Origin of the sequence: Floridaenema aerugineum BLCC-F46 (assembly GCF_041929345.1) — a bacterium.
Classification (GTDB): Bacteria; Cyanobacteriota; Cyanobacteriia; order Cyanobacteriales; family Aerosakkonemataceae; genus Floridanema; species Floridanema aerugineum.
In genome coordinates, this window is record NZ_JBHFNQ010000108.1 from 1 (window position 1) to 57,671 (window position 57,671).

General features: G+C 39.4%; 53 protein-coding genes, 1 other RNA gene and 2 pseudogenes (1 of these 56 running past the window's edge). 33 read left to right on the plus strand and 23 right to left on the minus strand.

Translation table 11 applies throughout. The features are described from left to right. Positions 1 to 264: 264 nt before the first annotated feature. From ACE1CC_RS13890 to ACE1CC_RS13920, 7 genes are all read left to right on the plus strand, one after another. Positions 265 to 1,269: a mechanosensitive ion channel family protein gene (locus ACE1CC_RS13890; protein WP_413271024.1), complete on the plus strand. Its 1,005-nt coding sequence runs from the start codon at positions 265 to 267 to the stop codon at positions 1,267 to 1,269. After that, a complete protein-coding gene (locus tag ACE1CC_RS13895) occupies positions 1,266 to 2,591 on the plus strand; it encodes a DUF2254 domain-containing protein (RefSeq protein WP_413271025.1) in 1,326 nt (441 codons plus the stop codon). The genes ACE1CC_RS13890 and ACE1CC_RS13895 overlap by 4 nt, the downstream gene beginning before the upstream one ends. A gap of 580 nt (positions 2,592 to 3,171) precedes the next feature. After that, entirely contained in the window at positions 3,172 to 4,584 is a 1,413-nt protein-coding gene (locus ACE1CC_RS13900; protein ID WP_413271026.1) for an Nramp family divalent metal transporter, read from the plus strand. Positions 4,585 to 4,673: 89 nt separating this feature from the next. Continuing rightward, complete coding sequence (locus tag ACE1CC_RS13905; protein ID WP_413271027.1) at positions 4,674 to 5,702, plus strand: AI-2E family transporter; 1,029 nt, start codon at positions 4,674 to 4,676, stop codon at positions 5,700 to 5,702. A 41-nt stretch (positions 5,703 to 5,743) separates the two neighbouring features. Further along, on the plus strand, positions 5,744 to 6,124 hold the full coding sequence (locus ACE1CC_RS13910) for a sensory rhodopsin transducer (protein ID WP_413271028.1): 381 nt from the start codon (positions 5,744 to 5,746) through the stop codon (positions 6,122 to 6,124). Between the two features lie 12 nt (positions 6,125 to 6,136). Further along, positions 6,137 to 7,768, plus strand: coding sequence for an alpha-amylase family protein (locus ACE1CC_RS13915; RefSeq protein ID WP_413271029.1), 1,632 nt, complete (start codon positions 6,137 to 6,139; stop codon positions 7,766 to 7,768). 108 nt (positions 7,769 to 7,876) lie between these two features. Continuing rightward, complete coding sequence (locus ACE1CC_RS13920; protein WP_413271030.1) at positions 7,877 to 8,845, plus strand: TIGR03885 family FMN-dependent LLM class oxidoreductase; 969 nt, start codon at positions 7,877 to 7,879, stop codon at positions 8,843 to 8,845. Here ACE1CC_RS13920 and ACE1CC_RS13925 read toward each other — a convergent pair. The 3 genes from ACE1CC_RS13925 to ACE1CC_RS13935 all read right to left on the minus strand — a co-directional run bounded on the left by ACE1CC_RS13925 (position 8,837) and on the right by ACE1CC_RS13935 (position 11,177). Further along, positions 8,837 to 8,971 (minus strand): hypothetical protein, encoded by a 135-nt coding sequence (locus ACE1CC_RS13925; RefSeq protein ID WP_413271031.1) that lies wholly within the window; start codon positions 8,969 to 8,971, stop codon positions 8,837 to 8,839. The genes ACE1CC_RS13920 and ACE1CC_RS13925 overlap by 9 nt on opposite strands. Positions 8,972 to 9,230: 259 nt before the next feature. Further along, a complete protein-coding gene (locus tag ACE1CC_RS13930; RefSeq protein WP_413271032.1) occupies positions 9,231 to 10,151 on the minus strand; it encodes an S-layer homology domain-containing protein in 921 nt (306 codons plus the stop codon). 78 nt (positions 10,152 to 10,229) lie between these two features. Continuing rightward, positions 10,230 to 11,177, minus strand: coding sequence for a DUF2382 domain-containing protein (locus ACE1CC_RS13935; protein ID WP_413271033.1), 948 nt, complete (start codon positions 11,175 to 11,177; stop codon positions 10,230 to 10,232). Positions 11,178 to 11,547: 370 nt separating this feature from the next. On the opposite strand from ACE1CC_RS13935, the gene ACE1CC_RS13940 reads away from it, so the two are divergent. Further along, positions 11,548 to 12,147 carry a hypothetical protein gene (locus ACE1CC_RS13940; RefSeq protein ID WP_413271034.1) on the plus strand — a complete coding sequence of 200 codons (600 nt, stop codon included), beginning with the start codon at positions 11,548 to 11,550 and terminating at the stop codon, positions 12,145 to 12,147. A 163-nt stretch (positions 12,148 to 12,310) separates the two neighbouring features. Here the strand turns inward: ACE1CC_RS13940 and ACE1CC_RS13945 are convergent, their stop codons facing one another. Then, positions 12,311 to 13,429: a trans-sulfuration enzyme family protein gene (locus tag ACE1CC_RS13945; protein WP_459563845.1), complete on the minus strand. Its 1,119-nt coding sequence runs from the start codon at positions 13,427 to 13,429 to the stop codon at positions 12,311 to 12,313. A gap of 61 nt (positions 13,430 to 13,490) precedes the next feature. Between ACE1CC_RS13945 and ACE1CC_RS13950 the strand changes: the two genes are divergently transcribed. The 4 genes from ACE1CC_RS13950 (at position 13,491) to ACE1CC_RS13965 (ending at position 17,268) form a co-directional block, all read left to right on the plus strand. Further along, the gene (locus ACE1CC_RS13950) at positions 13,491 to 13,904 is read left to right on the plus strand and encodes a Uma2 family endonuclease (RefSeq protein ID WP_413271036.1); all 414 of its coding nucleotides are present in this window, start codon (positions 13,491 to 13,493) and stop codon (positions 13,902 to 13,904) included. 225 nt (positions 13,905 to 14,129) lie between these two features. Next, complete coding sequence (miaB, locus tag ACE1CC_RS13955; protein WP_413271037.1) at positions 14,130 to 15,503, plus strand: tRNA (N6-isopentenyl adenosine(37)-C2)-methylthiotransferase MiaB; 1,374 nt, start codon at positions 14,130 to 14,132, stop codon at positions 15,501 to 15,503. Between the two features lie 202 nt (positions 15,504 to 15,705). Continuing rightward, a complete protein-coding gene (locus ACE1CC_RS13960) occupies positions 15,706 to 16,146 on the plus strand; it encodes a hypothetical protein (RefSeq protein ID WP_413271038.1) in 441 nt (146 codons plus the stop codon). 108 nt (positions 16,147 to 16,254) lie between these two features. Next, positions 16,255 to 17,268, plus strand: coding sequence for a D-alanine--D-alanine ligase family protein (locus ACE1CC_RS13965; RefSeq protein WP_413271039.1), 1,014 nt, complete (start codon positions 16,255 to 16,257; stop codon positions 17,266 to 17,268). 56 nt (positions 17,269 to 17,324) lie between these two features. Here ACE1CC_RS13965 and ACE1CC_RS13970 read toward each other — a convergent pair whose 3' ends face one another. From ACE1CC_RS13970 to ACE1CC_RS13985, 4 genes are all read right to left on the minus strand, one after another. Further along, positions 17,325 to 18,671 carry an ATP-grasp domain-containing protein gene (locus ACE1CC_RS13970; RefSeq protein WP_413271040.1) on the minus strand — a complete coding sequence of 449 codons (1,347 nt, stop codon included), beginning with the start codon at positions 18,669 to 18,671 and terminating at the stop codon, positions 17,325 to 17,327. 253 nt (positions 18,672 to 18,924) lie between these two features. Further along, positions 18,925 to 19,764 carry an O-methyltransferase gene (locus tag ACE1CC_RS13975; RefSeq protein ID WP_413271041.1) on the minus strand — a complete coding sequence of 280 codons (840 nt, stop codon included), beginning with the start codon at positions 19,762 to 19,764 and terminating at the stop codon, positions 18,925 to 18,927. Beyond that, on the minus strand, positions 19,761 to 20,996 hold the full coding sequence (locus ACE1CC_RS13980; protein ID WP_413271042.1) for a sedoheptulose 7-phosphate cyclase: 1,236 nt from the start codon (positions 20,994 to 20,996) through the stop codon (positions 19,761 to 19,763). Before ACE1CC_RS13980 ends, ACE1CC_RS13975 begins: the two co-directional genes overlap by 4 nt. Positions 20,997 to 21,447: 451 nt before the next feature. Further along, on the minus strand, positions 21,448 to 24,090 hold the full coding sequence (locus ACE1CC_RS13985; RefSeq protein ID WP_413271043.1) for a DUF3536 domain-containing protein: 2,643 nt from the start codon (positions 24,088 to 24,090) through the stop codon (positions 21,448 to 21,450). A gap of 438 nt (positions 24,091 to 24,528) precedes the next feature. Between ACE1CC_RS13985 and cax the strand changes: the two genes are divergently transcribed. The 6 genes from cax to ACE1CC_RS14015 all read left to right on the plus strand — a co-directional run bounded on the left by cax (position 24,529) and on the right by ACE1CC_RS14015 (position 28,517). After that, positions 24,529 to 25,656: a calcium/proton exchanger gene (gene cax, locus ACE1CC_RS13990; RefSeq protein ID WP_413271044.1), complete on the plus strand. Its 1,128-nt coding sequence runs from the start codon at positions 24,529 to 24,531 to the stop codon at positions 25,654 to 25,656. A gap of 225 nt (positions 25,657 to 25,881) precedes the next feature. Further along, positions 25,882 to 26,100 carry a peptidoglycan-binding domain-containing protein gene (locus ACE1CC_RS13995; protein WP_413271045.1) on the plus strand — a complete coding sequence of 73 codons (219 nt, stop codon included), beginning with the start codon at positions 25,882 to 25,884 and terminating at the stop codon, positions 26,098 to 26,100. 286 nt (positions 26,101 to 26,386) lie between these two features. Beyond that, complete coding sequence (locus ACE1CC_RS14000; protein ID WP_413271046.1) at positions 26,387 to 26,644, plus strand: peptidoglycan-binding domain-containing protein; 258 nt, start codon at positions 26,387 to 26,389, stop codon at positions 26,642 to 26,644. Positions 26,645 to 26,869: 225 nt separating this feature from the next. Beyond that, positions 26,870 to 27,133, plus strand: coding sequence for a peptidoglycan-binding domain-containing protein (locus ACE1CC_RS14005; RefSeq protein WP_413271047.1), 264 nt, complete (start codon positions 26,870 to 26,872; stop codon positions 27,131 to 27,133). 224 nt (positions 27,134 to 27,357) lie between these two features. Beyond that, the gene (locus ACE1CC_RS14010; RefSeq protein WP_413271048.1) at positions 27,358 to 27,825 is read left to right on the plus strand and encodes a peptidoglycan-binding domain-containing protein; all 468 of its coding nucleotides are present in this window, start codon (positions 27,358 to 27,360) and stop codon (positions 27,823 to 27,825) included. Between the two features lie 224 nt (positions 27,826 to 28,049). Beyond that, positions 28,050 to 28,517, plus strand: a complete 468-nt coding sequence (locus tag ACE1CC_RS14015) for a peptidoglycan-binding domain-containing protein (protein ID WP_413271049.1) — start codon at positions 28,050 to 28,052, stop codon at positions 28,515 to 28,517. A 40-nt stretch (positions 28,518 to 28,557) separates the two neighbouring features. Here the strand turns inward: ACE1CC_RS14015 and ACE1CC_RS14020 are convergent, their stop codons facing one another. Further along, positions 28,558 to 28,689: a hypothetical protein gene (locus ACE1CC_RS14020; protein WP_413271050.1), complete on the minus strand. Its 132-nt coding sequence runs from the start codon at positions 28,687 to 28,689 to the stop codon at positions 28,558 to 28,560. Between the two features lie 66 nt (positions 28,690 to 28,755). Here ACE1CC_RS14020 and ACE1CC_RS14025 point away from each other — a divergent pair, with 66 nt between their 5' ends. Then, the gene (locus ACE1CC_RS14025) at positions 28,756 to 28,965 is read left to right on the plus strand and encodes a peptidoglycan-binding domain-containing protein (RefSeq protein WP_413271051.1); all 210 of its coding nucleotides are present in this window, start codon (positions 28,756 to 28,758) and stop codon (positions 28,963 to 28,965) included. A 326-nt stretch (positions 28,966 to 29,291) separates the two neighbouring features. Here ACE1CC_RS14025 and ACE1CC_RS14030 read toward each other — a convergent pair whose 3' ends face one another. From ACE1CC_RS14030 to ACE1CC_RS14040, 3 genes are all read right to left on the minus strand, one after another. After that, the gene (locus ACE1CC_RS14030) at positions 29,292 to 31,712 is read right to left on the minus strand and encodes a sucrose synthase (RefSeq protein ID WP_413271052.1); all 2,421 of its coding nucleotides are present in this window, start codon (positions 31,710 to 31,712) and stop codon (positions 29,292 to 29,294) included. A gap of 336 nt (positions 31,713 to 32,048) precedes the next feature. Then, complete coding sequence (locus ACE1CC_RS14035; protein WP_413271053.1) at positions 32,049 to 33,572, minus strand: carboxypeptidase M32; 1,524 nt, start codon at positions 33,570 to 33,572, stop codon at positions 32,049 to 32,051. 60 nt (positions 33,573 to 33,632) lie between these two features. Beyond that, positions 33,633 to 33,917: a GlsB/YeaQ/YmgE family stress response membrane protein gene (locus tag ACE1CC_RS14040; protein WP_413271054.1), complete on the minus strand. Its 285-nt coding sequence runs from the start codon at positions 33,915 to 33,917 to the stop codon at positions 33,633 to 33,635. 514 nt (positions 33,918 to 34,431) lie between these two features. Between ACE1CC_RS14040 and ACE1CC_RS14045 the strand changes: the two genes are divergently transcribed. After that, complete coding sequence (locus ACE1CC_RS14045) at positions 34,432 to 35,694, plus strand: hypothetical protein (protein ID WP_413271055.1); 1,263 nt, start codon at positions 34,432 to 34,434, stop codon at positions 35,692 to 35,694. A gap of 265 nt (positions 35,695 to 35,959) precedes the next feature. Here ACE1CC_RS14045 and ACE1CC_RS14050 read toward each other — a convergent pair whose 3' ends face one another. Next, on the minus strand, positions 35,960 to 36,637 hold the full coding sequence (locus ACE1CC_RS14050) for a response regulator transcription factor (RefSeq protein WP_413271056.1): 678 nt from the start codon (positions 36,635 to 36,637) through the stop codon (positions 35,960 to 35,962). A 319-nt stretch (positions 36,638 to 36,956) separates the two neighbouring features. Here ACE1CC_RS14050 and ACE1CC_RS14055 point away from each other — a divergent pair, with 319 nt between their 5' ends. From ACE1CC_RS14055 to ACE1CC_RS14075, 6 genes and pseudogenes are all read left to right on the plus strand, one after another. After that, entirely contained in the window at positions 36,957 to 37,475 is a 519-nt protein-coding gene (locus ACE1CC_RS14055) for a phycocyanin subunit beta (protein ID WP_413271057.1), read from the plus strand. Between the two features lie 117 nt (positions 37,476 to 37,592). Then, on the plus strand, positions 37,593 to 38,081 hold the full coding sequence (locus ACE1CC_RS14060) for a globin family protein (RefSeq protein WP_413271058.1): 489 nt from the start codon (positions 37,593 to 37,595) through the stop codon (positions 38,079 to 38,081). A gap of 136 nt (positions 38,082 to 38,217) precedes the next feature. Then, positions 38,218 to 39,054 (plus strand): phycobilisome rod-core linker polypeptide, encoded by an 837-nt coding sequence (locus ACE1CC_RS14065; protein ID WP_413271059.1) that lies wholly within the window; start codon positions 38,218 to 38,220, stop codon positions 39,052 to 39,054. Positions 39,055 to 39,204: 150 nt separating this feature from the next. Further along, positions 39,205 to 39,975 (plus strand): annotated as a pseudogene (locus ACE1CC_RS36830) (HEAT repeat domain-containing protein); the annotation flags it as partial. 51 nt (positions 39,976 to 40,026) lie between these two features. Next, positions 40,027 to 40,539: pseudogene (locus tag ACE1CC_RS36835) on the plus strand (HEAT repeat domain-containing protein); the annotation flags it as partial. Between the two features lie 287 nt (positions 40,540 to 40,826). Continuing rightward, a complete protein-coding gene (locus tag ACE1CC_RS14075; RefSeq protein ID WP_413271061.1) occupies positions 40,827 to 43,364 on the plus strand; it encodes a PAS domain S-box protein in 2,538 nt (845 codons plus the stop codon). Between the two features lie 69 nt (positions 43,365 to 43,433). Here ACE1CC_RS14075 and ACE1CC_RS14080 read toward each other — a convergent pair whose 3' ends face one another. From ACE1CC_RS14080 to ACE1CC_RS14115, 8 genes are all read right to left on the minus strand, one after another. Beyond that, complete coding sequence (locus ACE1CC_RS14080; RefSeq protein ID WP_413271062.1) at positions 43,434 to 44,003, minus strand: Uma2 family endonuclease; 570 nt, start codon at positions 44,001 to 44,003, stop codon at positions 43,434 to 43,436. Between the two features lie 54 nt (positions 44,004 to 44,057). Continuing rightward, complete coding sequence (locus tag ACE1CC_RS14085) at positions 44,058 to 44,420, minus strand: TPR end-of-group domain-containing protein (protein ID WP_413271063.1); 363 nt, start codon at positions 44,418 to 44,420, stop codon at positions 44,058 to 44,060. Then, the gene (locus ACE1CC_RS14090) at positions 44,411 to 45,211 is read right to left on the minus strand and encodes a P-loop NTPase family protein (protein WP_413271064.1); all 801 of its coding nucleotides are present in this window, start codon (positions 45,209 to 45,211) and stop codon (positions 44,411 to 44,413) included. Before ACE1CC_RS14090 ends, ACE1CC_RS14085 begins: the two co-directional genes overlap by 10 nt. A gap of 205 nt (positions 45,212 to 45,416) precedes the next feature. Further along, positions 45,417 to 45,638 carry a DUF4926 domain-containing protein gene (locus ACE1CC_RS14095; RefSeq protein WP_459563846.1) on the minus strand — a complete coding sequence of 74 codons (222 nt, stop codon included), beginning with the start codon at positions 45,636 to 45,638 and terminating at the stop codon, positions 45,417 to 45,419. A gap of 26 nt (positions 45,639 to 45,664) precedes the next feature. Next, on the minus strand, positions 45,665 to 45,997 hold the full coding sequence (locus ACE1CC_RS14100) for a DUF6883 domain-containing protein (protein WP_413271066.1): 333 nt from the start codon (positions 45,995 to 45,997) through the stop codon (positions 45,665 to 45,667). Between the two features lie 50 nt (positions 45,998 to 46,047). Next, positions 46,048 to 47,040 (minus strand): protein-methionine-sulfoxide reductase catalytic subunit MsrP, encoded by a 993-nt coding sequence (msrP, locus tag ACE1CC_RS14105; RefSeq protein WP_413271067.1) that lies wholly within the window; start codon positions 47,038 to 47,040, stop codon positions 46,048 to 46,050. Positions 47,041 to 47,075: 35 nt separating this feature from the next. Continuing rightward, the gene (locus ACE1CC_RS14110; protein WP_413271068.1) at positions 47,076 to 47,939 is read right to left on the minus strand and encodes a tetratricopeptide repeat protein; all 864 of its coding nucleotides are present in this window, start codon (positions 47,937 to 47,939) and stop codon (positions 47,076 to 47,078) included. Between the two features lie 154 nt (positions 47,940 to 48,093). Continuing rightward, positions 48,094 to 48,627 (minus strand): peptidoglycan-binding domain-containing protein, encoded by a 534-nt coding sequence (locus tag ACE1CC_RS14115; RefSeq protein WP_413271069.1) that lies wholly within the window; start codon positions 48,625 to 48,627, stop codon positions 48,094 to 48,096. A 308-nt stretch (positions 48,628 to 48,935) separates the two neighbouring features. Here ACE1CC_RS14115 and ACE1CC_RS14120 point away from each other — a divergent pair, with 308 nt between their 5' ends. Beyond that, complete coding sequence (locus ACE1CC_RS14120) at positions 48,936 to 49,430, plus strand: pentapeptide repeat-containing protein (RefSeq protein WP_413271070.1); 495 nt, start codon at positions 48,936 to 48,938, stop codon at positions 49,428 to 49,430. Here the strand turns inward: ACE1CC_RS14120 and ACE1CC_RS14125 are convergent. Continuing rightward, positions 49,402 to 50,292: an FkbM family methyltransferase gene (locus ACE1CC_RS14125; RefSeq protein ID WP_413271071.1), complete on the minus strand. Its 891-nt coding sequence runs from the start codon at positions 50,290 to 50,292 to the stop codon at positions 49,402 to 49,404. The two genes, ACE1CC_RS14120 and ACE1CC_RS14125, sit on opposite strands and share 29 nt — an antisense overlap. 79 nt (positions 50,293 to 50,371) lie before the next feature. On the opposite strand from ACE1CC_RS14125, the gene ACE1CC_RS14130 reads away from it, so the two are divergent. The 6 genes from ACE1CC_RS14130 to ACE1CC_RS14155 all read left to right on the plus strand — a co-directional run bounded on the left by ACE1CC_RS14130 (position 50,372) and on the right by ACE1CC_RS14155 (position 56,807). Then, on the plus strand, positions 50,372 to 51,541 hold the full coding sequence (locus ACE1CC_RS14130) for a 5-(carboxyamino)imidazole ribonucleotide synthase (protein ID WP_459563847.1): 1,170 nt from the start codon (positions 50,372 to 50,374) through the stop codon (positions 51,539 to 51,541). Between the two features lie 238 nt (positions 51,542 to 51,779). Continuing rightward, positions 51,780 to 51,971, plus strand: a non-coding RNA gene (gene ssrS / locus ACE1CC_RS14135) — 6S RNA. Positions 51,972 to 52,321: 350 nt separating this feature from the next. Then, a complete protein-coding gene (locus tag ACE1CC_RS14140; protein WP_413271073.1) occupies positions 52,322 to 53,617 on the plus strand; it encodes a M16 family metallopeptidase in 1,296 nt (431 codons plus the stop codon). A 167-nt stretch (positions 53,618 to 53,784) separates the two neighbouring features. Then, positions 53,785 to 55,044, plus strand: coding sequence for a M16 family metallopeptidase (locus tag ACE1CC_RS14145; RefSeq protein WP_459563848.1), 1,260 nt, complete (start codon positions 53,785 to 53,787; stop codon positions 55,042 to 55,044). Between the two features lie 44 nt (positions 55,045 to 55,088). Further along, positions 55,089 to 55,796, plus strand: a complete 708-nt coding sequence (locus ACE1CC_RS14150; RefSeq protein WP_413271074.1) for a peptidoglycan-binding domain-containing protein — start codon at positions 55,089 to 55,091, stop codon at positions 55,794 to 55,796. A gap of 264 nt (positions 55,797 to 56,060) precedes the next feature. Then, positions 56,061 to 56,807, plus strand: a complete 747-nt coding sequence (locus ACE1CC_RS14155; protein ID WP_413271075.1) for a hypothetical protein — start codon at positions 56,061 to 56,063, stop codon at positions 56,805 to 56,807. 821 nt (positions 56,808 to 57,628) lie between these two features. On the opposite strand, the gene ACE1CC_RS14160 is transcribed toward ACE1CC_RS14155, so the two are convergent. Continuing rightward, positions 57,629 to 57,671, minus strand: partial view of a metallophosphoesterase gene (locus ACE1CC_RS14160; RefSeq protein WP_413271076.1) — the 3' end only. It continues 794 nt past the right edge of the window; 43 of the gene's 837 nt are visible here — the last part of the coding sequence; its start codon lies beyond the right edge, outside the window; it ends in the stop codon at positions 57,629 to 57,631.

The following is a 57,671-nucleotide window of genomic DNA, read 5'->3' on the forward strand; positions in this document are numbered from 1 at the left end:
ATTTTTTATTGGTCGTGATGCTGATAGTGATGAAGGTGAGATAGCAGGAGCAAAGTCAATTGTAGCATTGCAAAAGGAAATTATGGCTTTACGTCAGGAGATTCAAACTTTAGTAAATCGAGATTAAAAGGTACGTAGTTGCGCTTTAGCGCTCTTATCTAGCGCTAAAGCGCAACAACGTACTTGGAATAACACTTCTGGTAGATTTTTAAGTTGCTGATTTTGCTTATAACAGCAGTAGTAACTGATGAGTTAGGAAGTGTAATGAATATACAACTGTCAGCAGCTTGGAAACAGTTGCAGAGCATGATTAATGATTTCTTAGCTCTATTACCGAATATAGCGATCGCCCTAATCGTCTTTTTCATCTTTTTCTTTGTTGGTAGATCAGTTAAAAGAATAGTCAGACATTTAACACGCAATCGTCGCCAAGCGCGGAATTTAGGATTAGTGCTAGGAAGGTTAGCACAGGGAGCGATAGTTTTGGTGGGGTTGTTTGTGGCTCTATCTATTGTGATTCCTTCGATAAAAGCTAATGATTTGGTGCAATTATTGGGAATCAGTGGGGTAGCAATTGGTTTTGCTTTTCGAGATATTTTACAAAACTTTCTAGCCGGAATTTTGATTTTGTTAACTGAACCTTTTCAAATTAATGACCAAATTGTATTTAAGAATTTTGAGGGAACTGTGGAAAATATCGAAACTAGAGCGACAACAATTAGAACTTATGATGGGCGACGGATAGTAATTCCAAATTCCGAACTTTTTACTAATTCAGTAACGGTTAATACTGCTTTTGAAAACCGGAGGTTACAATACGATATTGGCATTGGTTATGGTGATGATATTGAACAAGCTAGACAATTAATTCTGGAAGCAATGTATGAAATCCAAGATGTTTTAAGAGAACCTGCACCGGATGCAATTGTGGTAGATTTAGCTGAAAGTACTGTGAATATTCGTGCTCGTTGGTGGATTCAACCTCCGCGAAGATCTGATGCTTTGGAGTTGCAAGATAAAGTTTTAACTGGGATTAAAAATAAGCTGACTGCTCATGGAATCGATCTGCCATTTCCGACGCAACAAATTCTGTTTCATGACCAAACAGAGGAGACAGATGGCGATCGCACCCGTCAACGTGAAGGTTGGCCTGCTGGCAAAAATGCAGCGCCAAAACCCCGCAGCATAGGCGGTTCTTTGCGAAAATTAGTTGAATTACAAACAAAAAAAAATGGCAATAATCAATCTTCACCTAATAATAAGTCATGAAAAATGTTAAGTTAAATAAGCTGTGGGATTCACTGCATTCTAGCTACTGGTTTTTACCATCTCTGATGGTTTTAGGGGGAATTATTTTAGCGTTTTCTACGCTCACCCTTGACCGGATGGATAAGGTGAAAATGGAGGAATGGAGTTGGATTTATACTGGTGGGCCAGAGGGGGCGCGATCGCTACTTTCGGCGATCGCAGGTTCAATGGTAAGTGTAGCAGCTACGGCTTTTTCTATTACTATTGTGGCGCTACAATTAGCATCTGCTAATTTTGGCCCCCGACTGCTGCGAAATTTTATGCAAGATACGGGAAATCAAATTGTTTTAGGAACATTTATTGGCACATTTATTTACTGTCTGCTGATTCTGCGAACAGTGCGAGGAGAAGATTATAAGCTATTTGTACCGCAGCTTTCAGTAACAGTGGGACTTTTATTGGCACTCGCCAGCATTGCTGTGCTAATTTTCTTTATTCATCATGCTTCGACGATTATTCAAGCATCTTATGTAATTGAGAATGTGAGTATAGATTTTCATAGAGCGATCGAGAATTTGTATCCTGAAAAAGTTGGAGAAGGTAAAGATAAACTAGAACGAATAGTTGCCGAAATTCCCGAAAATTTTGCTGACGCAGCTTACCCAATTCGCTCTACTAAAACAGGTTATTTACAATTCATCGATCATGAACAATTGATGAAAATTGCTGGTAAATATGATTTGTTGTTACATCTCAAAAGTCAACCTGGGGAATTTATAATCAAAGGTAAAATTTTAGTAATGAGTTACCCCGATAAAAGGGTAAATAAAAAAGTTATTGACGAAATAGATAAAGTATTTATTTTCGGCAAAGAACGCACCGAACAACAAGATATTGAATTTCCGATCGCTCAATTAGTAGAAATTGCCATGCGTGCCCTTTCTCCGGGGATTAATGACCCTTTTACGGCGATTCGTTGTCTCGATCGCATTACCTCTGGACTATGCCATCTTTGCCAAAGGAAATTCCCCTCACCCTACCGTTACGATCAAGAAAAGAATTTGCGAATAATTGCCGAAACAGTAAGTTTTTCTGAATTAGTTGATAGTGCTTTTAATCAAATTAGAATATATGGTAAATCGGATTTAGCTGTGAATTTAAAGTTGTTGGACTCAATAGCTATTATTGCCAGTTATACGGACAATCCTAAATATAAATCTCATCTATATAAGCACGCAGAAATGATTTTTCGAGGTAGTCGAGAAGGTTTATCTGAAGAACAAGATTGTTTAAATGTCCAAGAGGAATATCAAAGGGTTATCCACGCGATCGAAAATTGTTAAATACTATTTAAATTGAACGAGACTATGACATAACTTGGGACTTGAATGTGAAAAGAAAACTAGAAGCAGAATACAGTAATAAACCAGTAGTAATTGCTACGCAAGTGTATCCCTCTGCTGTTTATCAATAAACCACAAAATATAACTTAGGTAAGCATGAAAGGAGAATGGTAAAAGCTCCTTTCATACTTACCCTGTTGTTTTTTGTCCTTTGAACAAATAGTTTCACAAATAGAAATATAACTCTATCTTTAGATATAAATTAAACCCTTCTTTTAGTAGAGGCTGATAGTAATAATCACAGCTATTCTGACAAGGGAGAACGAATTTGACATCTATTAATTTTCCTTGGGTGTTTTTGTGGCAGTAAGGAAAAGATGCCATTTAGCTTTTTCAAGTTCTAAACTTAATACCAAATATTACCGAGAATATCTTAGGCTACAGTTCTCTAGTGAACTGCCTAATTTGCAATGTAGTTGAAAACAAAATAAGCCATGTTTGATCAAAGACTTTCTGCGTGAATTACCAGCGCAGAGGTTCTCAAAGGTCAATCTCAGCAAGATTAGGAGATGGCACAAAAATGACAAACAAAAATCATCTTTCTGCCTCGGCGCAGACAGATAAAGAGCAAGAGGAAAACAAACAACAAATACCAAAAGCACCAACAGGATGGACACGCTTTTTATGGTTAGGGCCTAGTTTTTTATGGATGCTTTCAGCAGCTGGTTCTGGTGAGTTACTTTTTACTCCGAGAATTGCCGCATTTTACGGTTATTCTTTGTTATGGGCGTTACTAGCAGCAGTGGTTTTAAAGTGGTTTATTAACCGAGAAGTTGGGCGGTTTTCTGTTTGTACGGGGGCGACAATTTTAGAAGGTTTTAAACGACTTCCGGGGCCAAAAAATTGGGCAATTTGGTTGATTTTAGTGCCACAGTTCTTTGTAGCGATCGCCACTGTTGCCGGACTAGCAGGTGCCGCCGCTACAGCATTAATTTTGGTCACAGGAGGAACCGTCAAACTTTGGACAGTAATTATTATCTTAGTCACCGCAGCAATTGTTTTTCTGGGGCAATATAACGTAGTAGAAAAAATCTCCTCTTATATAGGTATTGCTCGGACAATTGCTGTTGTTGTTGCGGCTTCTCTTGTATTTCCCAATGTGCGAGAATTAGCTGCTGGTTTGCTTCCACAAATACCAGCCGATGTGAAATATCAAGAAATTCTCCCTTGGCTAGGTTTTATGTTAGCAGGAGCCGCCGGATTAATGTGGTATTCCTATTGGGTAGATGCCAGAGGATATGGTGCTGCTGGATTAAATCAAGAACAACCTCTCCAAGCTAATGAAATTAGTAATGAAGAGAAAAAACGCTTACGTGGTTGGATAACATTAATGACTTTATCTAACACTTTAGCGGTTGTTGGGGCGCTGTTAGCAGCTTTAGCTTTCTTGATTCTCGGCGGAGAATTACTGCGTCCTCAAGGGTTAGTTCCAAAAGAAAATCAAGTGGCGGAAACTTTAGGTAATTTATTAGGCGATCTTTGGGGGCCATTTGGTTTTTGGTTCATGATCGCGATCGTTTTTATTACCTTTTGTAGCACCACTCTTTCCGTTCAAGATGGCTTTGGCAGAATGTTTGCTGATGGCACTCAAATAATTTTACAAGGCTTTGGTGTGCGCGGTCGTTGGACAAATGAAAAGCTTTTACAAAAAACCTACATTGTGGTCTTAGTAGCAGCTTTACCGATCGCAATTTACCTAATTTTTGGTCAACCAGTTGGTTTACTTCAATTAGCAGGAGGAATTGAAGCGGCGCATATTCCAGTTGTTACCGGATTAACGCTTTATCTGAATCACCGAATGTTACCTAAAGAACTTAAACCCTCAGTATGGTCTTTGGGTGGAACGGTAATTGCTGGGCTATTTTTTGGCGTGTTTGCTGTCATTTACCTATTGCAATTAACTGGAATTATTGGTTCAGGTAGTGCAAGCTAAATCCCACAAAAAACTGTTGTTCAATTGAGAATTACTATGAAACAAATCTCTTTAGCACAATTAAGCGTTGTCGAGTAAAAGGCGGCTTTATGAGTTTAGGAAAATGGCTCGGTTTTTTCGCTTTAGTTGTATCTCTCTATATCCTCTGGGAAATTAGAGAAGTTATCCTGATCTTTTTTACATCTGTCGTTTTTGCCACTGCACTTAATCGAGTAGTAAAACGACTGCAACAGTCAGGAGCAAAAAGAGGTATTGCTCTTACATTAACTATTGGGATGGTAATCACAATTGTATTTTTATCTTTTTTCTTAATTTTCCCGCCTTTAACCAAACAATTTCAAGAACTAGTAAAACTGATACCTTTTGGCATAGATAAAATTCAAACTTGGACTAATTGGTTACAAGCAAGAGTTCCCAGCCAATTTGTTAATAATATTCCTAGCTTTAATGATTTAACTACAGAACTACAACGATTTTTTACTTGGATAATTACTAATTTATATCTGGTCTTATCAAACTCTTTAACTTTAGTTTTAAACTTTTTATTAATCGTTGTTTTAACAATAATGCTTTTAGTCAATCCACAACCTTATCGGAAAGTATTCATCTCGCTGTTTCCGGCGTTTTACCGTCAGCGAGTAGATGAGATTTTAAATGACTGTGAAAAAGGTTTAATTGGATGGTTAAAAGGAGTAGCGTTGAGTATGACTTTTATTGGGATAACTTCCACTATTGGGTTATGGTTTTTAGATGTGCCTTTGCCTTTTGTCAATGGACTTTTAGCAACTATTTTGGCTTTAATTCCTTATATTGGAGCAATTTTAAGTGTAGTTCCGCCACTGTTGCTGGCTTTATTATATTCTCCAATAAAAGCTATTTTTGTAATCATACTTTACACTTTAATTCAACAGATTGAAGGTAATTTTGTAACTCCTATAGTGATGGAAAAGGAGGTATATTTGTTACCTGCTTATACTTTGGCTATTTTGACAGCTTTTGGATTTTTATTTGGGTTTTTAGGCTTGTTTTTAGCATTACCAATTTTGATTGTGCTGCAAACTTGGATTAGAGAAGTTGTAATTAAAGATGTGTTGGATCGTTGGCAAACAGCACGCTAATTGATATTAAATTTCAGATTTTACTAGCAAGGAGTTAAACTATGAACAAACCAATTGGAAATACTTGTTGGACGATCGCAGAAGGCTACATTCCTGCTTACGGTAATGGCCCAGAACCGCAATTTACTAGTCATGAAACTGCTTGTTTGTTGAATACTGGTGAACAGGATGCTCATGTAGAAATCACCATTTATTTCAAAGAGAAAGAACCTGTAGGCCCTTATCGGGTAACAGTTTCCGCCAGACGGACATTGCATTTGCGCTTTAATGATTTAACCGATCCTAAACCAATTCCTCGTGATACCGATTACGCCAGCGTGTTTATTTCTGACGTGCCAATTGTGGTGCAACATACAAGACTAGATTCCCGGCAATCGGAGAACGCTTTACTTAGTACGATCGCATACGCCAGCAGTAATTAAAAACAGTAAATCATGCAAAATCATTGGTACAAAAACGCAATTGTTTACTCTCTCGATGTCGAAACTTTCTTAGATTCAGATGGCAATGGTGTCGGTGATTTTCCAGGACTTACTAATTGCTTAGATCATCTATCTGGATTAGGAATTACTTGTTTGTGGTTACTACCTTTTTATCCTTCTCCTAATCGAGATAATGGTTATGATGTCATGGATTATTACGGTGTCGATCCACGTTTAGGAACGCTGGGAGATTTCGTTGAATTCATGCACCAAGCCAAGGAAAGAGGGATTCGGGTAATTATCGATTTAGTAGTTAATCACACCTCAATTCAACATCCTTGGTTTCAAGCATCACGTAGCGATAAAAACTCTCGATATCGTGACTACTATGTGTGGGAAGAAAACCCACCAAAAGATACTGATCCTGCATTACTCGCCTTTCCCAATGCTGAGGATAGTATCTGGGAATATGACGAAAAAGCCGAAGCTTTCTATCTGCATCACTTCTACAAAGAACAGCCAGATTTGAATATTGGCAATCCCAAAGTCCAAGAGGAAATTCGCAAGATTATGGGATTTTGGCTTGAACTTGGTGTGTCTGGATTTCGCATTGATGCGGCTCCTTTTTTAATTAAAGGAATTGGCATTGAAGGTGCTAATCCAGAAGAACTAGAAGGTTTTTTGGCAGAAATGCACAGTTTTTTAGTATCGCGTCGAGGTGATGCTGTACTATTAGCTGAAGCAAATGTTGCATCAGAAAATATTCCTGTATATTTCGGTGAAGGTGACAGAATGCACTTACTATTCAACTTTTTGTTGAATCAGTATATGTTTTTGGCACTGGCACGAAAAGATGCAAATACTCTGCGAGATGGGTTGAAAATTCTGCCGAAAATTCCAGAGAATTGTCAATGGTTGAATTTTGTTCGTCATCATGATGAATTGACGCTCGATCGCATAAGTAAATCTGAACAACAGGAAATTTTCGCTGCCTTTGCACCGGAAGAAAATATGCAGCTTTACGGACATGGAATTCGCCGCAGATTAGCACCAATGTTGGGCGGAGATCGCTGTCAAATTGAGTTAGTTTACAGTTTACTTTTCACCCTTCCCGGTACACCTTTAGTCCGTTACGGTGAAGAAATTGGTATGGGCGATGATTTGTCTTTACCCGATCGAAATAGTGTTCGCACAGTGATGCAATGGTCAGATGAAAAGAACGGTGGTTTTTCTAAAGCTGAACCAGATAAACTGACTAGACCAACAATTAAAGGTGGAGAATATGGCTATGAAAAAGTGAGTGTTTCCTCTCAACAACGCGATCCTAATTCGTTAATAAACTGGATGGAACGAGCAATTCGAGTTCGCAAACAATGCCCGGAATTGGGTTGGGGTGAATGGGCAATTTTAGAAACTGATGAACCTGCGGTTTTTGCTCATAGTTGTGAGTGGCAAGGTAAGACAGTTATTGCTTTACATAATTTAGCTGACAAACCTTGTAGAGTGTCGTTGAAAGCGAATAATTACACTCATTTGTTCGATTTATTTGGCGATCGCCAATATGATTCCCTTGATGGAGATCTTAGCTCAATTCCATTAGAAGCTTACGGTTATCGTTGGTTTAGAGTTAACCGAATGCGTTAACAATTAGTAGGGTGCGTCAGACCATAGATTTTATCGAGAGCATTAAGGTGAGAATTTCTGACGCACCTTACAAATACAACTCTTTTTAACAATCTAAAACTGAAAATTATGGCTAACATTGGTTATCACTCATCACACGAACAATTCAAACCTAGTGAATTGTTGAAATATGTACAATTAGCAGAACAAGCTGGGTTTACTTTGGCGCTTTCCTCAGACCATTTTCATCCTTGGTCAGAAGCGCAAGGAGAAAGCGGTTTTGCTTGGTCTTGGTTAGGTGCAGCAATGCAGGCAACACCAACACTTTCCTATCGAGTTGTTTGTGCCCCTGGACAACGTTATCACCCAGCAATTATTGCCCAAGCTGCGGCAACTTTAGCCCAAATGTTTCCCAGTCGTTTTTGGTTAACTGTGGGTAGCGGACAGGCGCTTAATGAAAATATTACTGGGGAAAAATGGCCTACAAAAGGCGATCGCAACGCCCGTTTAAAAGAATGTGTTGATATTATCCGTGCTCTGTGGGCAGGAGAAACAGTTACCCATCACGGTTTAGTAAACATTGAAGATGCCAAACTTTACACTCGCCCGGAAATTTTCCCGGCAATTATTGGGGCGGCAATTACTCCTGAAACTGCTGAATGGTTGGGAAGTTGGGCAGATGGATTAATTACCACTTCTCGCCCACCAGAAAAGTTAAAAAAAGTCGTTGATGCCTTTCGTCGAGGTGGTGGAGAAGGCAAACCAATGATTTTAAAAGTACAGCTTTCTTATGATAGTAATGAGGAAAAAGCATTACAAGGTGCTTATCACCAATGGCGAAATAACATCTTTAAAAGCAAGATGTTAACCGAACTAATTACTCCCGCTCAATTTGATGCTGCTGGGGAATTTGTCCAACCAGAAGAATTATTTAATCACGTTCGGATTTCGGCAGATCCGCAGCAGCATATTGAGTGGTTACAAAAAGATATTGAATTGGGGTTCAATGAACTTATTTTGCATAACGTTAACCGGGAACAAGAGCAGTTCATTGAAGTGTTTGGTGCTAAAGTTTTGCCAGAATTAACTTCAAGTTAAATGTAAATCTCTGATAATTTTGGCAGCTTCCCCCATGCCATCCTCGGCGCGAATTGTTTCCCCAAATTGGGCTGCACGTTGACGTATTGTGCTATCTGCGATCGCCTTTTGAATCCCATTGACCATACCAGGAAATGAACATTAGTGACATTACTGGTTTAACAAATGCAGAAATTAATACCCTGAAAAACTTAGGTGCAAAAAATATTGCTAACATTGGCGGTCGTCAAAGATAATAACTCTATTTGCTAGTTAGTATGTTGTTGCACTTTAGGGCTCTTATTACCGCTGAAATTAGAGTGCTAAAGCACAACAACGTACCTTATTTGAACTCAATTATCATAACTAGCAAATCGAGTTAGTAGTATTCCACTAAACTAAATTCCTACTTTGCTGGAGTAGTAACGTTTTTCACAGGCTTAGGATAATATTTAGTAGCCTGAGTATTATTAGAAAGCGGTTGCAGTTTACCTTGATAAACTAAAGCTCGATAAATCATTGCAGCAGCAGTACTACGTTTAAGCGGTTGATTAGGGTTAAGAAGTCGAGGTTGTGGATAGTTAACCACAACGTTTGCTTGTGTAGTTGCTGCCACAGGATTAACTAAAGATTGCGGCACTTGATTAGCATCATCATAGTAAAGGTTGAGATATCTTTGTGCAGGAATTTTAGCAGCTGTTTTCGCTCCGACAACGTTATTAGGTCTGGGTTGTTGTCTCTGAGAAATTATCGGTAATAATGGCTGCATTAAAGCAGTTGTTGCTAAAGGAAATACCAAGGGATTCTTAGCAGTTATAGCTCGATTTGTGGATGAAGATGAGGTAGAGCGATCGTAATCCAGATTCAAACCTTTTGCTATTGATGCTAATGCCTGTGCCCTGCTAATTTCATTCTGAGGACGAAATCTAAATCCGTCAAAAGCTCCCATAAATCCCATTTCATAAGCTTCTTCAATGGGTTGGGTTGCCCAATAGTTCCTCGGAACATCATTAAAGGCGCTTCCTGATGGTATGTTTCTAATCTTTTCTTGATTAAAAGATTGACGAATGATAGCAGCAAATTCATCTCTGTCTATGGGCTGTTCTGGTCTAAATCTACCATCAGGATAGCCAGCAATAATGCCTCGTTCCGCTAAATTGTGAATAAATGGATAAGCCCAATAACTAGGCGGTACATCAGGAAAATTTTGTTCCGTTTGTTGCGCTGTTACTTGTTCAGGTTTGCCCAAAAAAGCCATAAAACCTGAAAAAGCTGTTAAAACAGCAAGTACGGCGCTCATTAATGGTAAATGCCAGCGATCGGACATGAGAAAATAACCTCCTCTCTTTTGTATTTGAAGATAGCAGAAGCTAACTAAAGATCAGTGATAAATGCTGAATTTTAGTTAATGTTCCTCTGAGGAATGTATTTCATTGATAACGGAACTACCTTCAGTATCTAAATCCAATTCTTCACGACGTACTGTATCTTTTACTTCAACTGTATCCCGTGCAACTTCTTTTCTGACGTTAATTTCTTCGCGCACAAAAGTTTCTTTTCTGATTTCAGGAGTTTCTTCGTAAACTTCCATACGCATTGTTTGTTCTCCTTGGAAAGCATCACGAGGAGTTTGGGAAACTCGTGTTTCTGTGGGAGTTTTACGTTCAATTATGACTCGTTCTTTTTCGACTGGAACAGAAGCTTTTACAGTTTCAGTTTCAACGTGCTTACCAATAGTTACTTCGCCAGCTTTACGACGGCTTTTACTTGTAACTAATCGTTCTTCGTAAAGTTTAAGTTCTTGGTGATCCGGCTCGTTCATTTGATACATTGCAGGCTCTTTTTCGTAAGTGTAGGCTTGGCGATCGTAAGTAGTATCAGGAGCTTTGTTAACAATCGGTTGCGGTTGAGAAACAGGAGCCGCTGCACCTACAATTCCACTTGATTCTACAGGTAATGACGCTTCTACAGGTGGAGTAGCTTCTACAGTGGGAGTGCGATAAATATTTCTTACTTGTTCTTCGTAATCATAATCAACTGACATTCCATCTTCGTATCTCGGCAATCTTTCGGCTTGTTCTTTACTCCGCAAACCTGTAGCATAAACACGATTGGAACGAAAATCAATCCGACAAAGACCAACAGGAACTAAAACTTTTTTCCCAAAAATCCAGAAACCTGTATCAACTACAAAATAACGGAAACGTCCTGTTTCATCGACTAATCCGTTATCTATTGTGCCGATTTTTTCATCGCTGTTTCCGGCGTAGACATCTAAACCCTTGAATTCTTTACCATCAAAGGCTTCGGTGCGATAGTTGGGGTTAAAATCTTCAACTTTGTAGAGTAACATTTACTTTTCTATCCTATCGACATCAAGTTATGTCACTACTCTAGAGAGGTTTCAATGTTGGGACTTCTTTCTTATGAAGGAAAAGGTAGCGATCGCCAAAATAATTTTTTCTCAACATCTCTATCTTTTGATAGATGAATTCACTTAATTATTCAGATATCTGATTTAACTAAAATATGTAATTATTAATCAAATTTCATCTTAAAAATATAGATTAACACATCGTTTGAGGTCGTTAAGCTGTTAAAATAAGATAAATTAATTAATAAATTTATTCTAACCAAGGATAGATAGGATATTTAATTATTATTACTTAAAATCTATTTGAGAACAAGAGAAAATGTAGTTAAGATAACGGATTGAATTTTTTATGACCTATTATTCAGAGCGGCCAGGTAATCAAGTTGTTGAACCTGCAATTATCAATCCTGTAGTTGATTATCACGATCGCGTTAGATGGGGCCCAATCTTAGGAGGAATAGCGATCGCTATTAGCACTCAACTAATTTTAAGTGCTTTAGGAGCAGCTATTGGGTTAAGTCTTGGCGCAGGCGGTGCAAATGCGGGTGATGTTGGTTGGGGTGTCGGAATTTGGTCAATTATTAGTTTACTAATTGCCTTATTCTTAGGCGGTTGGATTATGGCTATGACCTGTGGCCCAATGAACAAGAAAACGGCTCTTTTAAACGCAGCAATTCTGTGGGCAACTACGTTAGCATTGAGTTCTTGGTTATTAGTTAGCGGTATATCTGGAACATTTGGTGTCATAGCTTCTAATGCAGGAGAAATTGCTAATCAAGTACAACAACCAGGTACACAATTGCCTAATATAGATCCTAATCAAGCGCGAAATATTGCTGCTAATACTGCTAGGGCAGCTTGGTCATTTTTATTTGGCTCTTTACTAGGATTGATAGCTGCGATGATTGGTGCTTCTGTTGGTGCGCGTAAACCTCGCGTTTATGCCTAATCAAATGAATTGATGAATTACCAAAGAATAAACAACTTCCAACTCTGGCTGTTTCTTGACTGTCGGAGCATTTTATTAATCAAAAATCAATTAATAAATAATTACTTTTTATGTGGGGATGGGAGGGCGATCGACACTCGTCGCCCCTCCACCCACAAAAAAATTATTCCAACGCTTGAGCAAGATCGTTAATCAAATCATCGGGATGTTCTAAACCAATAGATAAGCGCAATAAATTTTCTGGTGTTTTTGTGCCTTTTCCTTCTATTGAAGCTCGGTGTTCAATTAAACTTTCCACGCCACCCAAACTAGTCGCCCTAGTAAAAATTTTCACCCCAGCAGCGACAGCAAAAGCTTTTTCTTTTGGGCCTTTCACTTGACAGGAAATCATCCCGCCAAACAGTTGCATTTGTTTTAAAGCTATTTCATGTCCTGAATGATGTTTTAACCCCGGATAATAAACTTGTTCTACTTGGGGATGATTAGTTAAAAATTCCGCCACTTTGAAAGCATTTTCGGAATGGGCACGCATTCGATAAGGTAAAGTTTGAATTCCCCGCATAATTAACCAACAATCAAAAGGAGCAGCTACGGCACCACCAACTTTTTGAATTTTCCTAATCTTTTGAAAAAACTCATTTTCAGCTTTACTAATAACCACTCCTCCCAAAACATCACTGTGTCCACCGAGATATTTAGTAGTAGCATGAACCACCAAATCTGCACCTAAATTTAAAGGATTTTGCCCCACAGGAGAAGCCCAAGTATTATCACAAACACATAAGGCATTTGTCTGATGAGCAATTTCAGAAATTTGGGCAATATCGGTAATTTTTAGTAAAGGATTTGAAGGAGTTTCTATCCAAATTAACTTAGTGTTTGGTTGCATCGCTTCAGCAACTAAATCAGGATTAGTCAAATCAGTGAAAGTTACTGCTAATCCCCAAGGTGCTAAGATATCTTTTAACAGTAAAGATGTACCCGAATAAATATCATTAGGTGCGATTACATGATCGCCCGGAGAAAGGGCTTGAAATACACTCATTGTTGCCGCAGAACCTGAAGCGAAAGCGGCTGCAACTGCTCCATTTTCTAACTGAGAAACACATTTTTCTAAAGCTTCTCGATTGGGATTATTGCTGCGAATATAATCATAACCTTGGGGATAACTGCCATCTGACGATCGCTCAAAGGTTGTAGAAAGATAAATTGGTGTGACTACTGCGCCTGTAGCTGGGTCTGTCTGATGTCCGGCGTGAATAGCTAAGGTTTCAATGTGCATGGTGATTTGTGCTGAATAGTTCAAAATAGTTAAGATAGGAAAAGTAACAGGTTAATCCTAGTTGCCTGAGAAAACTTTACATCTTTATGAACAGTTTGGAGGTCATTCAGATATTTCTTACTATGTTGGAGAAGGGATTCAACTTGTTCCCAGAGGTACTAATATTATTAATTTGGACAACTATCCACCGCCAGATTTAGCTATTGAATTGGGAAAAAGTACGATCGCAGATGACTTAGGACGCAAACGCATTTTATACGAAGATCTAGCAATTCCTGAATACTGGGTAGTTGATGTTCAACAAGCAGAAGTTACTGCTTTTCCTATTGCTAATCATGGTAGTCGTCGCATTACAGAATCTCAAGTTTTGGCAGGTTTTCCTATTTCTTTATTAGCCGAAGCTTTACAGCGAAATCTGCAAGGAGATCAATCTCAAGTAGTCAATTGGTTGTTGACAGAACTACAAAACTCTTAGAGGATGTTGAAAAATATTTGGGCGGTTAAAAGGCGGTTAAAGGGCGGTTAAAACCGCTACTACACAAAACTTAGTCCGCCTACGCGGACTCTAAAACCTGCGAAGGCAGGTTTTGTCTCTATAGCTGGGACTTGAGTCCCAAAAGCGATTCACCAAAACAAAGCACAAAAATCTATAATTTATAAGGATTTGTCATTTATATTTAACTTTTTGCCTAACTGAACCATGACCACTTCTCCCCGTCGCTATCACATTACCACCTTCGGCTGTCAAATGAATAAAGCCGACTCGGAACGCATGGCTGGTATTCTCGAAGATATGGGTTTTGAGTGGTCGGAAGATCCTAATGATGCTAGTCTGATTCTCTACAATACCTGTACAATTCGGGATAATGCCGAACACAAAGTTTATTCTTATCTGGGAAGACAGGCGAAACGCAAACAAGAACAACCAGATTTAACATTAATTGTTGCAGGTTGTGTGGCGCAACAAGAAGGTGAAGCTTTACTGCGGCGCGTGCCTGAATTAGACTTAGTAATGGGTCCCCAACACGCTAACCGTTTAGAAGATTTATTGGAACAGGTTTTTAATGGCAATCAAGTAGTTGCTACCGAAGCTGTTCATATTATGGAAGATATCACTAAGCCACGTCGAGATAGTGCTGTTACTGCTTGGGTAAATGTGATTTATGGTTGCAATGAACGTTGTACTTATTGTGTTGTTCCTAATGTTCGAGGTGTGGAACAATCTCGCACTCCTGAAGCGATTCTTCGGGAAATTGAAGAGTTAGCAAGTCAGGGTTATAAAGAGATAACTTTACTCGGTCAAAATATTGATGCTTACGGTAGAGATTTACCTGGAGTAACGCCAGAGGGAAGACATAAACACACCCTCACAGATTTGCTGTATTTTATTCATGATGTCCCTGGTATTGAACGCATCCGTTTTGCCACTTCTCACCCTCGTTATTTTACCGAAAGATTGATTAAAGCTTGTGCGGAATTGCCGAAAGTTTGCGAACATTTCCACATTCCTTTTCAATCGGGAGATAACGAAATTCTGAAGGCAATGGCTAGGGGTTACACTCACGAAAAATACCGCCGAATTATTGATACAATTCGGAATTATATGCCAGATGCGGCGATTAGTGCAGATGCAATTGTCGGTTTTCCTGGGGAAACGGAAGCGCAGTTTGAAAATACTTTGAAGTTGGTTGAAGAAATTGGTTTTGATTTATTAAATACTGCTGCTTATTCTCCGCGTCCTGGTACGCCTGCGGCTGTTTGGGAGAATCAACTTTCGGAAGAGGTGAAAGCGGATAGATTACAACGTTTAAATCATTTGGTTTCTATTAAAGCATCTGAGCGATCGCAACGCTACCAAAACCGCATCGAAGAAGTATTAGTCGAAGACCAAAACCCCAAAGATTTAACTCAAGTCATGGGAAGAACTCGCGGAAATCGCTTAACCTTTTTCCCCGGTAACATCACAGAATTAAAAGGTCAAGTAGTCAAGGTAAAAATTACCGAAGTTCGCGCCTTTAGTTTAACCGGAGAAAGCATTGTTCAATCCTCTCCCGTTGAATGTTTAACCGTCTGATAATTACCTGATTAGTGTTGTAGTGTTGTAGAGACGTTGTATACAACGTCTCTACAGTTTTATCTTCGTTGATCTGCGCTTTTAAATTCCCAAATGTAAAATTTTTAGTATAAAAAATAAAAATTCCTCCCAGTAAGCATACTATTAAAATGAAAACCCAAAATTTAAATATTACGCATAATTGGGTAAAGAAAAGGTAAAGATGAAAATAAGATTTTTAGGCGCTTTGGTACTACTTAGCAGCATCACCGTAACAATTCCTAACGCTGTTTTTTCTCAACCTAAAACAGGTGCAAATACTTTTTCCTCTGGTTTTTGGCAACCCCAAGCACAGGTTAACCCTAAAGAACCGATTAAAATTACAGTTTTGAATCAATCTGGTGTTCGGGTTAATTATGCTTTTGGTCGTAATGCAGCGGGAATTTTGCTTCCAAATGGGACAACTAATTTTACGGCAGGAAGCATTAGTCAAGTTTCTGATATCGTTAATGTTAATATTTATTCACCAGAAGAGTTGGCATTTGACTACAGTACTGATCCTCGACAAAATCAACTGTTTGTTCGCGTTCGTTTAGCAGGTAATCCCGCAGACGAAGATAGATCAGTTTATATTGATGAAACTGGGAGAGTGTACTCTTTTTAAGGTTCGTTGTGACGACTTCAGTTGTTCACTCTTAACAGTGGGATGGTGCGTTACGTTATCACTAACGCACCCTACAATAAGTAATGTTATTAGATAGAAAGATTAATTATGCGATCGCTACATATTCTTCATTTAGTTGGGTCTGCTGAAAGTGATTTTTACTGTGATTTGTCACGCCTTTATGCTCAAGATTGTCTCACAGCAACAGCAGATCCATGCTATGACTTTCTAATTGCATATATTACACCCGATCGCAATTGGCGATTTCCTGCTTCTTTGAGTTTAGAAGATATTGCTGTCGCTAAACAGATGACTTTGTTTGAGGCGATCGAATTTATTTCAGCGCAAAACATTGACGTTGTTTTACCACAAATGTTTTGTCTTCCGGGAATGACTTATTACCGAGGTTTATTCGACTTACTGAAAATTCCTTATATCGGTAATACTTCTGATGTTATGGCGATCGCAGCACATAAAGCAAGAGCAAAAGCAATTGTCGCCGCAGCAGGGGTAAAAGTACCTCGCGGAGAAGTTCTCCGCAAAGGAGATGTTCCCACAATTCTACCTCCAGCAGTCGTGAAACCTGCAAGTTCCGACAACTCTTTAGGGGTAGTTTTAGTTAAAGATGTTAGTGAATATGATGCTGCTTTGCAAAAAGCATTTGAATATGATTCGGAGGTAATAGTAGAAGAATTTATCGAACTAGGTCGAGAAGTCAGATGTGGCATTATTGTTAAAGATGGGGAATTAGTAGGTTTACCTCTTGAAGAGTATTTGGTAGATCCCCAGAAAAAACCGATTCGCAATTATGCTGATAAAATCCAAAAAAATGACGATGGTAACTTGTTTTTAACTGCTAAAGATAATATCACTGCTTGGATTGTAGACCCTAAAGATCCTCTCACCGAAAAGGTTCAAGAAGTAGCTAAAAAGTGTCATCAAGCTTTAGGTTGTCGTCATTACAGTTTATTTGATTTTCGCATCGATCCAAATGGAGAACCTTGGTTTTTAGAAGCTGGTTTGTATTGTTCTTTTGCTACTAAAAGTGTGATTCCCTGTATGGCGAAAGTAGCAGGAATTTCTCTAAAGGAGTTATTAAAGACTGCGATAAATGAAATATAAAGTACGTTGTTGCGCTTTAGCGCTAGATTTTAGCGCTGAAGCGCAACAACGTACCTTTAGTCTCCGCCGATTTCTACGAGTTTACCAATGTTGAAATCTATCCTCACCCATCCCTTAAGTTTTTGCAGGTTTTTTAGCAACAATAAGGTGATTTGCCAGTGAGGTACCATTAAAAATGGTAGGGGATCGTTAAGTTGAAAGATGGCATCTTTACCACGTAAGATAATGTTTAATCTGGTTTGTAATTGTTCGATCGATCGCACTCCAGTCAACCGCCAAATTTCATGGTACAACCAATAAGTTGGTTTACTATTCGCTAAAGGTTGCAAAGGATAATCTGGATCTGATTCATCATTTAAATAAGCATCTGCCAATTTGGGATGATTGTAAAACATGGTGATTGCTGAGTGAGTTCGGGGATTACATTCGATCGCATAAACCGTTCCATCTTCCGCTTCAATAAAGTCAAAGGAAATTTGTCCGGTTAATTTGAATTCCCGGAAAAAATGACTCACCCACTCAAAAATTTTCTGGTTATCCACATTTTCATAATTGACTTGAAAAGCGGAAGATTCACAGCAACAATGTACTCTTAACTCGCCATTTCTTACAGTGCTATGTGTACAATACTCTTTCCCTGGAATGAACTCTTGCATAATCCAAGGGTTATCTTTACTAATCGGTAAACTGCGAACATGATCCGCCATTTTTTCCCTAGATTCCATTGGGAATTTAGTCATGTCTAAGCGATGCACCGAATCATAAGCAATACTTTTTAAAATGTACTTTCGTTTTTCTTGGGAAAAGTCGAAATTCAGCACTTCTTCGGGGTTTGTAATTAAAAATGTTTTGGGAACAGGTAAACCGAACGATCGCGCTTTTTCAGCAAAAGTAAACTTATCATCCAGCATTTTTGTCACTTCAGCATCGCAGTGAAAAACTTCACAACAACCTGATAAAATAGGTTTAGCTAAAGAGTCATAATAACTTTGGATCGGACTACAAACGGGAACATAAACATCGATGTTTTCTTGTTTAGCTATTGCCAATAAAGCTTGTGTATAATCTTCGGGATCTTGCGACGGTGCGGGAATAGTATAAAAGCGATCGACCGCATTAGAAAAACGATGACCAACTAACCAATATTTATGACTTTCAACTAATACCACCCGATGTCCAGATGCGTGAAACGATCGCGCCAGTTGCAGCGCCTTTGTCATCTTTCCACCAGTCAGCATAATATTTTTTGGTTTCGGGTTTTTCACTCTTGGTTTTTGCCAAGGTTGACTAATCAAATTCCCCAATAATGCTGTTAATACAATCGTTAAATTAAAGGGAAATGCGATCGCTAAAAGCGCCAAAGTCCCTAAATTTTGCAACCCGCCAAAAATTCGCTCTTTCATATCAGATCAACTTCGATTATATCGAGATTGTTTGTATTTCCTAGCACTACATCACATCTTGCATCAGCCCAAAATCCGCCTGGGACTCAAGTCCCAGGCTCATAGCGAAAGTCCTCTAAAGAGGACTAAAATAATTGAGATTAAAAGCTTTCAGTCCACTTCAGTGGAGTTCAGCTATTAGCCTGCGAATTGATTCGCAGGTGGGCTAAAATGACAGGTGCAAAACCTTAGCAGAAGGAGATGATATCACTACTCATCTGTTTATTCGCCGAATCACAGTTAACCCATCTCGCAAAGGTAACAAAACTTGTTCAACTCTGGGATCTTGGGCAACAATGTGGTTAAATTGGGCGATCGCCTCTCCATTAACACTACGTTTTTCCGCAGGTAAATAAGGTTCCCCTTGAAGCAAAGTGTTATCCACACAAATAAACCCATTTTCTGCCAACAAACCCTTGTCTAGCAGCATCTTGAAATAATCCACATATTCCTTTTTATCGGCATCAATAAACACCAAATCAAAGGACTCTCCCGCTGCTGCTAATTTGTCCAAAGTTTGTAAAGCTGGCGCAACTTCTACAGAAATTTTACTGCCGTGAGGTGATTCTTGAAAGCAATTTTTGGCGAAATTAGCTACATATTCATCCACTTCACAAGCAACAACTCGCCCATTTTCCGGTAATGCTTCCGCCATTGCTAACGCTGAATATCCGGTAAACATTCCAATTTCTAAAATGTTTTTTGCGCCAGTCATGTAGACAAACATTTTTAAAGTTTGCCCTTCAATATGTCCCGAAAGCATTTCCTGTTCTAACTGTCGCACAGTGGCGCGATCGCTAAAGCGTTTACTCCAAGGTTCTTCGCTAGTCTTTTTCGCCAACGCCGCTAAAGCAGGAGATTCTTGGGTTGTCATTTCTTCCAAATAGGGATCGATACCAGCGGCTAGTTGATAAACTTCTTGCAGTGCGTTGTTAATTTCAGCGGAAACTGTCGCTGTTTCAGCCATTTTGACAACTTTTTCCAGCTTTTCTACCAAAATGCCTAAAGGTGTGACGGGTCTTGCTCGATCGCCTTTAACTACACTATCACTCATCCCCGACTCCCAACTAATTCCGGTTCTTCGCTTTGCACATAAGCGTCAACGCCTGCACCTGCGTGAGGATAAGTAGCACAAATTCGCTTGTGATCTGCTACTGCTGCTTCTAATTCTTCGCGAGTCAAATCATTGACAAAGAAGCAAGTACCGATCGGTTTTGGCATAGCGGCGCGTAGTTGACCATCCCTAGTTAAGATAATAGATTCAGTTGCACGCCATAACAAATCGATTTCTAACAAAGGATGATCCAATGCTAAACCTAAACGACTCATTAATTGGAGAATGCGATCGCGTTCCTCAGTCGTAATATAACCCCGATTTGCTGCAATTGTAGCCGATAAAGCCATATCAATATTAACAGCATGACCGTGATACAAAGGTATGCGAGGCGTTAATTCTAAAGTCGGACTCCAAGTATGTCCGTAAGCAATTACTCGGTCTAAATCTAACTCATGCAAGTTAGAAACTTCCAACTCTAGCATTCGTTTAATTGCCAGATGATTAATTTTTTGACCAATCTCTTGCAGTTCGGAATGATCGCCAAGATAGCCGAAATGACTATGCAGCAATTTTTCGCCGTACTTCTCCAACAATTCAAAAACTTGCCCTTCCGAAACAACGGCAATTTTTACTAATTCTGCCATACCGTTGCGAACTTGCGCCGTTGGCAAAGTCTCCAAAAAGGAGAAATCCAAAATCACTTTTTGGGAAGCATGATAAGCACCCAAACGGTTTTTTAGTTTATTATGATTGACTGCGACTTTGATCGCCACACTCGCATCAATTAACCCAATCAAAGTTGTGGGAATGCGAATATAATTACTGCTGCGCCGATAAACCGCACAAGCTAAACCTGTAACATCAGTAATTAAACCACCGCCAATTACCAAAACTGGTTCTTTACGCAATAAGCCAAATTCGGCAAAAGCATCGATAATTTTCTCCAGCGTTCTAAGATTTTTCTCTAGTTCTGGGATGGAGATAGAAAATACAGTTAAATCGATGTTGTGGTGTTGGAAATAGGATTGAATTTTTTGTCCGTGCGATCGATTTACATTGGCATCTACTACTGCTAAGCAGCGTCCAAATTTTTGGTAAGTGTCTGCAATCTCAGAGTTTTGTGGATTAAAAACTCCATTTACATAAATGAGACTGTACTCAATCTTTTCGTAACCAGCTACATGAAAAGCAGTCTCGGTTACTTCGAGTTTGGTTTCGACTATACTCATGACGGCTATTTTTCTCAAAAACTTTTTGCGATGCCAATTAACACAGCAGTTTGCTGCTGTTCACTTTCAAACTTAGATTACTTTTACGTTATAACATTAATTTTTGTAAATTTTGTATTTAATGACTGTGACGATCGTCACTGAATGTTTGTCTAAATAGCAGGTAAAATAGTGAATTTATCTTTATTTAAGCAATATTGCTTATTGACGGAAAAAGTTTTTTGTATTAAAGAAGATCGATGTTTGACGGAATGTAGTCTTAAGCAAATGTCTAATTTTTCTAGTAATTTGATCGCTTTATTTTACTAACTCACCCAAAATCTATCTAAATATACAGGCTAATAAACAAGTTAAATAGTATCTTTAACTACCCTTTAATTGTTTATCACCTGAATTTCGTGACTGAAGCCCCAGATCCCCGACTTCTTCAAGAAGTCGGGGATCTAAATTCTTACACTAACTGACTTACCCAAAAGTCGATGTCAACTTTGAGTTTTTCAGCTAGGCGAATTAAAGGACGCATTTGGGTTAATTCCCAAGCGGGAGATCGATCGCCCTTTCCCCCTTCCAAAACCGCACTTACCGAAACAAAGTTAGGCGTAATTTGCTTCGACAAAGCCTTAGCAAATATTTCCTGTGCCCGATCCAAAGATAACCCAAGATTTAAACGGTAGCTAACATCAACCATCCGTTCTAAACGGTGAATTTCGGCTTCCATTTTGGTGGGATTAGCATCATGTAATAGATGCCAAAGCAACCGCAAAATTAACCGTTCCATCATTTGCTTACCTTCGCGAATTTTTAGCTTACAGCGCATACTATTCGCTTCGATCGCAACTGCTTCTAACTCCCCAATTTCTGCCAATCCTACTTGCGGATCTTCAAAAGCTAAATCGCTAATTACTTGTTCTAGCGATCGCATTGTCGTAATCGCCCGATTACTCAAAGCAACTTCTGCTGCAACTTGTAACTCTTGCGGTACTTGTAACTCGTCGCGATGAAATGCCCGCAACACACCAAAATTATCCCGATAAACTTGGGTATAAAGTTGATCCAACCGCACCAAAGTTTCCTGGGTTAACAAACGCATAATCCGATGACGTTCTTCAGCAAACAAATTCTCTAAACTAAAGTTTTGATCGCCGAACAATTTCACCATTGCCAAAATTACTTGTGCTGCACTTGCTTGTTGCAAAATATCAAATAATTGTTCTTTCATTTGCGTATAAGCGCGACGAGAAGTAAACCGCTTAATACAACAGTGGAAATCCCAACCGCCTAAATGCAACACGGCAAAGGTTAAATCTGCACTTTCCCAAGTAATTTCTGACACCAATTTCAACTGTCCGATCGCCAAAGTTAAGGAACCCATCCGCTGTAATTGGTAATCTATTTGATTAGCGGTGTAACAATAAACTTGCTGTTCGGGTTGATAAGTGGTAAACAGGGAAGAAATGGCGTAATGTGCAGCTACTTGTTGGAAGTTTACTTGTGCGGAAACTACTAACTGACGGTAAACTTCATCGCCACTGCGGAAGGTATCGACGTTGCTGGGGGCGGTGGCGAGGCGATCGACAAATTCTTTTTCTAAATGTACACCTGCCACTTCTCCTGCTAATTCTAAAGCACGGGAAGCATAACGGAGAATTTGCACACCTTCCGGGCGAGAAATTTCTTCAAAAAACCAGCCGCAACTGGTGTACATTAACAACGCATGACGCTGCATTTCTAACAAACGCAAAGCATCAATTCTTTCTCCTGACTCCAGTTTCCGAGACTGATGTCTGATTAAGAACTGTTCGACATTGGCAGGAGATCGATCGCGAATCACCTTAATATATTCATCCCTAGCTTGCCAAGGATCTAAGAAAAACTTCCGCCCCACTTCCTCGTAAACTTCAATTAATTGATCGCGCAACCAATCTAACGCATCGCGCAAAGGTCGCCGCCATTTTTGGTGCCATCCCCCACCACCACCACAACCGCAGTCTTCTTGCCAGCGATCGACTCCGTGACTACAACTCCAAGCGGTCACAGGTTTTAGTTCTACTTCCCAAGTCGGAGGATTCAAGCTTAAATAATGGGCAAAGTTGGTAACTTGCCAACCCCGACTGGCAAACTCGCTGGTAAAAGCATAAGCCAAGCATTTTTCTGTGCCATGCTTGTGATGTCCAAAGGTTTCGCCATCGGTAGCAGCGGAAATTAATTGGGCGGGACGATGATCCCCTTGGATTGCCATGCCGATTCGTCCCGCTAAGTTATGGGAACTATTGAGCACATCGTTAAAGCCCATATCTCTGGAGATCGGGCCGTCATAGAAGAAAATATCGATAAATTTGTCAGTTCCGGGCAAAAAACAACGGTAAGGTCGGGTAGGATCGATCTGTGTTCCTCCCACTTCTAACCATTCTGATTCCGGTTGTTCTTCTGTGGGTAAAGGTCGGCAACGTTGGGCTTGGGAAGGTGCCAAAATTAAGAAGCGAATCCCCTCAGCAATTACCGCTTCTAAGGTAGCGTAATCTACAGCGGTTTCCGCTAACCACATTCCTTCGGGATCGCGGTGGAAGCGGGAACGAAAGTCTTCTTTGCCCCAGCGAATTTGGGTGTATTTGTCTCTGGTGTTCGCCAAAGGCATGATGATGTGGTTGTATACTTGGGCGATCGCGTTTCCGTGCCCGTTTAGTCGATCGCCACTTTTCCGATCGGCCTCTAAAATTCTCTGATAAACCTCTAAATCATATTTTTCTAACCATGACATGAGTGTAGGCCCAATATTAAAACTCATGTATTCATAGTTATTAATGATCCCCACTAGTTCGCCCTTGTCATTTAATACCCTAGCGAAGGCATTAGGACGGTAGCACTCGTGGTGAATTCGTTCATTCCAATCATGAAAAGGTGATGCACTTGGTTGCCGTTCGATCGCATCCAAATAAGGGTTTTCCCTTGGTGGTTGATAGAAATGTCCGTGAACCGTGACAAAAACTCCGGTAATTTGTTGGGGATCGATCCCCGACTCATTATTCGTTGTTAATGCCGTGATGTTCTCAGTTTTCCCTGCGAGGGAAGTTGGTAAATCTGCGAAAGCAGTCATAAGTACTAAGTCCAATTTGAAAGGTTAAACAGCTTGCCGAACCGCCTTGGTATTGGGTTTTAGCCTTCCAGGTGGTGATTTTTTGGCTATAGCTGGGGAGCAAAGACTAATAGATATTTAGTGGAATCCGTAGCGATCGAGAACCTTACTACAAGCGATCTTTTACTTAGGAAATAAAAGCCACATACCGAGATTAGGTATTTTCTTTTATCTTTCTAGATTAAACCCTAAATTTTAGAATTCTTCCACATTAATTTACGAAAATTAACTACTATTGAAAATTTAAATTAAGAATTGCCAAAATTAGTAAATAAAATAAATAATTGTTTACTATTATAATTTTGCTCTATACCCTTAGAAAAATTTGTTATGCTGTGCCACTTTTATAGTTCTCTAACCCTGTGCATAATTAGAATGACTCAAAATACGCAAAACTAAATGCTGAGTAAAGATAGAATTTTCCTAGCCCTTTTAATTTTCATTCCGATTTCCATTGCCGCCCACTTCCTGCACTGGGGAGAGATAGTAATATTCATTACTTCAGCTTTGGCAATTCTACCCTTAGCAGCTTGGATGGGAACGGCTACAGAAGAGATTGCCGTAGTTGTTGGCCCTTCCTTGGGAGGGTTGTTAAATGCGACTTTTGGTAATGCTACTGAATTAATTATCGGTTTAGTGGCGCTGAAGGCTGGATTCATCAATGTGGTAAAAGCCAGCTTGACAGGTTCCATTATTGGTAACTTGCTTTTAGTTATGGGGCTTTCGATGCTTTTAGGGGGCTTACGTTACAAAGAGCAAGAATTTCAGCCGATAGTGGCGCGAGTTAATGCTTCTTCCATGAATTTAGCTGTAATTGCCATGTTATTACCCACAATGGTAAATTACACCTCGCAGGGTATTTCCCAAAGTACGATGCAAACTTTTTCTAGTGCGGTGGCGATCGTCCTCATCATAGTTTACGGATTGACTTTGCTGTTTTCTATGCGTACCCACACCTATCTCTACGACGCAGGTGTAGCAGATGTAGATCCCGGTGAGTTAGAAGCATTCGCCGAATCAAATCTTGCTCCCGAAGAAGCTGGTGGTAAAGTTAACTTACCTTTATGGATTGGCATACTATTAGCTTGCACTTTGATGGTAGCAGTAGAATCAGAACTTTTAGTTGATTCTTTAGAAGTAGCAACCGAAAGTTTAGGATTAACAGCTTTGTTCACTGGTGTAATTATTGTTCCCATTGTTGGTAACGCTGCGGAACACGCAACCGCTGTCACTGTGGCGATGAAAAATAAAATGGATCTTTCAGTTTCCGTTGCAGTAGGTTCCAGTTTACAAATTGCTTTGTTTGTCGCCCCAGTATTAGTTTTAGCTGGTTTTGTATTTGGTCAACCAATGGATTTAGATTTTAATCCATTTGAATTAGTAGCTGTAGCTGTAGCTGTATTAATTGCTAATTCGATTAGTTCGGATGGGCGATCGAACTGGTTAGAAGGAACTTTACTATTAGCAGCTTACGCGGTTTTAGGGTTAGCTTTCTACTTCCATCCCGTAATTGAAGGAATCGGCTAACATAGCCAATCCAAAGGTAGGGTAAATTCTTGAATTAATCCTACCTTTTTCTATTCTGAGTAAGTACAATCCAATCAATTAATCAAAGTCTTTTTAGCCAAACCGGATTTTTTTGTATAAGTTATCCTGAACAGAAATAAAAAAATTTTTTGTTGTCAAAATATTCCTGATTGTCAGTTTAATTGCTGGATTATGGAGGTGAATACCTTTTTAGGAGAATTATTAATGATTGGTCTCCCAACATTACAAAACGGAAGTTCTGGTGATGCGGTTCTGGTTTTACAACGGCTGCTTACCTTCCAAAGTTTACCCACTACAGTTGATGGGATATTTGGTCCTAAGACAGAGGAACAAGTTAAAGCTTTCCAAACCGCTCGCAAGTTGGCGCTAGTAGATGGAGTTGTGGGGCCAATTACTTGGCAGGAGTTAAGCGAACTTTCTTAATTAACTATTCTGCTAATTAGCAATAATTAACAGTGAAAATTCAGCGATCGCCTGATATATATATCACGATCGCTGTCTTTCCTTTGTTTGAGTCAGACTATTTCAGAATTAAAAACTGAGCAATATTGGTGAGTTATTCATCAGATGAGTGCTGACAATCGCTATTTTTTATATGAAATAAAACCCTTAATTTTAACAAATTACCCTTGAGAGTACTGCATATTTAAAAGCCGAAGAATTACTTTAGAAATGTAGAAACAAACATTCAATTTCTGGAGTAAACAAAATGGAATCCACTACTCAAGCTACAACAATCAATATGCCCGTTTTGCAATCTGGTACTTCTGGTGAAGCAGTGCGCTTTTTACAGCAACTTCTCATCTGTTACGGTTATATGACTTCCGATTACTTTAATGCAAACTTCAACGAAGTTACTAAATCTGCTGTCAAGAACTTTCAAGCAAATCATAGTTTGAAGGCTGATGGTATAGTTGGAAAAATGACGTGGCGTGCTTTGGGCGATGCTTGTGCCAATCGCTACTAATTCAAACTGTTAAGTTTAATTCAATTTATCGAATCCTTAACTAGATAATAGCCAAAAATAGCGATCGAGCTTTAACTGCTAGCGATCGCTATTTTTTTATCTAAAGTAATCAAGAGTTTTAATTAATTAAATAGGTAAATTACCCTAGAGGGTACTGCATATTTTACTTTAGAAGAATTACCTTATAAATGTAGAAACAAACATTTAATTTCTGGAGTAAAGAAAATGCAATCCACTAACGAAACTACAACAATCAATATCTCTATGCCTATTTTAAAAGTTGGTACTTCTGATGAAGCAGTGCGCTTTTTACAGCAAGTCCTGATTGCTCTTGGATATCAAATTCTCTTTGATGCAGTCTTCGGAAATAAGACTAAAAAAGCTGTCGAAAAGTTCCAACAAGCTCGTGGTCTGGGAGTTGATGGTATCGTTGGGCCGAAAACTTGGCGTGCTTTAGGCGACGCTATTTTAAAACTCGCCGCCAGTTAATTCACGCTGTTGAGTTACTTTCAATTTATTGAATCCTTAATTAGATAATAGCTAAAAATAGCGAGCGCTTTTCAACTGTTAGCGATCGCTATTTTTTACATGAAATAGTTAAGTGCTTTTCTTAGCTAAATAGGTAAATTACCTTAGCGGGTACTGCATATTTCACTCTAGAAGAATTACTTTAGAAATGTAGAAACAAACATTCAACTTCTGGAGTGAAGAAAATGAAATCTATTACTGATGTTCAAGCTAAATGTGAATCTTCCTTACCAACTCTGCGTAAAGGTAGCAAAGGCGACGACGTTAAACTCTTACAAGAAATCCTCAATTCCTACGGTTACTCTTTAAAAGTTGACGGCGATTTTGGCCCACTTACTGAAGATGCAGTGAAGAAATTTCAAAAGAGTCACGGTTTAAAAGTAGACGGAATTGTTGGCCCTAAAACTTGGAATGCTTTGCTTCCTGACGACCCACGTTCTTACCCAACTTTACGTCGTGGTAGCACAGGTCATTATGTTCGTTTATTGCAACAATCTCTAAATGAATTTCTTACTGATGCTTTGGTAATCGATGGTATCTTTGGGCCAAAAACCGAAGCTGCTGTCAAAAAGTTCCAAAAAAGTTATGGTTTGGTAGTTGATGGCATTGTCGGCCCAAAAACTTGGAATGCAATCTTCAGTATGTTTAACTAATTAATCCGGTTAGTTTTCATCCATTAATCGATACCTTAACTAGCTGATAATCAAAAATAGCGATCGCTTTTAAACTATTAGCGATCGCTCTTTTTTTATATGAAATAATCTAGCTTTTTAATTAACTAAATAGATAAATACTACAAGCGGGTACTGCATATTTCAATATAAAAGAATTACCTTATAAATGTAGAAACAAACATTTAATTTCTGGAGTAAGTAAAATGCAATCTATCACTAATGTTCAATTCCCTACTCTCAGTTTAGGTAGTAAAGGTGAATATGTTAAATTCTTACAAGAAATCTTCCATAACAGAGATTACGATTCCTCTGCCAGAATTGACGGAATTTTTGGGCCACGTACTGAAGCCACGGTGAAGGAATTTCAACGGAATCGCTATTTAAAAGTAGACGGAATTGTTGGGCCTGCAACTTGGAATGCTTTGCTTTCTGAATACTCAACTTCTTTCCCAACTTTACGTCGTGGTAGCACAGATAGTAACACAGGTGGTTATGTTACTGTATTGCAAGAACGGCTTAATCTATTAAGTTATCCTGTGGCGATCGATGGTATCTTTGGGCCAAAAACCGAAAATGCTGTCAAAAAGTTCCAAAAAGATCGAGGTTTTCCAGTTGATGGAATTGTGGGGCCAAGGACTTGGAACGGACTCTACCCGCTTGAGTTTAAGTAATCCTGTTTGTTCCTAATATTTTTAAGTTAGTTTTGATAAATCAATTGCTTAAGTAGATAGTAATTAAAAAGAGCGATCGCTTTTCAACTGTTAGCGATCGCTCTTTTTTTATATGAAATAATCTAGCTTTTAAATTAACTAAATAGATAAATACTACTACCGGGTACTGCATATTTCACTATAAAAGAATTACCTTATAAATGTAGAAACAAACATTGAATTTTTGGAGGAAACAAAAATGCCAGCTAGAACAATTATCCGCCTTGGTAGTAAAGGTAAGGATGTTATGTACTTACAACAACTCCTCAATAAAAAAGGTTACTCTTTAAAAGTTGATGGAGATTTTGGGCCTCGTACTGAAGATGCGGTTAGACGATTTCAAAAGAGTCACCATTTAAAAGTAGACGGAATCGTTGGGCCTGCAACTTGGAATGCTTTGCTGTCTTAATAACCAAGTTCTTTCCTAAGTTTAAGTCATAGTAGCACAGGTTATTATGTTACTTTCTTACAAGAACATTTGAGTATACTTGGTTATATTGTAGTAAAGTTTAGCACTAAAGTTCCTACTACAAACAACTAAATCCCCGACTTCTTCAAGAAGTCGGGGATTTAAACGTCGATCACCCTTTCGGGTAAGTTAACCGGAACAATCACAAGTTAACTTGAAATTAGGAAAAGACTGTTCATGCTTTATTTGGGTAGCATCTCTATATTTGTGAGAGTTACTGTTTGAAGTTGCGATCGCTTTGCTGTCCTCTTGGCGATCGCTATTTCTTAGGAATGGATATGTTGTGCTAACAAACTTTGCGCCCTTGGTTTATAAAGCAGATAGAACAAAGATTCTAAATAGCGCAACAAGTCTTCGCGGTTTTCCTTAGAAGTAAAGTTCCAAAAGCCATAAATTCGTGCCAAAGATAACAACTTGTTGGTGTGAATTTTCCAAGTGTAGGTGCTGTAAACTCGTTCAATTCCTCGCTGAGAAATTTCCTGCCAATAGGTTGAATTATGGTCACACTTAGAGAGAAACTCCGTAATTTTCTCTGCGGTTTCTTCTAAGTTGGTTGGGTTAATATAAAACCCGTTTACTTTGTCTTGAATAATCTCCAATGGCCCACCAAATTGAGTCGCAAAAGTTGGTAATCCCGAAATCATTGCTTCTAAGATAGTTAAACCGAAAGCTTCAAACAAAGCAGGTTGGACAAAAATGCCTTGGCGATCGGCAATGATCCGATAAATTTCTCCCGAATCATTCTTAGGTAAACGCACACCTAACCAGCGAATTTTGCCATACAAATTGTATTGTTCAATAATCCGATACAGCTTTTCAATTTCGTCTCTTTCCTCATTGTCACCTGAATCTTCAACGCGCAATTTACCTGCGATTAAAATTAGGTTACAACGTTCTTGTAAAGCCTGACTTTTGCCAAAGCATTCTGCTAACCCAGTCATATTTTTAATTCGATCGAGTCGCGCCATTGAAAATAACGGACGCTTATTTGGATCATCCAATTTACCGAAAATATGTTCTGGGTCTTCTTGGGTGAATAACATTTGTTCTAGACGATCGCGATCGCTCTTAATTCTCTCTTCTTCACGAGTATAGGGAAAATAAACATTTTCATTCACCCCAGGCGGTACAACATTAAATTTTGGACTAAACAATTCAATGCCATTCACTACATGATAAAGTTCCGGCATTGTGAAACATTTATAAGACTCATACTGTCCTACACTATCCGGCGTACCAACAATTTCTTGATAAGTACTACTGATGATAAAATTCGCTGCATTCATCGCAATTAAATCAGCAGTAAATTGCAAAGAAAAATGATATTTATCTTCAGATTCTTGCCAGTAAAGATTGCTAAATAAATACTTAGATTTTTCTAAAGCATGAGCAATATTACATTGAGTGACTTTCAACCGTCTGGACAACAAGAAAGCTACCAAATTTCCATCTGAATAGTTACCGACAATAAAATCTGGTCGTCCTTGAAACTCTGCCAAAAGTTCTCTTTCTGCATCTATGGCGTAGGTTTCTAAATAAGGCCAAATTTCAAATCGCGAAATCCAATTGTGAGTGATATTTGGGTTATATTCTCGGAAAGGCACTCGCAAAATCCAAGCGTTTTCTGTCCCGTGAACTTTCTCCAAACGTTGATTAGAACGAGTGCTATCATTGTTAGGAATTAAGCGGGTGAGAATAATTACTTTTGATTGCACGCCCAAAACATCTAACCCGGTTAATGATATATGTTCTTGCAAATCTTGTTCTAAACTTTTTGCTTGGTCAAGCACATAAACTACCTGTCCTCCTGTGTCTGGACGACCTAAAACGCCTTCTTGTCCAAACCATCCGTGAGGTGAAACTAAAACCACACGAAAAATCATCGGAATGCGAGAAATAAATGCTTCCAAAGTTTGCGGATCTGGAGAATCAATTAATTCATCAAGTAAGGACAAAGTTTCTCGCACTCGATTAGCTGTATTTCCCCAACCGGGTTCAAATCCCATTGTTTGTAATTCATAGCGGAATTTTTCGTAGGGTTCATCAGCTGGACGATTACTAACAAATTTTATTGCTTGTTTGACGCGATCGGAAAGTTCTTGCTGGGATTTGATGCGATCGTTAATTAACAATTGCATATTATTATAGGAATGCAGGCTGAGAAATTTGTATAATGCCTCTAACCATTTTTGCGGGTCTTGCAATAATTTACTAGAAAGAAAACGGTTTAGGAATTGTACTCCCTTACCAATATTTTTCGGATCGCGAATTGTCGGAGAATAATCGTAAAAAGGCCCAAAATCAATTTCAAAAATGTCCCCTTCGTTGGGATGAAAACGGTTAACCAATAAGTCTCGTACATCTAATAATTCCTGTGTAGTCATCGGCTCAATTTTGAAGTTTTCTGTGAGTCGATAAACTTCTTGGGAGGCAATTTTGGGACGAATAATTAAGCAAAGGCTGCCATCCTCACTAATAATTTCCTGAGTGTAGTATATCAACTTGCCTAAATTTGAATTTTCCTGAAATTCTTGAGTTTTTTCATATTTAATGCAATAATTAGCAAAAGCATTCAGGATGTCATTGCGGAGTAAATATCGTTTCTCTTGTTGGCGCAAGTCGCTGAGAAAATGTCGCAAATCACTTTTCTCGTCACTATTAATCACAGCATTAAGCAAATCAGACATAGTACCTTCCTGTAACTTACTTCTTTTACCAAGCTACATATTTGTACGGTTAATGCCTGTATCGTAAGTATGATTAATGTCGAGAGAAAGGATAAAATTTTTTCCTTTCTTTAGGATGATGCTTGATATCATGTTCGGTCAATTAAGTAGGTAGATCTAAATAAAGTAAAATAAAGGCGGGCTAGGAGAGCCCACCCCATTGATAGATAACTATTTTCACTTTATTTATTTGCACCTACTTATACATACTGCACTTTATCCAGAATCATGTAGAGACTTAAATGTAGAGACGTTATATATAACGTCTCTACATTTAAGTCTCTACATTTAGTGCCTTTAGAAATCGTAAATTTCGCCGTATTTATTACGGATGTAACTAATAAACGGTTCAATGCTCAAGCTGCTACCAGTTACTCTTTGAATTAATTCAGCAGTGGTGTATTTGGAACCATGATAATAGATGTTTTCTTGCAACCAATTGAGTAAAGTGTTACAATTTCCCTGCTGAATTTGCGCCGGAATTTCTGGATGAGCTTTCAGTGCTGCGGCAAAAAATTGGGCGCTCATAATGTTACCTAAAGTGTAGCATTGGAACATTCCGCCGATCGTACCTGTGTACCAATGTACGTCTTGCATTACGCCTTGGCTATTATTTGCAGGAACAACTCCTAAGTCTGATTTATAGCGATCGTTCCAAGCTTCCGGCAAATCTTTAACTGCAAGTTTTCCTTCTAGCATTGCTAATTCTAAATCAAACCGAATCATCACATGAAGATTGTAAGTAACTTCGTCGGAGTCGGTGCGAATTAGCGATTTTTCCACTTTATTAATTGCTCGATAAAATGATTCTAGCGAAACATTACCTAATTGAGTCGGGAAAAATTCCTGTAATTGCGGATAGAAATATTCCCAAAATCCGCGACTCCGCCCCACTAAATTTTCCCACAATCGAGATTGACTTTCATGCACTCCCGAAGATGTACCATCAGCTAAAGGTGTGCCTTCAAATTCTATATTAACGCCTTGTTCATACATGGCATGACCAGTTTCATGAATCGCACTAAATAATGCTTGACCAAGGTGATTTTCGTAAACGCGAGTGGTAATTCTCACATCACCAATGGAAAAGCTAGTCATGAAGGGATGTAAGGTTTTATCCTGTCTGCCTCGATGCAGATCGTAACCTATTTTTTCAATTACTTTATGACTAAAAGCAATTTGTTCTGCTTCCGGGAAATGTTGATGTAAGCAGGAATCATCAGCAGGAGTTTGAGAAGTAATAGCTTCGACTATGGGAACAAGTTCTTGGCGTAGTTGGGCAAAAAGCGATCGCAAACTAGCCGCTTTCATGCCATAATCAACCCCATCAATTAACGGATCGGCAATATGTTCATAACCGGGAAAAAAGTTAGCATATTCCTGACAAAATTCTAGAGTTTTTTCTAAATATGGCTGCACAGCTGCAAAGTTATTTTCCGGTTTAGCTTTTGCCCATGCACTGTATGATTCTGCACGATGTAAAGAGAATTTTGCCATAAATTGGGCGGGTATTTGCACGGCGCGATCGTACAAACGCCGAGTTACCCGGATTAAACTAGCTTCATCTGAATCATCAGGCAGACTTTCTTCATAACTACGCAAATTCTCTAACAGTTCGCCAATAGCTCGATCGGTAAACTTTTCATGGGCGATTTGTCTGAGAGTCGCCATTTGCCTACCTCTGGCGACTGCACCTCCGGGGGGCATATAAGTCGCCTGATCCCAATTGAGCACAGCAGCCGCAGATTCAATATCTTTAATTTCAATGAGGCGAGTTTTCAGTTCTTGCAGTTTGGGTTCGGTTTTTTGCAGAATTTGCATGGTTGGGTGTTGATATTTTATCTACTTTGCATTTTAGAAGTTACTTGCAGCAATAGGTAGCTACCTATTTCCTCTGATTAACCTATTAATTAGAGCCAGTATAGCTGCAAAAATTGCCGAACCAATAATTGACCAAATTATCGGAAAAGGTTTACCCCCAATATTTAAAGTATAGAAAACAGGCAAATTAAATTCATTTGCTACCCACATCCCAATATAAGCACCAATAATACCAACAATAATCGAAACTAAGCAGCCACCAGCTGAATAACCGATTAAAGCCTGCCCCAGGCTACCACAAATCGCCGCAATTACCAACAAGAGAATTAGTTGCAAAAGTGACATATATACTCCTAACTTGCTGGGCAAAAAACAACTATCTTCAATTATTCAGGATATCTCATAAACTTTACAACTTTTTTAAGTTAACATTACATATTCTTTATAAATAAGGATAAGGGTTTGCTTAGTAAAATTTAAAGTGGTAAAATTATTACATTTACGTACTCTTTATATTAAGGCTGATATATGATTGATTATCACCAACCCTTGTGCTTCTAAGATAAAAGCGATATCGTTGGCGCTAGTAAGTAAACTTTTGGCAAATATGTTAAATAGATGTTATTATCATTTGGTAGCTACAATCATTACATAATTATGCTTAGACAAATGAAGAAAAATAAGCAAAGTTTTCCGTAAAAGTTGTATAATTAATAGGTAAGAATCGCCTTATATGTCAGGGGCTTGTCTAAAAATTACAATTAATCAAAATTGTTAATTCTATAAGTTTTATCAAGGGGAAAGCATCACAAAAATTAGTCAAAATATCGCAATAACGGTAATTAATGATAATCAGAAGATGAAAAATAACCATGAAAAAATCATCTACGAACACCTAATAAGCTGTGTTCAGAATGAAGCGCCAGCACAAATTATCGAACGCTTACAGCAGCTATTTATTGATGGCATTGGTTATCCTGAAACGGATGTGGAAGCAGCCTTATATAAAATAGTTGCTAATTTAGAAAATCAGCAAGAGTTTAATTACATTATTAGTCGTTGCTGCTACATTTTAATTAACCGTTGGCAAATGCAGCAAAAAAATAAAAATGCGATCGCAGAATTAATAGAACTCTTTGAGAACTCATCTTCCAGATTTTCGGGAATTGCTAGTCGTTCTCGCCTAGTGCAACGTTTGCACGAGTTAACCTCTAATTTTACGCAAAGTGAAGAATACAAAGTCTTACGACGTTTAGTTCCCGCATTTGCACCCAAAATTCTCACAGTTAATCAAGAGGCTAAATATCCCTTGGGACAATTAATTTCACGCTATCCATTTTTATACGATCATTGTTTGCTGGGCAACGAAAATTCTGACCTGCAAAAACAAACCGTTCGCGAAATTCAGGAACAGAAACAAAAACAATTTGAGCTTAGTTTATCTCAATATACCCTTTATCTTTTAAGGCACCTGAAAACCGCTAAGAAAATTGATTCGGAATTCGGAGACAAAATTATTGCGCCAGTTAAAAACCCTACCTTATTAACAGATGAAAAGCTTTATCTGGCGCTGCAAGAATTCGTTGGTAAAGTCAAAGATTCTTATACTTATCGAGACTTAGCTCAAGATTTTCTGTCTCAAAATAGCAAAAACCAAAATTATCGAGGGTTTAAATCTTATCTGTACGAGTACCTAATTGATTCAGTCGATCCGAAATATGGAAAACATCAGTTTAATAATCGACTTTATCAGTACTTGAAAAACTTATTTTCTGAAAAAGACTCTCAGAAATTAAATGATGTTCTAATTATGCAAACTTGTAGTGAACTCTTCAACTTCTTGGTAGAAAGTCCCACCCATCCCAACTATTACTTCTTTCTCGATTTAGTTGCTAACCTTGGCCCCCGGCGAACGATCGGCATATTACTAAAAATCGCTCTTCTTTCCAACAAAGTTAAGCCACTTTTAGAAAGACGATTTTCTATTTTGTTTAGTTACTATGAATCGCAAACAGTGGAGGATTTGCGGTGGTTAGTGCAATCTTTAGAAAACTTAAATGTGGCTTTGGTGACAAACTTCGGTGCAGTGGATTTGTCTTTTATTAAGCATGGTATTAAATAGATATACCGTGAAAACCAACTTCGGCTCTCCTGCCTACCCGACAAGAAAGCTGTAACTCTTGTGGGGTAGGCATCCTGCCTGACCCATCCTCAGATAACTATTATCACTTTATTTATTTACACCTACTGAAAAGCTATGCGCGTATTTGATGTGGGGACGATCGCTAAATTCTACTTAACAACAAATGCAGAATACAAAAAAAACAAAAGCTTATATTCGGATGCTAGATTATTTGCGGTTGTTAATTTTGGAGTATCTCATTAATTTAGCTTAACTGTCGCAAACGATAACCCATGCCGTGAACTGTTTCGATTAAATTTTCTGGAGCACCCGCAGCTTTTAACTTTTGCCGTAAACTTCTAAGATGTACTTTTACTGTGTCTTCTTCTGGGGGTGCTTCCAAAGACCAAATGTGTTCAATAATGATGCTGCGACTGAGAACACGCCGCCCACTTCTGAGTAACAATTCTAACAAACTGTATTCTTTAGGAGTTAAATGTAGCGGTTTATCTGCATAATTCACTTCGTAAGTACTCGGATCTAAACGCAGTTTTCCCCATTCTAAAATCGGGGGTAAACAGGAATTTCCGCGCCGCAATAAAGCACGAACTCTAGCAAATAATTCCCCTAAATCTACAGGTTTTACAACATAATCATCAGCACCCGCATCTAAGCCATTAATTTTATCGGTGACGGTATCGCAAGCGGTGAGCATGAGCACAGGCATATTGTAACCGTGCGATCGCAAACGCTGACAAAGACTCTTCCCATCCAACTCTGGCAACATCAAATCTAAAAGCATCAAGTCATAGTTGAGTACCTTGACTTGTTCCCATCCTGATTCCCCATCACTCACCACATCAACAACATAGCGCTGATCGGTCAGTGCTTCCGCTAACGTTTCCGCAAGACGCAAATCATCTTCAACCAGAAGAATTCTCATAAGCGCAAAATTTGATCACCAAAATTAATAACCTTCTGGCAGCAAGAGTTTCGACTGTTCAGAAAATCTTACCCTTTTTGGTGGACATTATTTTGGCTTAAGATTCGCAATAAAAGTTAAGATTTTTTACAAAAGCTTGTAATAATAACTTAAGCCTTTGTTTCGGTTTGTAACAAATTACTCAATTCGTTACAATCTTTCCGATTTCTTTACCTTTTCCTCACCAATTTTTTTACTTTTGGAAGGTAAGGTTCTATGCAAGCTGAACTTTTGACAGCCGCAATTTATAAAACCTAAGCAACTTAGGAGATTTAAGAAAATGCTCGACGCTTTCTCCAGAGTAGTTGATCAAGCTGATAAGAAAGGTGCTTACCTAAGCGAAGATCAAGTAAATGCTTTGTCCAACATGGTTGCCGAAAGCAACAAACGCTTGGACATAGTTAACCGCCTCACCAGCAACGCTTCCACCATTACCGCTAATGCTTATCGGGCATTAGTTGCAGAAGAACCCCAAGTTTTCGGCCCTGGTGGTGCTTGCTTCCATAACCGTAACCAAGCCGCTTGCATTCGGGACTTAGGATTCATTTTACGCTATGTCACCTACTCAGTACTAGCGGGCGATGCCAGTGCAATGGATGATCGTTGCTTAAATGGTTTGCGCGAAACCTACCAAGCTTTAGGAACTCCTGGTAACACAGTTGCTAAAGGCATCCAAAAAATGAAAGATGCGGCAATTCAAATCGCTAACGATTCCAATGGTATTACCAGAGGAGATTGCAGCGCTTTAATGTCAGAATTAGCTGGCTATTTCGATCGAGCCGCTGGCGCAGTTGCCTAGTAAAAAGGCAGAAGGCAGAAGCTAAGCAAATCTGCCATCCTGCACAATGTCGAATTTAAGTTACAACCTCAGATTACACCACAGCTTAATCAAAGCATTGCGGAGAAAAAAGATATCATGAAGACCCCGATCACAGAAGCAATTGCCGCAGCAGATTCTCGTGGCGCTTACCTCAGCAACACCGAAATGCAAGCGATTTTCGGTCGCTTTAACCGTGCTCGTGCTGGATTAGAAGCCGCCAAAGCATTTAATAATAATGGCAAAAAGTGGGCAGAAGCAGCTGCTAACCATGTGTATCAAAAATTCCCTTACACCACCCAAATGCAAGGGCCACAATATGCTTCTACCCAAGAAGGCAAAAACAAGTGTGTACGGGATATCGACCACTACTTGCGTACTATTAGCTACTGCTGTGTTGTCGGTGGTACAGGGCCGATCGATGAATATGTATTAGCAGGCGTGAAAGAATTCAACGCTGCTTTGGGATTGTCTCCCAGCTGGTACGTTGCAGCATTAGAATTTGTTCGTGATAATCATGGTTTGTCTGGCGATGCCGCAGGTGAAGCCAACATTTACCTCAACTACGCAATCAACGCACTAAGCTAACTCGTTCTTAGTCATTGGTCATTGGTCGTTTGTCATTAGTTATTTGTTATTGGTGATTGATTCAGGAATGACAAATAACAAAAGACAAATGACTATTGACCAATGACAAAAACGTTTTTTAATGGAGCAGTAAAACATGAGTCTTTTAACAGAAGATCGCTTAGGCTTTAGCGGCGCAGTTGGGAAAAAATTTGAACTGCGCCGCAATTGGACAGAAGACGATTTGCAACAAGTTTTTCGCGCCGCTTACGAGCACGTTTTCGGACGGGAAAGAGTGTATACCAGTGGTGTATTTGCCAGTGCCGAAGCTTTGTTAAGAAATGGCAGCATTAACGTGCGGCAATTTATTGCGATTTTAGCCAAATCAGAATTTTACAAAGAGCGGTTTTTCTACAACAAATCTCAAGTACGGTTCATTGAATTGAATTATAAGCACTTATTGGGACGTGCGCCTTACGACCAATCAGAGATTGCTTATCACGTTGATATTTACGCTTCTCAGGGCTACGAAGCAGAAATCGATTCCTACATTTATAGCCCAGAATATAGCTCTGCTTTTGGTGATTATACCGTTCCTTTTTATCGGGGATTCCAATCAATTCCCGGTCAAAAAACCGTAGGTTTTAACCGTTTGTTTAGCCTATATCGGGGAAATGGAAATAGTGATAATGCCCAGTATGGAGGGAGAGATTCCAAACTGCGGTTGCGAATTTCCATGAATTTGCCAAATGCAATTACTCCCCCGACAGTTACTACCAGAAGTGCGCTTAGCAATGCGGGAACTTTACGGAGTGCGCCCAACAGAGGAGATTCTCGCGTATATTTGGTAGAAGCAATTATAGGCGGAGTTGGTACAAAAGTTGCGGTGCGTCGCAGTCGCCAAATTTATTCTGTACCCTTCGATCAATTGTCGGAAAAATACCAAGAAATCCATAAACGGGGCGGCAAAATTGTCAGTGTTACACCTGCTTAGGGATTGATGATTGGGGACTGGGGACTGGGGACTAGGAGGAAAGTTTTAAGTTTTGAGTTTTGAGTTTTGAGTTAAGAAACTTCTCCTTGTCTCCTAGTGCCCAATCTCTAGTCCCTCATAGTATTCAATTAATAATAAAAAACGATTTTTATGACTACTACTTACGCGACTGAACCAATTAATTCGGCAAAAAGTGCGATCGCAGCTTTAACCGGAGATGATAATCAAACCCGTTATTATGCTGCTTGGTGGTTAGGTAAAAATAAAGTGCAGTCAGCTTGTCCTTTTTTATGTGCAGCTTTGCGGGATGAACGCTATCGTACTGAACAGGGTGGATATCCTTTAAGAAGACAAGCGGCGAGGGCATTAGGACAGTTAAAAAATCGCGAAGCTGTGCCTGATTTATTAATAGCTTTAGATTGTGAAGATTTGAATTTAAGGGAAGCTGTGGTACAAGCGATCGCAGCGATTGGCGATCGCCAAGCAATTCCCACTTTAACTACTCTTTTAAAATCCCATTCTGAGCAACCTTACGAAGCAATAATTGAAGCTTTAGGCACGTTACAAGCATGGGAAGTTCGGGATTTAATTGAACCTTTTTTACAGGATAAATCAGAACGGGTACAATGTGCCGCAGCGAGATATCTTTATTTATTAACTCAGGAACCGCAATATATAGAAAGGTTGGTACAAAATCTCAGTCATGATAATATGTATTTGCGGTGGGCAGCGGCTTTTGATTTGGGTGCGATCGGACATTTAACCGCAGCAGAAGCAATTATTTCCGCGAAAGTCGCTGATAGTTTAAAGTTGTTGAATTTGAAGCGAATTTTAGAAGCTTTGTTGGCAGATGAAGCAGAGAATGGGACATCTGGCGAGGGAAAAAGTTTTTTGTTGGGTGCGATCGATCAATTGTTACTACCGGAAAATCGGGGAGTTGGGGTAAGTAATGGGGAAGCGATCGCCTCTTTAATTGAACAATTGCACCATCATCATCCAGCTATTTCAGCAATAGCAGTAGAATCATTAGTAGAAATTGGCAGCGAAACAGTAGAACCTTTAATTACCGCATTTTTAAAATGTAAAGATCACGGAATTCAAGGTTTTATCATCCAAGGATTAGCCCGAATAGGTGATATTCGCGCCTTGGATTTATTAATCGAAGTTGTGGGAATAGAAGTTGCCAATCACTGTCAGGGAAGTGTGCGAAGAATGGCAGCAAGAGGGTTAGGAAAAATCGGCAGTACAACAAATGATATTTCGGCGATCGATCGTTGCATAGAAAAACTAAATTGGGCATTATCTAACGTTGAAGATTGGGCATTACGTTATGCAGCAATTGTTTCATTACAAGAAATTGCCACCCCTGAAACTCAGACAATTTTAGAACAAGCATTACCACAACAAACAGACCAAATTGTAAGATTGCGTTGCCAAACCGCCTTAGAAAATTGGCAACCTGCTAAAATTACAATCAACAACTAAAATTCATCTGCGGTCAAAAACATCTTTCCCTATAGCTTCCATCGACTACGTTAAACTCCTACTCTGTACTTGTTGAAGTGAAAGCAAATTATCCCACTCCTTTTTGGGGTGGGAATTTCCTGTATAGATTAAACTTATTACAAAAGCTAAAAATTTAGGATTTTTTACCACAGATATCCACAGATGAACACAGATGAACACAGATAATATTCTTTCTCTCTTTCTTTTCTCTGCGTCCTCTGCGTCTGTAGCGGTTTTAATAATAAAATCTCTCAACATCACCCAAAATGTTAATCATCCTCCTAATTAACCTCCTAATTTTACTAGCAGCATACTACCTATTAAACCGAGAAATTGCCAAACGGCGACAAACAGAAATAGTGTTGCGCCAACAAACAGAAAGAGAAAGATTAGTCACCCAAATTGCCCATCATATTCGAGAATCGTTAAACTTAGAAGAAGTATTAGTCACAACTGTAGCGGAAGTTAGGCAATTTTTGGGATGCGATCGCGTTTTAATTTACCGCCTCTGGTCAGATGGAACAGGCACAGCAATTACCGAAACAGTATTACCAGAATGGCCCTTAATTTTAGGGCAATCTTTTCCCGAAGAAGTATTTCCCCAAGAGTATCATCAAGCTTATTCAAAAGGTAAAACTCGTGCCATTACCGATATTGAAAAATCAGACATTGAACCTTGCTTAATTGAATTTGTCAAACAATTCGGTGTGAAAGCAAAATTAGTAGTTCCTATTTTACAAGGAGAAAACCTTTGGGGATTATTGATTGCTCATCATTGTAGCGGGCCTCGACAATGGGAAGAATCAGAAGTAGAATTAATGAAACAATTGGCGACACAAGTAGCGATCGCCATTCAACAATCAGAACTTTACGAACAACTGCAAGAACTCAACGCCGACTTAGAAATTCGCGTGCAACAACGCACCGAAGAATTAGCATTAGCTAACGAAGCATTGCGCCATACAAATCATACCTTACAAGCATTAATTTTTGCATCACCTCGTGCCATTTTCACCTTAGATTTAAATGGTAACGTCAAACTTTGGAACCCTGCTGCGGAGAGAATTTTTGGGTGGACAGAGGCGGAAGTTTGCGATCGACCTAATCCCATTGTTCCCGAAGATAAAATCGAAGAATTCCAAACATTAAAACAAAGTATTTTGCAAGGAACAATTCATTACACAGGCGAATTACGCCGCCAAAAAAAAGACGGAACACCAATAGATATTAGCTTTTCTGCTGCATCTTTAAAAGACAGCGAAGGTAATGTTAATGGTTTAGTTGCGGTAGTTGCAGACATCACCGAACAAAAGCGCCAAGAAGAACAATTACGCCTACTTCAGTCAGTAGTTGTTAACACAAATGACGCAGTTTTAATCACCGAAGCAGCACCCATTGATGAACCGGGACCCCGCATTCTTTATGCTAACAAAGCATTTACCAACATGACTGGATATACATTAGAAGAAGTGTTAGGAAAAAACCCGCGAATTCTTCACGGTGCAAAAACCGATCGCAACGAATTAAAAAAGGTTAGAGAGGCACTTTCTCATTGGGAGTCAGTCACAGTTGAAGTTATTAATTATCGCAAAGATGGTTCCGAATTTTGGGTAGAATTTAGCGTGGTTCCAGTTGCAGATAAAACAGGTTGGTATACACATTGGATATCTGTACAACGAGATATTACCGAGAGAAAAGAGGCAGAAGCAGCATTGCGGAGAAGTGAAGAAAGATTCCGATCTTTAATCGAAAATGCTTTAGACATTATCACCATTATTGACGCTGATGGTACTATCAGTTACGAAAGTCCATCAGTTGAAAAAGTGTTAGGTTACGCTTCTGCTGACTTAGTAGGAAAGAACATTTTTGAATACATTCACCCAGACGATGTTACCAACGCTTTACGAACTTTTACTAACACAATTCAAAATCCCGGAACTGCTTTATCAATAGAATTTCGTCGTCGTCACAAAGACGGAACTTGGCGAATTTTTGAAGCGATTAGTCAGAACTTTGTAGATTATGCAGAAACTACCAGAATTTTTGTCAATTCTCGCGATATCACCGAACGCAAACGTTTAGATGAAATTCGCCTCGCCTTGGAAAGAGAGAAAGAACTCAGCGCTTTAAAAGTGCGCTTTTTCTCAATGGCATCTCATGAATTTCGCACTCCTTTAAGTACCATTTTAGCAGCAGCGCAACTTTTAGAAAATAGCAGTAGTCAATCAGATCAAAATGAGAAAATTACTAGGAATTTAAACCGAATTCAATCTTCGGTAAAAACCATGATTCAGTTATTGGATGATATTTTAACTATTAATCGTGCTGAAACAGGGAAATTAGAATTTAAGCCGCAGTTTTTAAATTTGGAAAATTTTTGTTTGAATCTTATTGAAGAAATCCGTTTAAGTCAAGGTACGAACCATCAAATTAGGTTTGGATGTGTTGGGGAATGTAGTCGCGCTTATTTAGATGAAAAATTGCTTAAGTCAATTTTATCAAATCTGCTTTCTAATGCGATTAAGTATTCTCCCCAAAATAGCAACATTTATTTTAGTTTAGAGTGTGATGGAAATAATACTATTTTGCGAATTCGTGACCAAGGAATTGGCATTTCGGAAGCGGATCAAAAACAGTTATTTGAACCATTTCATCGGGGGAAAAATGTGCGGAATATCCCAGGGACGGGGTTAGGTCTTGTGGTGGTGAAAAAGTGTGTGGAGTTGCATGGCGGAAGTATTAGTTTGAAGAGTGAGGTAGGGGTGGGGACAACTTTTACAGTTAGTTTGCCTTTGGGAAAATGAGATTAATTTGAACCGCAGAGACGCAGAGGACGCAGAGAGAAAAGAAAAAGGAGTTTTTAGGTTATTTAATTATTCAAAAGTTACGTCTTCGTATAGTGCTGCTAAACTTCCTTCAAAGTTAACACTTTTCAGTTGAAATATTTGTTGTTCAGGTGTATAAAACTGTAACACCCAAAGCCCTTCACTGTTGCGGCGAAAGCATTCAACTCGCTGGCGTTTGGTGTTAATTAAAACGTATTCTTGCAGAGTTTCTAGCTGTTGGTAATCTACAAATTTATCGCCTCTGTCGAAAGCTTCTGTAGAGTCGGATAGAACTTCAACAATTAAGCAAGGAAATCGTTTATAATTTGGTGTTTGCTTGTCTCGTTCATCGCAAGTCACCATAATATCAGGATAATAGAAGCGATTTAAAGATTCAATTCGGGCTTTCATATCGGCAATATAAACCCGACAACCTGAACCTCGGACATGGCTGCGAAGTAATGCAAACAAATTTCCCGCAATAGTAACATGAGAATCGCTTACCCCTGCCATTGCATAAATTTGCCCATCAATATATTCATGTTTGATCGGGCTTTGTTCCTCCATTTCGAGGTATTCTTCAGGGGTGAAGTAAGAAGGTTGAGGTGAAGCAATCATGGTAACACCTTTTAGTTGTATTTATCTGCGTTTATCTGCGGTTAAAATTTTCTTCTATTCTTGCATCAAAGCCTGAAACCGTGCATCATTCCGAATGCTATCAAAATCTGCAAAAGCTCTTGCCTTTTTTCGGTATTCATCAGGATTCAAATTAATTGCTTTTTCCAAGCTTTGAACTGCTAAATCAACATTATGTTTCGCAGCATAACAACAAGCTTTATTATAAAAGGCATGAGGGTTGTCAGGTTTGATTTCCAAAACTTTATTGAAAGAATCGATAGCCTCATAAAATCTGCCTAATTTAGCTAAATCAATACCACGGTTGTACCAAGCGTCATGATAATCAGGTTTCAATTTCAACGCTTCATCATAGGCTAATATAGCGTCTTCCCACTGATCTAATTTTCCTAAAGCCATTCCTCGGTTGTACCAAGCTTTATAATTATCAGGAAACGGTTCCACAATTTCGGATACTTATCCCATTGCAATTTTTGCCATTCACTAGGTTCATCCAGAATATGCCTAAATTTTTCATTACGCGCCGTAGCAATTACACGAATCTCTTCCTTACCACACAATTTTTCGTAAGTTTCCAGAGTTTTCAGCAATCGTTCTTGCAAAGGTACTCGGAACTTTTCCAAAGGTGAATTCTCCGCTTTTGGTGATATGTCTTGACGACTTTGGTACATTTTCTGGTGTAAATCATCTAGAAAAAACAGCAATTTGGGGTATGTTTCCACTTCCTTTGGCAACCGCGCCGGAAAATCCAACCATTCCCCCGTCTTCAAGTGCAGTACTGTCCAACCATCATTATTAAAAAGTTGTGCCAATTCTGCTGCTTCTCGCGTTTTCCCTAAACCTGTGCGTCCAACAATTAATAACCAGCCTGTTTCTTGTAGTTTTCTTTCTAATTCTTGCTGAATGTTGCGATCAAAAAGTCGCTTTTGGTAAGGAATGCGAGAATCTGCTAAAGGGTCTTTCTGACTTTTCTCATCATCTTCCCGGAAAATTACTGGCAATACCTCACTTTTCGGCGGAATCACATCGAAAGCAAAAGACGAGTGAGGAATACGTTTCTTGCGGTGATTTTGGTACCACCACCAAACCACGCCTATTGCACCAAACAAAATTGCGGGAAGTCCTCCAGAAAGGAGGTTATCAATAGTTTCTTTGTGTTCTTGGTAGAACTTGATAATTGCGTCAAACACAGACTTTATTCTATTTAGAATGAGGTAGCAACTGCACCTTTTCCCAATTCTAACCTCTGCTGTTAGAAGTAACCACCGAATTAGATCCCCCTAAATCCCCCTTGATAAGGGGGACTTTGAAAGCTGATTATTGTAGTGTGAGCATCTTGCTCGCTAGGGAATATATAAACGAACAAGATGCGCCTTTGGGAAAAAGGTAACATTCTTAAGTTTGAACTAACATTTCTTCAGACAAACTTTGATAATGTAAAAGTATTAATTGACTAGCATTCAGAGTTTCTATAGCGTAAGCCCGACCGTTTAAATCACTAAATTCAACCTCAAAAACCCCTGGTTCATACACTTCCACAATTGTCCCTACCTGACCCCGATATAAACCTAATTCTGGTAAATCTTCTAGCAATGCTACCACATCCAATAACTTCATTTGTGAATTCATATTATTACTCCTAATTACAAAACAAAACAAGTTATCAATCGAGGAAAATCTTCATCATCCCGCACAATCCAAACACTGCGTACCATTGCCTGTTTTTCCCCTCTCACCATTAGAAAATCTACTCTATATTTCTGTCCGTATGAATTGCGTTTATCCAGAACAGCATCAGTAGTTTGGATAGCTTCCATCAATGCAATTCTTAACTCTTGAGAATCATCTATATCCATCCCTAAAGCTGATGCAAAAACCCGTGCTTTGTGTTGACCATCTGAATGACTAGGATTGAGACAATAACCAGATAGTTTTTCTTCATCAATGATACTTCTTTCAGGATTAGGCAGCCTCATAGAGCAATTTGTTCTATTATTTATTTCATTAATTCTGAAGCTTATCTTCCTCAAACATACAAACTCGCCACATATTCCCCATAACCATTATAAGGAAGAGTTTCCTTTCTTTCCCAAGAAAAACCCGGCCCTTTCCCCACAAATTTCTCGGTCGCTTGTGACCAACGAGGATGAGGTTTTGTCGGATTTACATTCGCCTCAAAATCATATTCATTTGGCACTAAAGTATTCCAATAAGTAGCAGGTTGCTTGTCCAAAAATTCAACTTTTACAATTGATTTTGCCCCCTTAAATCCATACTTCCAAGGCAAAACTGCCCGAATTGGCGCACCATGTTGATCGGGTAATAAATGACCGTAAACGCCAACAGCAAAAAACGCCAAATCATTCGCCATTTCTTCAATTCGCAAACCTTCTTGATAGGGCCAAGGTAACTTTTTGCCGAAGGTTAAAAGCGGGCCATAAGTAACTTTGGGATCGTAATAAGAACTAAATCGGACAAATTTTGCTTGGGAAGTTGGTTCAACTGCGGCGATAATATCTCGCATGGGAAAACCAATCCAAGGAATTGCCATTGACCAAGCTTCTACGCAGCGAAAACGGTAAATTCTTTCTTGTAAATTGAACTTTTTCTGTAAATCATCTAAGTCATAAGTTTGGGGATTTTTTACTAATCCTGTTACTTCGACTTTCCAATTATCTGAAGGTAATGCTTGGGCAGATTGCCAAATTGATTTACCGCTGCCAAATTCATAGAAATTGTTATATTGTCCAGCTAATTTTTCGTTGGTAATTGGTCGATCGACCTCCGCAAAAGCCGAATTCAATTTAACTCCCGTTAACTTGGGTTTATCCAGAGTTTTATTTAACTCAACATTTTCTGATGATGCAGACTCCTGACAACCCACAATCGGCAAAATACTTGCGCCTAACCCAGCACCTACCAGGGTTTTAAGAAAGCGTCGCCGATTATAAAAAGCTGCTTCTGGTGTTACTTCATTTTCAGGAATTTCCCAGGATTTTGGCACGCGAATAATCGGCATTTTCAATTAACTCCAATTGTTGAACTTTCTAACTTTTATTGCAGCAAAGCTTCAAATTCTTGATAACCGCGAATTGGGTCAAAATAAGCATCGGTTTGAGCTAAGTTTAGATATTTTTTCGGGTAAAGATCGATCGCCCTCCCCAAACTCTCCACCGCTAACTCAACCTTTCTTAGTTTCGCACAACAACAAGCTTTATAGTACAACGCACTAGCATCTTTCGGTTGCGCTTCTAAAGCTTTATTGTAAGAAGCGATCGCACTCTCATATCTCCCTAAACAGCGTAGCGCATCTCCCCGACGCAACCAACACCAAAAATCACAGGGTTTAGTTCTTAAGGCTTTATTGTAACTGGCGATCGCCTCTTTATCCCGCCCCAAATGTCGTAAACAATCACCCCGCCAATACCAACACCAATAATCATTTTCTCTGATCGTCATCGCTCGATCGTAAGATGCGATCGCCTCTTCAAACCGCTGCAATTCTCGCAAAACATGACCGCAATTATAGCAAGCCCAATAATCATTTGGTTTCAATTCTAAAGCTTGGTTAAAAGAATCAATAGCCTCTGCAAAACGTTCGCTTTTTCTTAGAGAATGACCCCGCCAATACCAAACCCAGTAATCTTTAGCATACAAATTCAATGCTTCATTGTAAGATGCGATCGCCTCTTCATAACGACCCAAATCATCCAAAGCATTTCCCCGTTGATACCATGCTCGATAATCTCCCGGTTGCCGTTCTATAGCCTTTTCATAACTAGCAACTGCATCGTAATATTTGCCCATAATTCGCAACTTATTGCCTCGCCTATACCATGAGCGATAGTCATCTGGTCTACATTCCAAAGCTTTATTATGACTACCGATTACTTCTTCAAATGTACTAAGGCCAATCATAATAAACACTAAAGCAAGCACGACACTCTTACTTGAGTATACAAAAGTTTTAATTATTATAATCAACAAAAAATAAAAAGCCAGAAGTCAGCATTCCGCCGACTTCCGACTTATTACAACACTTAAAATTCAGTTGCCAAATCTTTTACTTAGATTACTGAGATTGACCGCTGGTACCAACATTGCCAGCGTTACCACTGTTAAGCATTGCGCCCCAAGTTTGTGGCCCAACAATACCATCTACTGGCAAGTTTTGTGATTGTTGGAATTGTCTCACAGCCGCCTGTGTTTGCGCCCCATAAATACCATCAGGTGCATTTCTATACAAACCTTGTTGACTCAACAAAGCCTGCACATCTCTAACAGCTTGACCTTGGCTACCTACACTCAAAATAGGAGCTTGATTTGGAGAATATTGACTTAGAGAAGGTGTGCTATTTGTCGAAGGTGTAGCGGGTAAAGTATTTGTCGAAGGAGATACATTTTGTGATGGCTGAATTGTAGATGGAGAATTAGATCCAGCGGGTGTAGAATTATTCTGATATGGCTGAGTTTGTGACTGATTTATTTGATTAGAATCAGTAGTTTGCGCCTTAGCTTCTAATCCACCAAACAACAGTCCCGCAGCCGAAATCGCAGATACTACACCAATTGACAGAAGATTAGATTTCAACAGTTTATTAGCCATAATTTAGTCGCCCCTCGCTGATTTTATGCCAAAAATTTGTTTTTGCTATGTTTCCAGGCTAACGAATTCTAAAAACCGGATCGTAACGCCAAAGTTAGAGATTATTATTAGCATTAATAATACCTAAGAAAGAAGTACAATTATTTTCTGCAATTTGATAGATGAGCAGCGAACTATTAAGCAAAATAAATAGCAAGATTTTGCTGCTTTTTAATTGGCGAATATAAAATAATTTACATTTAAAGATGAGTTAAAATGCTATATTCTATAAAAATGAAGGAAAAACTCGTTAATGGAAGTGTTTTTTTATGATTTTGCGGCTATTGGCAACATTTCTACTGGCGCTAACTCTTTATTTCTCTGCTTTACCAGCGCAAGCAGCAACAAAATACGCCCCTCCCTTATCATTTAGTAATGCTCAACTTTTCGGGCGAGATTTTTCCGGGCAAACATTACCAGCAGCAGAATTTTCTAACGCCTATCTCATCCAAACAAACTTTGCTAATGCTGACTTGCGTGGCGCAGTGATGAGTGCGTCAGTAATGACAAAAGCGAATTTACACGCCGCCGACTTAACTAATGCAATGCTCGATCAAGCTAATCTTACCGATGCTGATTTAAGCGATGCTGTCTTAGTTGAATCAATTTTGTTACGTTCCACTTTTCAAAATACCAATATCGCTGGTGCAGACTTCACAGATGCGCTTTTAGATGGCTCACAAATTAGAGAACTTTGCCGAATAGCAAGCGGGGTAAATTCTCAAACAGGTGTATCTACCCGTGAGTCTTTAGGTTGTCGTTGATCCTGGCTGATTTAATTTTTAAACGCTCTAATTTACTCGCCGGAACTGCCACAGAATTTGCCGGATAAACACCATCAAATTTTACTTCTAAGTGAGGTGATGTTGGTCTAACAATCTTATATCCCAAATTAGTGAGAAATTCGTAAATATCTCGAATATTATGCTGTGTTTCTCCATAAAATAACTCAATTGTTTCAAAATAAATCAGTGGATGAAACCTTTCCAAAGTTGCCTTGCCACCCAAAAGCACATCATATTCCATCCCTTCCACATCAATTTTAATTACGTCGATTTTGCTCAGATTTTCCTGTAACACCCACTCATCTAGAGAAATGATTTCTACCGGAATACCATAACTAATATGTAGCGAACCATTACCTCTGTAATTCTGGTCTTCATGGTAAAAAAGTTGACTTTTAGTTAATCCCAAACCTAATGGTACAACCTTAATGCGATCGCCTAATCCCCCATTAGCATCTATATTTGCTTGTAAACGAGAACGAATCACTGCACCCGGTTCAAAAGCATAGATTTTGCCATCACCAATTAAACTTGCAGCCACTAAAGTTAAAGCGCCACAATTAGCACCAACATCCAAAAAAACATCACCCGGATGGATAACTTTACGTAAAAACTTAGTCGTCACCATGTCATAAACACCACAAAGCCAAACGGAAGATTCGATCGGATAAGTAGTATCGACATAAAAATTATAAATCCCGCAATAATTTTTCACCAAATAAGATTGACCTTTCGGTAAAATAGTGGCGAATTTCCCCGCGCCTCTACCCGTTAGTCGAGAAATTATCCTGACAATCAAACGGTAAATATTACTAACTATAAATAGCCAAAATTGTTTCATAATGGTGATTAGGTGATGGGTGATGGAATTACCAATGACCAATGATTAGCGATCGCAAAAAATATTAGCAATGAACAGCATTAAACGGGTTGGCGTAATTGGTGGAGGGCAGTTAGCTTGGATGATGGCAGATGCAGCCAAAGCATTAGATATTGAACTAATAGTGCAAACTCCCCAAGCAACAGACCCAGCTGCCGCCATAGCATCAGAAACCATTTTGGCACCAATAGACGACGCAGCTGCCACAGCATTATTAGCGAAAAAATCTGATGTAATTACCTTCGAGAATGAGTTTATCAACCTGGAAGCTTTGATGCCCCTACAATCACAAGGTATCTGCTTTCGTCCCAGATTAGAAGTTTTAGCACCATTACTCGACAAATATCATCAACGTTGCTATCTCAAAGATATTGGATTGCCAGTTCCCAAATTCGTTGCAGTTGAGGGGGAGGCGGTGACAGGCAAGATGCCTGTCCTACAGGAGGATTTTTCACAGGAATTTCCGGTAGTTTTAAAGGCGCGACGACATGGGTATGATGGTCAAGGGACTTTTATTTTAAAAGATCGACAGTCTTTAGAAGCGACCTTGGAGAAGATGGGGGAAACTCCGGTTTTATTAGAAGAATTTGTTCCCTTTAGTAAAGAATTAGCAGTAATTGCAGCACGTTCTGTAGATGGGGAAATTGTTACTTATCCAGTGGTAGAAACGCAACAAGAAGACCAAGTTTGTCGGCGGGTATTAGTGCCAGCAGATATTGATGGAGCAGTACAATTACAGGTGGAAGCGATCGCACACACCCTCCTCAACAGTTTACAAGCGATCGGTCTATTCGGCATCGAACTCTTCCTCACCCCCAACGGCAAAATCCTAGTCAACGAAATCGCCCCCCGCACACACAACTCCGGGCACTTCACCATCGATGCCAGCTACACCTCCCAATTTGAAATGCACCTAAGAAGCGTCAGCGGTTTACCATTAGGCAATCGGGCCTTAAAATGCGACGCAGCAGTAATGGTCAACCTTTTGGGATACGAACATTCCCACAGCGACTACCAAGAAAAACGCCAAAAACTCGCCGAAATACCCAATTGCCACGTCCTCTGGTACGGCAAAACCGAATCTCGCCCCGGTCGCAAACTCGGTCACGTTACCATACTGTTAAATCATAGCGAGCGATCGACCCTCACCACCCAACAACAACTCCAACAACTCGCTAAACAAGTAGAATCCATCTGGTACGGCAGTTAGGGACTCTTGACTCTTGACTCTTGACTCTTGACTCTTGACTCTTGGGACTCTTGGGACTCTTGAGACTCTTGGGACTCTTGGGACTCTTGGGACTCTTGGGACTCTTGGGACAAGGACGAAGTTCATTAACTCAAAACTCAAAACTCAAAACTTTCCCAATCCCCAGTCCCCAATCCCCAGTCCCCAGTCCCCAGTCCCCAGTACCGAATTTGAAAATTGAGTATAGAATAAGAAACAGGTTACTCTGCGGCGTTGGTGACTGCCAATAATGTTTTGTGATCTATGCTTTTTCAATAAGGGAGTCTATAGAGAGCTTAGCGGCAGTAGACCGGGCTTAGTTACTCGGAAACTTTTAAGCTAGAGCCAAAGACACCCACCTGGATTTAAGTCCAGGTCAAAAACTGAGGCAAGACGGCGTTGCGGAAACCAATAAGAATCAATTACCTCTGTCTGTAGGCAGGGGTAATTTGTTTTTTGGGTCATTGGTCATTGGTCATTGGTCATTGGTCATTGGTCATTGGTCATTGGTCATTGGTCATTGGTTATGGGGTAAACTCAGATCTTGCACTCCTGAGCAGAGCCTCCATTCTTCGTTCCCAGGTTCAACAAATGGAACGAGGATCATTGGTATGATTTATCACCTTGTCTCAAGAGTCCCCTTGTCCCCAATCCCCAATCCCCAGTCCCTAACAAAAATTGTCAGGAAATTTGTACAAAATTGTTCCTTCTATTCCTTCAGAAAGAGTTACCATGAAGTGAAAACGAAATGGAATACCGGATTTGAGATTAAGCGCGACTTCTCAATTGCCGAAATTGTCAGACTTCTCGGCTGATGTATTCAGGCTAAATAATGGGCTGACGGTTATTCATCAGTACATTCCGGCTACACCCGTAGCTGTTGTAGATGTTTGGGTGCGTGCAGGTGCGACTAGAGAGCCAGAACAATGGTCTGGAATGGCGCACTTTCTAGAACACATGATTTTTAAAGGCACCGAACAAGTTCCTCCGGGGATGTTCGATCAAGTGGTGGAATACTGGGGCGGCATTACCAATGCTGCTACTAGTCATGATTATGCTCATTTCTACATCACTACGGCTGTTTCGTACTTGGAAGATACTCTGCCTTATCTGGCAGAATTGTTACTAAATGCTTCTATCCCTGACGAGGAATTTTTTAGAGAAAGAGATGTAGTGTTGGAAGAAATTCACCAATCACAGGATAATCCTGATTGGTTGGCTTTCCAAGTGATGATGGAGACTGTTTACCAAGACCATCCTTATAGTCGTCCGGTTTTGGGTACAGAAGAGTTATTATTACAGCACACACCAGAAGCAATGCGCTCTTTCCATGCTTGCCATTATCAACCGGAAAATATGACGGTGGTAATTGTGGGTGGTGTGCCGCAAGGAATGGCATTAGAGTTGGTGAGTAATTCGTTTAGTGGTTTTAAGGCGCGTTCTAGTTGTCCGCCTCTGTCAGCAAATAAGTTGACACCGATTAAAGAAGTTCGTCGTCAAGAACTGTTTTTAGACAGAATAGAAGAGTCTCGCTTGTTGATGGCGTGGACAGCGCCAGGAGTTGACCAAGTTCGCACTGCTTATGGGTTGGATTTAATTTCGGTGCTTTTGGCAGAAGGGCGTTGTTCTCGATTGGTGAATAAGTTACGGGAAGAAGAGCAGATAGTGCATGGTATTTGTGGTAATTTCTCGTTACAGCAGGATTCGAGTTTGTTTACAATTACTGCTCACTTGGAAGCGGAAAATATAGAAAGAGTGGAAGCGTTGATCAGTAAACATTTGCTGGATTTACAAACTGAACCAATTTCAGAGATAGAATTGGCAAGGTGTAAACGTTTGTTGTGTAATGATTTTGCGTTTTCTACAGAGTCGCCCGGTCAGTTAGCTGGTTTGTATGGTTACTATAATACGATCGCACAAGCAGAAGTAGCACTAACCTATCCCCACCAAATTCAAGAAATCACCGCTGAAGACTTACAACAAATAGCCGCAGAATTTCTGTCACCTCATCATTATGTAGTAACAGAGTTAAAACCTTACGGGGAATCGGAAAGGTAAGATAAAAGATAGTCAGTAGCCAATAGACCTTCCCTGTGTTTTCCGGGGAAATGTTTTTCTGAAATTGCTCAATTACAATTTTTTATAATTAGCTAATGAATCCCGAAGTTACAATGGAAGATTCTTTTAATCCAAGTGTCAGCAGTTCCTCGTTACCAGAGCGAACAATGCAGCGAATAGTAACTAATAATGGTATGGTGGTACTGGCACTAGAAAATCCAGCAGCAGATATAATTGCGACGCGCATTTTCATAAAAGCTGGTAGTCGTTGTGAGCCCAGATATCAAGCAGGTTTATCTCATTTATTATCATCAGTAATTACGAAAGGAACTGAGCAATTATGTGCTGCTGAAATTGCCGAACGGGTGGAATCTTTGGGTGCGAGTTTAGGCGCAGATACAACGACGGATTATTTTTTACTCAGCATGAAGACAGTTTCGGCTGATTTTCCCGAAATGTTGGAGTTGGCAGGGGATTTGTTGCGATCGCCTACTTTCCCCCAAGCTGAAGTAGAATTAGAACGGCGCATGACTTTGCAAGCAATTAAATCGCAACAAGAACAGCCTTTTACGGTGGCTTTTGAACAACTGCGACAAGCAATGTACCAAGACCATCCTTATGCTTTATCGACTTTGGGAACAGTAGAAACTGTCGCTAATTTGGGTCGAGGTGAATTAGATAGTTTTCATCATACTTATTTTCGTCCAGATAATACCATAATTTGTGTTGTCGGTCGGATTACTCCAGAAGAAGTAGTTAACCAAATAGAAAAAGTATTCGGTGATTGGGAAATACCGGATACAGCAATTCCTAGTGTAGAATTACCCGAACTTCTGGCTTTTCCTCACCCCAGAATTACACCAATTCCAACCAAACAATCAATTGTAATGTTGGGTTATTTAACTCCATCTGTGACTAGTCCTGATTATGCAGCTTTGAAGTTAATTAATACTTATTTAGGAAATGGTCTTTCCAGTCGTTTGTTTGTAGAATTGCGCGAAAAACGCGGTTTAGCTTACGAAGTTTCCGCTTTTTATCCGACTCGTTTAGATGCTTCTCAGTTTGCGGTTTATATGGGAACTGCGCCGGAAAATACGGAAGTAGCTTTATATAGTTTAAGGACAGAAGTAGAACGTTTGTGTAAAATTCCACTGAAGCCGGATGAATTGCAAGCAGCAAAAAATAAACTTTTAGGTCAATATGCTTTGGGTAAACAAACTAATGCTCAAATTGCTCAAGTTTTTGGATGGTATGAAACTTTAGGTTTGGGTGTGGGATTCGATCGCGTTTTTCCCAAAGCAGTTGCAGTTGTGACTACTGAAGAAATTCAGGAAGTGGCAAATCGATATTTTGTTGAACCTTACATTTCTCTAGTTGGCCCGGAATCTGCGGTAGCAGGACTGATAGAATCTACTTGGGAAAATTAACCCCCAAAATAGCTTTCATCAGCATTGAGGAGTGAAAATTGCAGATGTTAAGACTGGCTAGGATTTCGGTGTTTTTATTTCCTGTTTCTCTGTTGATTTGGTATCCTCATTCAGCAGCGATCGCACAGGAAAAAGTAGAATCTATACAGAGAAATGCACAACCTACAACAGGGTTAATTGTCGATCGTCCGGTTTTAGAAAGTGGTAGTACTGGGGTTGCCGTCTCGGAATTGCAAGCAGCTTTACAACTTTTGGGATTTTATAAAGGTGAAGTTGACGGAGTTTATAATCGGAGTGTTGCGATCGCAGTTAGCCAATTTCAGCAAGCGGCTGGCTTAAATCCTAATGGAATTGTCGATCGAGAAACTTGGCAAAAACTATTTCCCGTAACACCACCCTCAGCTAATAACTCTCGATTAGCTAACAGATCTAATCCCAGAAACATAATAACATCTTCGGCAAATCAATCTACTAAACAAGAGTCTCCAACTGATAATAGCAACACAGAAAATCCCAACACAGAAAATTCAGAATCAATAGTTGCCGATTTACCAACCCTGAAAATTGGAATGCGAAGTCCCGAAGTATTTTGGTTACAAAAACGATTGCAAGCGATCGGATTTTTTCAAGGTTCTGTAGACGGAATTTTTGGCAAAGATACCCAAGCTGCGGTTATCGCTACACAGGAAAAATATGGACTAAAACCTGATGGAATTGTTGGTGCTGCTACCTGGCAAGCAATTTTACCCTAACTTCTAGAAAACTGTAGAGACGTTTCTAAAAAACTGTAGAGACGTTTCATGAAACGTCTCTACAATTCATGTGATGAAACCTCTCTACAATTCATGTCATGAAACCTCTAGACAATATGTTTTTCTTCCTAATCCTTAACTCCTATATCTAAAGAAGACTATCTTTTGATAGAAAGACGATCCTCACTTGCGATAGAGCCAGACTCTCCAAAACAAGGGCTATTCTCAAAATGAAAAAGATTTTAATGAGTTCTGGTAAAAATCATGTATAACGACAACGATAAACGCACATCATACAATCGTGAAGTTAATCCCGACTCTCAGGGAAACAATTACAGGGAAGTACCAAGAAACACCGAAACTATTAACACGATACCGCCCGAAGAGTACAGAGATGGTTATGTTCATGGTCGAGTTGCTGAACGTCGCTATAACGAAAATCGCCAAGTAGCCCGCGATAATAATAATGCGGCTCGTGGTTTGATATTAGGAATTGTTTTGAGTTCTTTGCTTGCTATTCCGGCGTTAGCTTACTATTTATGGAATCGGCAAAATCAAGAACCTGTAGTTACACCTGAGCCTGCACCTGCGCCTGTAGTTGTACCTTCTCCACAACCAGAAAGAACAATTATTCAAAGAGAAAGAGTAATTGAAAGGAATCCTGAAGTGCGGGTAGTTCCTGTTCCCCAAGGACAAACACCAACTACAACTACACCTGCACCAAATATTAATATCGAACAGCCTGCACCTGCGCCACAACCAACACCAAACGTTAATATCACTGTTCCACCGACGACTGGACAGCAGCAGTCTCCTAATACAACTGAGCGATCGTCTAACAATTCATCGCCTGCAACTTCAACTCAAGAATTACCTTCTATTCAAGGTTCTCCATCTCCGGGAGTCAGAGGTAATACTAATTCTAATGTTGGAGATCAAACTAACACTACAACATCTGGTGATAATGCTTCTCCCTCTGCTACTGGTGATAGCAGTCCGGCTGGACAATAAAAGTACCAGGACTAAAGCTGCGTGTCACATTTGAATCGAATTGTAGGGTGCGTCAGACATTAAATTGATTGAAAGAATTAGGGTTTTAGCGTAGTAGAGCACCCTACTGATTGTGCCTGGTGATAGCAGTCCGGCTGGACAATAAAAGTACAATTCTCCGAATCTGCAACCAAACCCCTCAAATTTGAGGGGTTTTTTACTTTGAATTTACTAACAGGAGTAAGACTCAATCATTCTGTTAAAAAGCGTTAGAGAGTGTTTCAAGAAATAAAGCTCTTTAAAGTTTAGTAAAGTTGTCACTCATTACTGAGAAACAGATGCTAATTTATTAAATAAGGCACAAATCAAGTAGATCTTCATTCAATTTTCACATCTTGGTTTGGTTTCGAGCCTGTGCCTTCCTGCTCGATGCCTAGTGCAGCAGATAACCGGAATAATGTTTCATTTTTGAAAGTTATATTTGCGTTCAGTCTTGTAGTACTTGCTTGTTCTTGTTAAGAACGCAAATCGATCGGCAAGTGTCTAATGATCGGAGGTGATGCAAAGCGAGCGTCCGGCCTGTTGCGAGTATAGTCCATGTTTTGGAGTTAAATTTCTTTCTTTTTGGAAACTGTTCGTTATCAGTCGGTTCATTTAATTCGACTGTTTGTAATCCCAATAACCCGCCTTGAGCTACCAGTATTTTCCTTAGCGAGGCGGGTTTCCAGTTGTTTAGGCGTAATATCCGGCTAAAAACCGAGTGTCTGGCAACGCTTGAGGTGAAAAACTGAGGAATTGTGGAAAATCGATCGCCCAAAATCGAACAGAGTTTGTCACCAAAATCAATCCTGAGCAACTAACTGAATTACACTAATTTCTGGGCGA

What these genes read in the sequence shown, in the direction of transcription:
- ACE1CC_RS13890 (WP_413271024.1), top strand. Translation starts at nt 265, where the DNA reads ATGAATATACAACTGTCAGCAGCTTGGAAACAGTTGCAGAGCATGATT.
- miaB (WP_413271037.1), top strand. Translation starts at nt 14,130, where the DNA reads ATGACCACTTCTCCCCGTCGCTATCACATTACCACCTTCGGCTGTCAA.
- ACE1CC_RS13945 (WP_459563845.1), bottom strand. Translation starts at nt 13,429, where the DNA reads ATGCACATTGAAACCTTAGCTATTCACGCCGGACATCAGACAGACCCA.
- ACE1CC_RS14110 (WP_413271068.1), bottom strand. Translation starts at nt 47,939, where the DNA reads ATGATTGGCCTTAGTACATTTGAAGAAGTAATCGGTAGTCATAATAAA.
- ACE1CC_RS13980 (WP_413271042.1), bottom strand. Translation starts at nt 20,996, where the DNA reads ATGAGTATAGTCGAAACCAAACTCGAAGTAACCGAGACTGCTTTTCAT.
- ACE1CC_RS13965 (WP_413271039.1), top strand. Translation starts at nt 16,255, where the DNA reads ATGCGATCGCTACATATTCTTCATTTAGTTGGGTCTGCTGAAAGTGAT.
- ACE1CC_RS14145 (WP_459563848.1), top strand. Translation starts at nt 53,785, where the DNA reads ATGCAGCGAATAGTAACTAATAATGGTATGGTGGTACTGGCACTAGAA.
- ACE1CC_RS13905 (WP_413271027.1), top strand. Translation starts at nt 4,674, where the DNA reads ATGAGTTTAGGAAAATGGCTCGGTTTTTTCGCTTTAGTTGTATCTCTC.
- ACE1CC_RS14050 (WP_413271056.1), bottom strand. Translation starts at nt 36,637, where the DNA reads ATGAGAATTCTTCTGGTTGAAGATGATTTGCGTCTTGCGGAAACGTTA.
- ACE1CC_RS14120 (WP_413271070.1), top strand. Translation starts at nt 48,936, where the DNA reads ATGATTTTGCGGCTATTGGCAACATTTCTACTGGCGCTAACTCTTTAT.
- ACE1CC_RS14125 (WP_413271071.1), bottom strand. Translation starts at nt 50,292, where the DNA reads ATGAAACAATTTTGGCTATTTATAGTTAGTAATATTTACCGTTTGATT.
- ACE1CC_RS14010 (WP_413271048.1), top strand. Translation starts at nt 27,358, where the DNA reads ATGAAATCTATTACTGATGTTCAAGCTAAATGTGAATCTTCCTTACCA.
- ACE1CC_RS14150 (WP_413271074.1), top strand. Translation starts at nt 55,089, where the DNA reads ATGTTAAGACTGGCTAGGATTTCGGTGTTTTTATTTCCTGTTTCTCTG.
- ACE1CC_RS13985 (WP_413271043.1), bottom strand. Translation starts at nt 24,090, where the DNA reads ATGACTGCTTTCGCAGATTTACCAACTTCCCTCGCAGGGAAAACTGAG.
- ACE1CC_RS13975 (WP_413271041.1), bottom strand. Translation starts at nt 19,764, where the DNA reads ATGAGTGATAGTGTAGTTAAAGGCGATCGAGCAAGACCCGTCACACCT.
- ACE1CC_RS13995 (WP_413271045.1), top strand. Translation starts at nt 25,882, where the DNA reads ATGATTGGTCTCCCAACATTACAAAACGGAAGTTCTGGTGATGCGGTT.
- ACE1CC_RS14000 (WP_413271046.1), top strand. Translation starts at nt 26,387, where the DNA reads ATGGAATCCACTACTCAAGCTACAACAATCAATATGCCCGTTTTGCAA.
- ACE1CC_RS13900 (WP_413271026.1), top strand. Translation starts at nt 3,172, where the DNA reads ATGACAAACAAAAATCATCTTTCTGCCTCGGCGCAGACAGATAAAGAG.
- ACE1CC_RS14115 (WP_413271069.1), bottom strand. Translation starts at nt 48,627, where the DNA reads ATGGCTAATAAACTGTTGAAATCTAATCTTCTGTCAATTGGTGTAGTA.
- cax (WP_413271044.1), top strand. Translation starts at nt 24,529, where the DNA reads ATGCTGAGTAAAGATAGAATTTTCCTAGCCCTTTTAATTTTCATTCCG.
- ACE1CC_RS14085 (WP_413271063.1), bottom strand. Translation starts at nt 44,420, where the DNA reads ATGGCTTTAGGAAAATTAGATCAGTGGGAAGACGCTATATTAGCCTAT.
- ACE1CC_RS14080 (WP_413271062.1), bottom strand. Translation starts at nt 44,003, where the DNA reads ATGATTGCTTCACCTCAACCTTCTTACTTCACCCCTGAAGAATACCTC.
- ACE1CC_RS13960 (WP_413271038.1), top strand. Translation starts at nt 15,706, where the DNA reads ATGAAAATAAGATTTTTAGGCGCTTTGGTACTACTTAGCAGCATCACC.
- ACE1CC_RS14030 (WP_413271052.1), bottom strand. Translation starts at nt 31,712, where the DNA reads ATGTCTGATTTGCTTAATGCTGTGATTAATAGTGACGAGAAAAGTGAT.
- ACE1CC_RS14035 (WP_413271053.1), bottom strand. Translation starts at nt 33,572, where the DNA reads ATGCAAATTCTGCAAAAAACCGAACCCAAACTGCAAGAACTGAAAACT.
- ACE1CC_RS13925 (WP_413271031.1), bottom strand. Translation starts at nt 8,971, where the DNA reads ATGGTCAATGGGATTCAAAAGGCGATCGCAGATAGCACAATACGTCAA.
- ACE1CC_RS14060 (WP_413271058.1), top strand. Translation starts at nt 37,593, where the DNA reads ATGAAGACCCCGATCACAGAAGCAATTGCCGCAGCAGATTCTCGTGGC.
- msrP (WP_413271067.1), bottom strand. Translation starts at nt 47,040, where the DNA reads ATGCCGATTATTCGCGTGCCAAAATCCTGGGAAATTCCTGAAAATGAA.
- ACE1CC_RS14025 (WP_413271051.1), top strand. Translation starts at nt 28,756, where the DNA reads ATGCCAGCTAGAACAATTATCCGCCTTGGTAGTAAAGGTAAGGATGTT.
- ACE1CC_RS14095 (WP_459563846.1), bottom strand. Translation starts at nt 45,638, where the DNA reads ATGAAGTTATTGGATGTGGTAGCATTGCTAGAAGATTTACCAGAATTA.
- ACE1CC_RS13910 (WP_413271028.1), top strand. Translation starts at nt 5,744, where the DNA reads ATGAACAAACCAATTGGAAATACTTGTTGGACGATCGCAGAAGGCTAC.
- ACE1CC_RS14155 (WP_413271075.1), top strand. Translation starts at nt 56,061, where the DNA reads ATGTATAACGACAACGATAAACGCACATCATACAATCGTGAAGTTAAT.
- ACE1CC_RS13935 (WP_413271033.1), bottom strand. Translation starts at nt 11,177, where the DNA reads ATGTTACTCTACAAAGTTGAAGATTTTAACCCCAACTATCGCACCGAA.
- ACE1CC_RS14040 (WP_413271054.1), bottom strand. Translation starts at nt 33,917, where the DNA reads ATGTCACTTTTGCAACTAATTCTCTTGTTGGTAATTGCGGCGATTTGT.
- ACE1CC_RS14055 (WP_413271057.1), top strand. Translation starts at nt 36,957, where the DNA reads ATGCTCGACGCTTTCTCCAGAGTAGTTGATCAAGCTGATAAGAAAGGT.
- ACE1CC_RS14005 (WP_413271047.1), top strand. Translation starts at nt 26,870, where the DNA reads ATGCAATCCACTAACGAAACTACAACAATCAATATCTCTATGCCTATT.
- ACE1CC_RS14045 (WP_413271055.1), top strand. Translation starts at nt 34,432, where the DNA reads ATGAAAAATAACCATGAAAAAATCATCTACGAACACCTAATAAGCTGT.
- ACE1CC_RS13970 (WP_413271040.1), bottom strand. Translation starts at nt 18,671, where the DNA reads ATGAAAGAGCGAATTTTTGGCGGGTTGCAAAATTTAGGGACTTTGGCG.
- ACE1CC_RS13930 (WP_413271032.1), bottom strand. Translation starts at nt 10,151, where the DNA reads ATGTCCGATCGCTGGCATTTACCATTAATGAGCGCCGTACTTGCTGTT.
- ACE1CC_RS13915 (WP_413271029.1), top strand. Translation starts at nt 6,137, where the DNA reads ATGCAAAATCATTGGTACAAAAACGCAATTGTTTACTCTCTCGATGTC.
- ACE1CC_RS13895 (WP_413271025.1), top strand. Translation starts at nt 1,266, where the DNA reads ATGAAAAATGTTAAGTTAAATAAGCTGTGGGATTCACTGCATTCTAGC.
- ACE1CC_RS13920 (WP_413271030.1), top strand. Translation starts at nt 7,877, where the DNA reads ATGGCTAACATTGGTTATCACTCATCACACGAACAATTCAAACCTAGT.
- ACE1CC_RS13940 (WP_413271034.1), top strand. Translation starts at nt 11,548, where the DNA reads ATGACCTATTATTCAGAGCGGCCAGGTAATCAAGTTGTTGAACCTGCA.
- ACE1CC_RS14065 (WP_413271059.1), top strand. Translation starts at nt 38,218, where the DNA reads ATGAGTCTTTTAACAGAAGATCGCTTAGGCTTTAGCGGCGCAGTTGGG.
- ACE1CC_RS14075 (WP_413271061.1), top strand. Translation starts at nt 40,827, where the DNA reads ATGTTAATCATCCTCCTAATTAACCTCCTAATTTTACTAGCAGCATAC.
- ACE1CC_RS14100 (WP_413271066.1), bottom strand. Translation starts at nt 45,997, where the DNA reads ATGAGGCTGCCTAATCCTGAAAGAAGTATCATTGATGAAGAAAAACTA.
- ACE1CC_RS14015 (WP_413271049.1), top strand. Translation starts at nt 28,050, where the DNA reads ATGCAATCTATCACTAATGTTCAATTCCCTACTCTCAGTTTAGGTAGT.
- ACE1CC_RS14020 (WP_413271050.1), bottom strand. Translation starts at nt 28,689, where the DNA reads ATGCAGTACCCGGTAGTAGTATTTATCTATTTAGTTAATTTAAAAGCT.